General features: G+C 66.5%; 59 protein-coding genes and 1 tRNA gene (2 of these 60 running past the window's edge). 36 read left to right on the top strand and 24 right to left on the bottom strand.

All coding sequences use genetic code 11. From position 1 onward, the window contains the following. Positions 1-255: the 3' portion of a YqaA family protein gene (locus ACXYMN_RS06575; protein ID WP_459012715.1), read on the top strand. 186 nt of this gene lie to the left of the window's left edge; 255 of the gene's 441 nt are visible here — the last part of the coding sequence; its start codon lies off the left edge, out of view; it ends in the stop codon at positions 253-255. Positions 256-326: 71 nt separating this feature from the next. Here the strand turns inward: ACXYMN_RS06575 and ACXYMN_RS06580 are convergent, their stop codons facing one another. Both ACXYMN_RS06580 and ACXYMN_RS06585 read right to left on the bottom strand, forming a co-directional pair. Further along, on the bottom strand, positions 327-779 hold the full coding sequence (locus ACXYMN_RS06580) for a DUF3429 domain-containing protein (protein WP_459012716.1): 453 nt from the start codon (positions 777-779) through the stop codon (positions 327-329). A gap of 56 nt (positions 780-835) precedes the next feature. Then, the gene (locus ACXYMN_RS06585) at positions 836-1453 is read right to left on the bottom strand and encodes a LysE family translocator (RefSeq protein WP_459012717.1); all 618 of its coding nucleotides are present in this window, start codon (positions 1451-1453) and stop codon (positions 836-838) included. A 190-nt stretch (positions 1454-1643) separates the two neighbouring features. Here ACXYMN_RS06585 and ACXYMN_RS06590 point away from each other — a divergent pair, with 190 nt between their 5' ends. From ACXYMN_RS06590 to truB, 7 genes are all read left to right on the top strand, one after another. After that, on the top strand, positions 1644-2432 hold the full coding sequence (locus ACXYMN_RS06590) for an exodeoxyribonuclease III (protein WP_459012719.1): 789 nt from the start codon (positions 1644-1646) through the stop codon (positions 2430-2432). Between the two features lie 295 nt (positions 2433-2727). Beyond that, positions 2728-3639, top strand: coding sequence for a thioredoxin (trxA, locus tag ACXYMN_RS06595; RefSeq protein WP_459012720.1), 912 nt, complete (start codon positions 2728-2730; stop codon positions 3637-3639). Between the two features lie 26 nt (positions 3640-3665). Beyond that, positions 3666-4313 carry an LON peptidase substrate-binding domain-containing protein gene (locus tag ACXYMN_RS06600; RefSeq protein WP_459012721.1) on the top strand — a complete coding sequence of 216 codons (648 nt, stop codon included), beginning with the start codon at positions 3666-3668 and terminating at the stop codon, positions 4311-4313. Further along, positions 4310-4501 (top strand): Trm112 family protein, encoded by a 192-nt coding sequence (locus ACXYMN_RS06605; RefSeq protein WP_459012723.1) that lies wholly within the window; start codon positions 4310-4312, stop codon positions 4499-4501. Before ACXYMN_RS06600 ends, ACXYMN_RS06605 begins: the two co-directional genes overlap by 4 nt. Before the next feature lie 38 nt (positions 4502-4539). Next, positions 4540-4800, top strand: coding sequence for a hypothetical protein (locus ACXYMN_RS06610; protein ID WP_459012724.1), 261 nt, complete (start codon positions 4540-4542; stop codon positions 4798-4800). Beyond that, positions 4766-5911: an MATE family efflux transporter gene (locus ACXYMN_RS06615; RefSeq protein ID WP_459012726.1), complete on the top strand. Its 1146-nt coding sequence runs from the start codon at positions 4766-4768 to the stop codon at positions 5909-5911. Before ACXYMN_RS06610 ends, ACXYMN_RS06615 begins: the two co-directional genes overlap by 35 nt. A 96-nt stretch (positions 5912-6007) precedes the next feature. Further along, positions 6008-6985, top strand: coding sequence for a tRNA pseudouridine(55) synthase TruB (gene truB / locus ACXYMN_RS06620; RefSeq protein WP_459012727.1), 978 nt, complete (start codon positions 6008-6010; stop codon positions 6983-6985). A 37-nt stretch (positions 6986-7022) separates the two neighbouring features. Here truB and ACXYMN_RS06625 read toward each other — a convergent pair whose 3' ends face one another. Genes ACXYMN_RS06625 through ACXYMN_RS06650 form a run of 6 tightly spaced genes read right to left on the bottom strand, consistent with a single transcriptional unit; the run spans position 7023 to position 10668 of the window. Then, positions 7023-7682, bottom strand: coding sequence for an RluA family pseudouridine synthase (locus tag ACXYMN_RS06625; RefSeq protein ID WP_459012728.1), 660 nt, complete (start codon positions 7680-7682; stop codon positions 7023-7025). Further along, positions 7675-8571 carry a homocysteine S-methyltransferase family protein gene (locus ACXYMN_RS06630; RefSeq protein WP_459012729.1) on the bottom strand — a complete coding sequence of 299 codons (897 nt, stop codon included), beginning with the start codon at positions 8569-8571 and terminating at the stop codon, positions 7675-7677. Before ACXYMN_RS06630 ends, ACXYMN_RS06625 begins: the two co-directional genes overlap by 8 nt. 28 nt (positions 8572-8599) lie before the next feature. After that, complete coding sequence (locus ACXYMN_RS06635) at positions 8600-9220, bottom strand: LysE family translocator (protein ID WP_459012730.1); 621 nt, start codon at positions 9218-9220, stop codon at positions 8600-8602. Further along, positions 9217-9588 carry a GFA family protein gene (locus ACXYMN_RS06640; RefSeq protein WP_459012731.1) on the bottom strand — a complete coding sequence of 124 codons (372 nt, stop codon included), beginning with the start codon at positions 9586-9588 and terminating at the stop codon, positions 9217-9219. The genes ACXYMN_RS06635 and ACXYMN_RS06640 overlap by 4 nt, the downstream gene beginning before the upstream one ends. Positions 9589-9601: 13 nt before the next feature. Then, the gene (locus ACXYMN_RS06645) at positions 9602-10213 is read right to left on the bottom strand and encodes a LysE family translocator (protein ID WP_459012732.1); all 612 of its coding nucleotides are present in this window, start codon (positions 10211-10213) and stop codon (positions 9602-9604) included. After that, positions 10210-10668 (bottom strand): GAF domain-containing protein, encoded by a 459-nt coding sequence (locus ACXYMN_RS06650; RefSeq protein ID WP_459012733.1) that lies wholly within the window; start codon positions 10666-10668, stop codon positions 10210-10212. The genes ACXYMN_RS06645 and ACXYMN_RS06650 overlap by 4 nt, the downstream gene beginning before the upstream one ends. A gap of 197 nt (positions 10669-10865) precedes the next feature. Between ACXYMN_RS06650 and ACXYMN_RS06655 the strand changes: the two genes are divergently transcribed. Together ACXYMN_RS06655 and ACXYMN_RS06660 are read left to right on the top strand one after the other, a co-directional pair. Beyond that, positions 10866-11468 carry a LysE family translocator gene (locus ACXYMN_RS06655; RefSeq protein ID WP_459012734.1) on the top strand — a complete coding sequence of 201 codons (603 nt, stop codon included), beginning with the start codon at positions 10866-10868 and terminating at the stop codon, positions 11466-11468. 149 nt (positions 11469-11617) lie between these two features. Next, positions 11618-12580, top strand: a complete 963-nt coding sequence (locus ACXYMN_RS06660) for an acetyl-CoA carboxylase carboxyltransferase subunit alpha (RefSeq protein ID WP_459012735.1) — start codon at positions 11618-11620, stop codon at positions 12578-12580. 7 nt (positions 12581-12587) lie between these two features. Here the strand turns inward: ACXYMN_RS06660 and ACXYMN_RS06665 are convergent, their stop codons facing one another. Genes ACXYMN_RS06665 through ACXYMN_RS06675 form a run of 3 tightly spaced genes read right to left on the bottom strand, consistent with a single transcriptional unit; the run spans position 12588 to position 15169 of the window. Beyond that, a complete protein-coding gene (locus ACXYMN_RS06665) occupies positions 12588-13766 on the bottom strand; it encodes a cation:proton antiporter (RefSeq protein ID WP_459012736.1) in 1179 nt (392 codons plus the stop codon). A 4-nt stretch (positions 13767-13770) separates the two neighbouring features. Beyond that, complete coding sequence (locus tag ACXYMN_RS06670; RefSeq protein ID WP_459012737.1) at positions 13771-14445, bottom strand: GntR family transcriptional regulator; 675 nt, start codon at positions 14443-14445, stop codon at positions 13771-13773. A gap of 31 nt (positions 14446-14476) precedes the next feature. Then, positions 14477-15169 carry a M48 family metallopeptidase gene (locus ACXYMN_RS06675; RefSeq protein WP_459012738.1) on the bottom strand — a complete coding sequence of 231 codons (693 nt, stop codon included), beginning with the start codon at positions 15167-15169 and terminating at the stop codon, positions 14477-14479. A 117-nt stretch (positions 15170-15286) separates the two neighbouring features. Here ACXYMN_RS06675 and ACXYMN_RS06680 point away from each other — a divergent pair, with 117 nt between their 5' ends. Next, positions 15287-15613: a TIGR02300 family protein gene (locus ACXYMN_RS06680; protein ID WP_459012739.1), complete on the top strand. Its 327-nt coding sequence runs from the start codon at positions 15287-15289 to the stop codon at positions 15611-15613. A gap of 100 nt (positions 15614-15713) precedes the next feature. Continuing rightward, a tRNA-Ala gene (locus tag ACXYMN_RS06685) sits at positions 15714-15789 on the top strand. A gap of 114 nt (positions 15790-15903) precedes the next feature. On the opposite strand, the gene ACXYMN_RS06690 is transcribed toward ACXYMN_RS06685, so the two are convergent. From ACXYMN_RS06690 to paaZ, 3 genes are all read right to left on the bottom strand, one after another. After that, positions 15904-16452, bottom strand: coding sequence for a GNAT family N-acetyltransferase (locus ACXYMN_RS06690; RefSeq protein WP_459012740.1), 549 nt, complete (start codon positions 16450-16452; stop codon positions 15904-15906). A 92-nt stretch (positions 16453-16544) separates the two neighbouring features. Further along, positions 16545-17339: a PaaX family transcriptional regulator C-terminal domain-containing protein gene (locus ACXYMN_RS06695; RefSeq protein WP_459012741.1), complete on the bottom strand. Its 795-nt coding sequence runs from the start codon at positions 17337-17339 to the stop codon at positions 16545-16547. Between the two features lie 37 nt (positions 17340-17376). Further along, a complete protein-coding gene (gene paaZ, locus ACXYMN_RS06700) occupies positions 17377-19413 on the bottom strand; it encodes a phenylacetic acid degradation bifunctional protein PaaZ (RefSeq protein ID WP_459012743.1) in 2037 nt (678 codons plus the stop codon). 353 nt (positions 19414-19766) lie between these two features. On the opposite strand from paaZ, the gene paaG reads away from it, so the two are divergent. Genes paaG through ACXYMN_RS06720 form a run of 4 tightly spaced genes read left to right on the top strand, consistent with a single transcriptional unit; the run spans position 19767 to position 22932 of the window. Beyond that, positions 19767-20552, top strand: coding sequence for a 2-(1,2-epoxy-1,2-dihydrophenyl)acetyl-CoA isomerase PaaG (paaG, locus tag ACXYMN_RS06705; protein ID WP_459012744.1), 786 nt, complete (start codon positions 19767-19769; stop codon positions 20550-20552). A gap of 13 nt (positions 20553-20565) precedes the next feature. Next, a complete protein-coding gene (paaI, locus tag ACXYMN_RS06710; protein ID WP_459012892.1) occupies positions 20566-20991 on the top strand; it encodes a hydroxyphenylacetyl-CoA thioesterase PaaI in 426 nt (141 codons plus the stop codon). Between the two features lie 31 nt (positions 20992-21022). Then, the gene (gene paaK / locus ACXYMN_RS06715; RefSeq protein ID WP_459012745.1) at positions 21023-22333 is read left to right on the top strand and encodes a phenylacetate--CoA ligase PaaK; all 1311 of its coding nucleotides are present in this window, start codon (positions 21023-21025) and stop codon (positions 22331-22333) included. Positions 22334-22335: 2 nt separating this feature from the next. Beyond that, on the top strand, positions 22336-22932 hold the full coding sequence (locus ACXYMN_RS06720) for a TetR/AcrR family transcriptional regulator (RefSeq protein ID WP_459012746.1): 597 nt from the start codon (positions 22336-22338) through the stop codon (positions 22930-22932). Positions 22933-22960: 28 nt separating this feature from the next. On the opposite strand, the gene ACXYMN_RS06725 is transcribed toward ACXYMN_RS06720, so the two are convergent. The 7 genes from ACXYMN_RS06725 to pcaF form a co-directional block, all read right to left on the bottom strand. Then, on the bottom strand, positions 22961-23731 hold the full coding sequence (locus ACXYMN_RS06725) for a Phenylacetic acid catabolic protein (RefSeq protein ID WP_459012747.1): 771 nt from the start codon (positions 23729-23731) through the stop codon (positions 22961-22963). A 10-nt stretch (positions 23732-23741) separates the two neighbouring features. Continuing rightward, the gene (gene paaE, locus ACXYMN_RS06730) at positions 23742-24809 is read right to left on the bottom strand and encodes a 1,2-phenylacetyl-CoA epoxidase subunit PaaE (RefSeq protein WP_459012748.1); all 1068 of its coding nucleotides are present in this window, start codon (positions 24807-24809) and stop codon (positions 23742-23744) included. Positions 24810-24821: 12 nt separating this feature from the next. After that, on the bottom strand, positions 24822-25280 hold the full coding sequence (gene paaD / locus ACXYMN_RS06735; RefSeq protein ID WP_459012749.1) for a 1,2-phenylacetyl-CoA epoxidase subunit PaaD: 459 nt from the start codon (positions 25278-25280) through the stop codon (positions 24822-24824). After that, positions 25281-26036: a 1,2-phenylacetyl-CoA epoxidase subunit PaaC gene (gene paaC / locus ACXYMN_RS06740; RefSeq protein ID WP_459012750.1), complete on the bottom strand. Its 756-nt coding sequence runs from the start codon at positions 26034-26036 to the stop codon at positions 25281-25283. Beyond that, entirely contained in the window at positions 26036-26269 is a 234-nt protein-coding gene (paaB, locus tag ACXYMN_RS06745; RefSeq protein WP_459012893.1) for a 1,2-phenylacetyl-CoA epoxidase subunit PaaB, read from the bottom strand. Before paaB ends, paaC begins: the two co-directional genes overlap by 1 nt. A 101-nt stretch (positions 26270-26370) precedes the next feature. After that, on the bottom strand, positions 26371-27345 hold the full coding sequence (paaA, locus tag ACXYMN_RS06750; protein ID WP_459012751.1) for a 1,2-phenylacetyl-CoA epoxidase subunit PaaA: 975 nt from the start codon (positions 27343-27345) through the stop codon (positions 26371-26373). An 18-nt stretch (positions 27346-27363) separates the two neighbouring features. Further along, positions 27364-28566 carry a 3-oxoadipyl-CoA thiolase gene (gene pcaF / locus ACXYMN_RS06755; RefSeq protein WP_459012752.1) on the bottom strand — a complete coding sequence of 401 codons (1203 nt, stop codon included), beginning with the start codon at positions 28564-28566 and terminating at the stop codon, positions 27364-27366. A gap of 348 nt (positions 28567-28914) precedes the next feature. On the opposite strand from pcaF, the gene ACXYMN_RS06760 reads away from it, so the two are divergent. The 6 genes from ACXYMN_RS06760 to pnp all read left to right on the top strand — a co-directional run bounded on the left by ACXYMN_RS06760 (position 28915) and on the right by pnp (position 37216). Continuing rightward, entirely contained in the window at positions 28915-31377 is a 2463-nt protein-coding gene (locus tag ACXYMN_RS06760) for a mechanosensitive ion channel domain-containing protein (RefSeq protein ID WP_459012753.1), read from the top strand. 169 nt (positions 31378-31546) lie between these two features. After that, the gene (locus tag ACXYMN_RS06765; protein WP_459012754.1) at positions 31547-32080 is read left to right on the top strand and encodes a DUF1643 domain-containing protein; all 534 of its coding nucleotides are present in this window, start codon (positions 31547-31549) and stop codon (positions 32078-32080) included. 139 nt (positions 32081-32219) lie between these two features. Then, positions 32220-33254 (top strand): calcium-binding protein, encoded by a 1035-nt coding sequence (locus tag ACXYMN_RS06770; protein WP_459012755.1) that lies wholly within the window; start codon positions 32220-32222, stop codon positions 33252-33254. 171 nt (positions 33255-33425) lie between these two features. Continuing rightward, positions 33426-33695: a 30S ribosomal protein S15 gene (gene rpsO / locus ACXYMN_RS06775; protein ID WP_459012756.1), complete on the top strand. Its 270-nt coding sequence runs from the start codon at positions 33426-33428 to the stop codon at positions 33693-33695. Between the two features lie 90 nt (positions 33696-33785). Next, complete coding sequence (locus tag ACXYMN_RS06780) at positions 33786-34901, top strand: THUMP domain-containing class I SAM-dependent RNA methyltransferase (protein WP_459012757.1); 1116 nt, start codon at positions 33786-33788, stop codon at positions 34899-34901. 170 nt (positions 34902-35071) lie between these two features. Beyond that, complete coding sequence (gene pnp, locus ACXYMN_RS06785) at positions 35072-37216, top strand: polyribonucleotide nucleotidyltransferase (protein ID WP_459012759.1); 2145 nt, start codon at positions 35072-35074, stop codon at positions 37214-37216. 242 nt (positions 37217-37458) lie between these two features. Here pnp and ACXYMN_RS06790 read toward each other — a convergent pair whose 3' ends face one another. Further along, on the bottom strand, positions 37459-38145 hold the full coding sequence (locus tag ACXYMN_RS06790; RefSeq protein WP_459012760.1) for a response regulator transcription factor: 687 nt from the start codon (positions 38143-38145) through the stop codon (positions 37459-37461). A 119-nt stretch (positions 38146-38264) separates the two neighbouring features. Between ACXYMN_RS06790 and ribA the strand changes: the two genes are divergently transcribed. From ribA to ACXYMN_RS06825, 7 genes are all read left to right on the top strand, one after another. Further along, entirely contained in the window at positions 38265-39359 is a 1095-nt protein-coding gene (gene ribA, locus ACXYMN_RS06795) for a GTP cyclohydrolase II (protein WP_459012761.1), read from the top strand. A 108-nt stretch (positions 39360-39467) separates the two neighbouring features. Continuing rightward, positions 39468-39977 carry a L,D-transpeptidase family protein gene (locus tag ACXYMN_RS06800; RefSeq protein ID WP_459012763.1) on the top strand — a complete coding sequence of 170 codons (510 nt, stop codon included), beginning with the start codon at positions 39468-39470 and terminating at the stop codon, positions 39975-39977. Then, positions 39974-40555 (top strand): uracil-DNA glycosylase family protein, encoded by a 582-nt coding sequence (locus ACXYMN_RS06805; RefSeq protein ID WP_459012764.1) that lies wholly within the window; start codon positions 39974-39976, stop codon positions 40553-40555. Before ACXYMN_RS06800 ends, ACXYMN_RS06805 begins: the two co-directional genes overlap by 4 nt. 115 nt (positions 40556-40670) lie before the next feature. Further along, complete coding sequence (locus tag ACXYMN_RS06810) at positions 40671-42803, top strand: AAA family ATPase (RefSeq protein WP_459012765.1); 2133 nt, start codon at positions 40671-40673, stop codon at positions 42801-42803. Next, entirely contained in the window at positions 42803-43777 is a 975-nt protein-coding gene (locus ACXYMN_RS06815) for an HNH endonuclease family protein (RefSeq protein WP_459012766.1), read from the top strand. Before ACXYMN_RS06810 ends, ACXYMN_RS06815 begins: the two co-directional genes overlap by 1 nt. 18 nt (positions 43778-43795) lie before the next feature. After that, positions 43796-44986, top strand: a complete 1191-nt coding sequence (locus tag ACXYMN_RS06820) for a DUF2235 domain-containing protein (protein WP_459012767.1) — start codon at positions 43796-43798, stop codon at positions 44984-44986. Between the two features lie 37 nt (positions 44987-45023). Then, positions 45024-45815 (top strand): SseB family protein, encoded by a 792-nt coding sequence (locus ACXYMN_RS06825; RefSeq protein ID WP_459012768.1) that lies wholly within the window; start codon positions 45024-45026, stop codon positions 45813-45815. Between the two features lie 145 nt (positions 45816-45960). Here ACXYMN_RS06825 and panC read toward each other — a convergent pair whose 3' ends face one another. Together panC and panB are read right to left on the bottom strand one after the other, a co-directional pair. After that, positions 45961-46803 (bottom strand): pantoate--beta-alanine ligase, encoded by an 843-nt coding sequence (gene panC / locus ACXYMN_RS06830; protein ID WP_459012894.1) that lies wholly within the window; start codon positions 46801-46803, stop codon positions 45961-45963. Beyond that, positions 46800-47630 (bottom strand): 3-methyl-2-oxobutanoate hydroxymethyltransferase, encoded by an 831-nt coding sequence (gene panB, locus ACXYMN_RS06835; protein ID WP_459012769.1) that lies wholly within the window; start codon positions 47628-47630, stop codon positions 46800-46802. Before panB ends, panC begins: the two co-directional genes overlap by 4 nt. A gap of 168 nt (positions 47631-47798) precedes the next feature. Between panB and ACXYMN_RS06840 the strand changes: the two genes are divergently transcribed. The 7 genes from ACXYMN_RS06840 to ACXYMN_RS06870 form a co-directional block, all read left to right on the top strand. Next, complete coding sequence (locus ACXYMN_RS06840; RefSeq protein ID WP_459012770.1) at positions 47799-49268, top strand: ABC transporter substrate-binding protein; 1470 nt, start codon at positions 47799-47801, stop codon at positions 49266-49268. Between the two features lie 223 nt (positions 49269-49491). Next, on the top strand, positions 49492-49809 hold the full coding sequence (locus ACXYMN_RS06845) for an antibiotic biosynthesis monooxygenase family protein (RefSeq protein WP_459012771.1): 318 nt from the start codon (positions 49492-49494) through the stop codon (positions 49807-49809). Positions 49810-49901: 92 nt separating this feature from the next. Continuing rightward, positions 49902-50846, top strand: a complete 945-nt coding sequence (locus ACXYMN_RS06850; protein WP_459012772.1) for an ABC transporter permease — start codon at positions 49902-49904, stop codon at positions 50844-50846. Then, complete coding sequence (locus ACXYMN_RS06855) at positions 50843-51658, top strand: ABC transporter permease (RefSeq protein ID WP_459012773.1); 816 nt, start codon at positions 50843-50845, stop codon at positions 51656-51658. The genes ACXYMN_RS06850 and ACXYMN_RS06855 overlap by 4 nt, the downstream gene beginning before the upstream one ends. Continuing rightward, positions 51655-53259, top strand: coding sequence for a dipeptide ABC transporter ATP-binding protein (locus ACXYMN_RS06860; RefSeq protein ID WP_459012774.1), 1605 nt, complete (start codon positions 51655-51657; stop codon positions 53257-53259). The genes ACXYMN_RS06855 and ACXYMN_RS06860 overlap by 4 nt, the downstream gene beginning before the upstream one ends. After that, positions 53249-53989 carry an SDR family oxidoreductase gene (locus ACXYMN_RS06865; RefSeq protein WP_459012775.1) on the top strand — a complete coding sequence of 247 codons (741 nt, stop codon included), beginning with the start codon at positions 53249-53251 and terminating at the stop codon, positions 53987-53989. Before ACXYMN_RS06860 ends, ACXYMN_RS06865 begins: the two co-directional genes overlap by 11 nt. A gap of 1 nt (position 53990) precedes the next feature. Continuing rightward, positions 53991-54942 carry the 5' portion of a P1 family peptidase gene (locus ACXYMN_RS06870; protein WP_459012895.1) on the top strand. It continues 44 nt past the right edge of the window, so only the first 952 of its 996 coding nucleotides appear in the window; it begins with the start codon at positions 53991-53993; its stop codon lies off the right edge, out of view.

Raw genomic sequence — 54942 nt, forward strand, 5'->3', positions numbered from 1 at the left:
GGGCTGTTTGCGGAACGGCTGCGCGAGACGCGCTGGTTCCCCGCCTCGGACAAGCAGATGAACCGCGCGCAGGATTGGTGGCAGCGTTACGGCGTCTGGACGCTCCTGCTGAGCTGGGCACCGCTGGGCGATGCCTTTACGGTTATCGCGGGCATCATGCGGGTGCGGCCCTGGGTATTCCTGAGCCTCGTCACGATTGCCAAGACCGGGCGCTACGCCGTGCTGGCGTGGGGCACCTCTGCTGCGACCGGCTGAAAGCGTCCGGCTGAAAGCGTCCGGGGCGGCCCGGTGACGGGACCGAGAGTGACGCGGGTTTCGGGGTTAGGCTACAGAAAGACGCCGACGCTCAGGCAGGCCACGACGAGAACGGTCAGCAGACCGCGCAGTTGCATCCACCACCGCGGCGCCAGGCCCCAACGCCAGAAGGCAAAATCCAACGCCAGCAGGCCGATAAAGCCGAAGATCAGGTTCACGCCCGCCGAGACCGGCCCGCCGCCGGTCATGAAGAACGCCCACAGCGCCGGGATCACCGACAGCGCGTAGCCGGTGGCGGCGCGGGCATCCTCGGCCTTGGTGGCAAAGCCCCAGAGCACACCGGACATGAAGCTCAGGATCACCGCGCCGTAATAGAGCTGCACATAGGGTCCGATGAACCGCGCGCCGAGATTGGCCAGCCCCCAATCCGCCAGATCGGGCGACAGCAGCGTCAATGCGCCCCATGCGAAGGGCAGCACGCCGGCAAGGCCCAGGGTCAGGGCGGCTCGGGGGATCTCAATCATCGCGGTCGCTCCGGCTGACGGTCTTTGCGTTCAGATAGCGCGACGGACGGGCGAAGTCACCCGGCACGCTCAAGCGCGAGGCGGCCCGCAAGAGCGGCAAACAGCGCCGCGAAGGACCGGTTGAGCCAGCGCATCACCGACGCACGCGCCAGCAGGCGGTCGCGGGCGGCGGCTGCCATCAGGCCGTAGAGCACGAAGATCCCGAAGGTCAGCGCCATGAACACCACCCCAAGCGCGGTCATTTCCGCCGTGGCCGTGGCGGCATCGCCACTGAGGAAGGGCGGCAATAGCGCCAGGAAGAACACCGACAGCTTGGGGTTGAGGATGTTGATCAGCGCCCCGCGCCGGGCGACATGCAGGCCCGGCTCGGGCCTGCGGTCCGACGTGATCGACAGCGCCCCGTCCGCGCCCAGCGATTGCCAGGCCAGCCAGAGCAGATAGCAGACCCCGGCCCATTTGACGGCGGCAAACAGAAGCGCGCTGGTGTGCAGCAGAGCCGCGAGGCCGAAGATCGCGGCGGTCAGATGCGGCACGATCCCGACAGTGCATCCCAGCGCCGCCCAGAGCCCGGCGCGTCGGCCCCGGCCGAGCGACACCGCAAGTGTGTAAAGCACCCCGGTGCCGGGCAGAACGACGACGACAAGGGCGGTAAGCAGGAACTGAACCGAGATCATGCGCTAATTGGCACCGGTCGCGGATGCGTTGTCAATCGCGCGCGCCTGTGGCTCTTGCGCCTCCCGTGTCGCCTGTGCCTCTTGCGCCCCGCGTGCCGATACGCGAGACCGGCGCCACACCCAAGCCCGCCCCATGATGCGCGGTGCCGCACCCGGCAGCCGTGCCGATGCCGCCCGCAGGAGAGACCCGATGCCCTTCACGCTCGCCACCTGGAACATCAACTCCGTGCGCCTGCGCGAAGGCCTTGTCACGCGGCTGCTGATCGAAGAGTCGCCGGACATCCTGTGCCTGCAGGAATGCAAGAGCCCGGCCGACAAGATCCCGACGCAGGGCTTTGCAGATCTCGGCTATCCCCACATGATCGCGCGCGGGCAAAAGGGCTATAACGGCGTGGCGATCCTGTCGAAACTGCCGATCGCGGATGTGGGCGACAAGGATTTCGCATCGCTCGGCCATGCGCGCCACGTCGCAGGGCGGCTGGAAAACGGTGTGACGATCCATAATTTCTACGTGCCCGCGGGTGGCGACAAGCCGGACCGGGCGGTGAACGACAAGTTCGGCCAGAAGCTCGATTACCTGACCGAGATGCGCGACTGGTTTCACGCGGAACGCCCCGAACGCGCGGTGCTGGTGGGTGATCTCAACATTGCACCGCGCGAAGACGACGTCTGGTCGCACAAGCAACTGCTCAAGATCGTGTCGCACACGCCCATCGAGGTGGAGCACCTGACCGCCGCGCGGGAGGCTGGCGGCTGGGTCGACGTGACCCGCGCCGACATTCCCGACGGGCCGCTTTATTCGTGGTGGTCCTACCGCGCAGCCGATTGGGACGCCGCGGACAAGGGGCGCAGGCTGGATCATGTCTGGGCCACCTCCGACATCGCCAGCGCAGCGCATGGCAGCCGGATCCTGCGGCACGTGCGCGGCTGGCAGCAGCCATCGGACCACGCGCCGGTGCTGGCGACCTTCGACCTCTGAACGGCGCGGGCCCATCGGCGGGAGGCCCCGGATCGTGTCCGGGGCCGCGGGGGGCGTGCACGTGCGTCCCGGGGTTCGATGCGCGGCGCGGGCCGGAGCGGTGCGTGCGAGGGCTCTGCCCTCGCGCTCCCGGAGTATTTTCGGTCCGATCGTGAGGGGCGCGGCGCGCTTGTCCGGCAGAGGCATCCGGGGTGGGGAACCATCGCCCCTTGCATCACGCCGCCGCGAGCGCCATCTAAACCCGAAAGCCGCCTTATTCAGGCCCGCCCTATTCAGACCAGACGGAGACCGCGCCATGATCGAACTGGGAGCATCGACCCCGAACGACGCCGACATCATCAAGGACGTCGCCGAACAGGATTTCATGAAGGACGTGATCGAGGCCTCGCAGGAGGTGCCGGTGATCGTCGATTTCTGGGCACCCTGGTGCGGGCCGTGCAAGACGCTTGGGCCGCAGCTCGAGGCCGCCGTGCGGTCCCAGAAGGGCGCGGTGAAGATGGCCAAGGTCAATGTCGACGAGGCGCAGGCCATTGCCGGGCAGTTGCAGATCCAGTCGATCCCCACGGTCTACGCCTTCCACAAGGGCCAGCCGGTCGATGGCTTCCAGGGGGCGGTGCCCGAAAGCCAGATCAAGCAGTTCGTCGAACAGCTGGCCAAGCTGGGCGGTGGCGATCCCTCGGGCGGGCTCGATGACGCCGTGGCCGCGGCGGAAGAGATGCTCGATTCGGGTCAGCCGGAGGACGCGGCGCAGATCTTCCAGGCCATCCTTGGCGAAGAGCCCGCGCATGCGGCAGCCTATGGCGGTCTGGTGCGCGCGACGCTGGCCATGGGCGATGTGGATCAGGCCGAGGCGGTGCTGAACGGTGCCCCCGCAGACATTTCCGACAAGCCCGAGCTTGAGGCCGCCCGCGCCCAGATTGCCTTGGCGCGGCAGGCCGAGAAGGCCGGCCCGATCACCGAGCTTGAGCAGAAGGTTGCCGCGGAACCCGCCGATCTTCAGGCCCGGTTCGATCTGGCGCAGGCGCTTCATGCCGGTGGCCGCACCGAAGAGGCGGTGGCGCAGCTGCTCGAGGTGTTTCGCCGTGACCGCGAGTGGCAAGATGCGGCCGCGAAACAGCAGCTGTTCACCATTTTCGAGGCCCTGAAGCCCAACGACCCCATTGTCCTGAACGGTCGGCGCAAGCTCAGTTCGATGATATTTGCCTGAGGCGCGGAAGGGACTACTTGGCGGGTATGGCAAGATTCACAGATCTCCCCGACACCATCGCGATCTTTCCGCTTCCGGGCGCGTTGCTGTTGCCGCGCTCGCATCTGCCGCTGCACCTGTTCGAGCCGCGTTACCTGCAGATGTTCGACGACACGCTGAAGACCGATGAGCGTCTGATCGGGATGATCCAGCCCAATCCCAACCCGTCAAACGACGCCGCGCTGCACAAGATCGGTTGCGCGGGCCGGATCACCCAGTTCTCCGAAACCGAGGACGGGCGCTACATGATCACCCTGACCGGCATTTCGCGCTTTCGGCTGGACACCGAGATCGAGGGCTTTTCCCCCTACCGCCGGGCCAACGTCAACTGGCAGGGGTTCGAGGCCGATCGCGGCAAGACCGAGCATGACACCGCCTTCGACCGCGCCGCCTTTCTCGAGATTCTTGACCGGTTTTTCGCCGCGCGCGACCTGTCGGCGGACTGGTCGTCGCTGAAAGAGGCCGATGACGAGTTGCTGATCAATTCGCTGTCGATGCTGCTCGATTTCGATCCCGAAGAAAAGCAGGCGCTGCTTGAAGCGCCAAGCCTGATGACCCGTCGCGAGACGCTGGTGACCCTTCTGGAATATGCGCTGCGCTCTGGCGGTACCGATGGCGAGGACCTGATGCAATGACCGAGACACCCGCCTTCGACCGGCGCATGCTCGAAGCCCTGATCTGCCCGCAGTCACACGCGACCCTGTCCTATGATGCAGAGCGGCAGGAACTGGTCAGCAAGCGCGCCGGGCTGGCCTTTCCGATCCGCGACGGGATCCCGGTAATGCTGGTTTCCGAGGCCCGCGTGCTGGACGATCCGGCCTAGACCGCTAGCTCTGCCCGAAGGCGGACAGGAGCCCGGGCATGGCGGACACTCTCGATCTGAACGACAAGCCGGTCCCAGCCGCGCTCTGGCAGGTGTCGGCACCCATGGCGTTCGGCATTCTCGGGGTGCTGTCCGTTGGACTTGCCGACAGTTACTTTCTGGCCCGTGCCGGGCAGGATGCACTGGCCGCCATCGGCTTCATCTTACCCGGTGATCGTCGCCGTCACCTCGTTGTCCATCGGCCTGTCGGCGGGCACCAGCTCCGTGATCAGCCAGGAACTGGGGGCGCGGGGCGGTGACGACGCGGTCAGCGCGCGGCTTGCCCTGCATGCGCTGATCTTCGCGGCGACGGCGGCGACGCTGGTGGCGATCGCGATCTGGCTTGTCGCCCCGGGGCTCTTCACCGTCATGGGCGCGCGCGGTGCGGTGCTCGACGGGATCCGCGCCTACATGCCCTGGTGGTGTCTGGGTTTTCCCTTCATCGTCGCCGGACAGGCGCTGAACGCGGTCTTCCGCGCCGGGGGCGAGGCGCGGATCGCGGCCACGGTGATGCTGTCGCAGGCGCTGATCAATATCGTGCTCGATCCGATCCTGATCTTCGGGCTGGGTCCGGTGCCCGGGCTGGGCATCGAAGGGGCCGGGATCGCCACCGCCGCTGCCCGCATCCTGGCCTTTGCCGGCTGCCTCGCCTTTGCGGTCCGCAGCGGGCGCCTCGATCTGTCCAGCGGCGCGCTGTCGGGGTTTGTCGCGTCCGTGTCGCGCATCGGCAAGGTCGGCGGGCCTGCGTCGCTGTCGAACGCGATCAATCCCGCGGGCATGGCCATGGTCACCGCCGCGGTTGCCGTCATCGGCGAAAGCGCCGTCGGCGGGTTCGGGGCCGCGACCCGGGTGCAGAACCTGCTCTTCGTGCCGATGCTGGCGCTGTCGGCGGGCATCGGCCCGGTGGTCGGCCAGGCCTGGGGCGCGGGCGACCGGGACCGCGCCAGGACCGCCGTGCGCCTGACCTTCCTGCTGTGCCTCGGCTACGGTCTGGCGGTGGCGGTGTTGCTCTGGCTCACTGCCGGGCCCATCGCGAAGGTCATGACCAACGGCACCGAAGCGGTGCCCTATGCCGCGCAATACCTGCGCTGGGTCTCGATCAGCTTTTTCGGATACGGCATCCTCGTGACCGCCAACGCGGCGATGAACGCGCGCGAGAAATCGCTGCACTCGCTGTCGCTGAGCCTTGGACGCATCGCGCTGGTCTATGTGCCTTTTGCATGGGCCGGAGCCTACACACTTGGCTATCCGGGCATCCTGGCCGCGGCGGTGGCGGCCAATCTTGCCGCGGTTCTGGGGGCCATCGTGCTCTGCCGCCGGGTGGGCGTGCTGGGCGGCCAGGGGCTGCCCGCCGCGCTGACGCCTTCCTGACCGGGCCGCAGCGCGCCCGCGCGCCCCGGTCGCGCCCCGAATTGACACCCCTCGCGACGTCGTCTACGCCCCGCGCCTCTGCCACAAGGAGACAGCATGGGACGCGCACGCAAGGGACGGGACATTTCGGGATGGCTCGTTGTCGACAAGCCGGCGGGCATCACCTCGACCGCCGTCGTCAACAAGGTGCGCTGGGCGCTCTCGGCCAAGAAGGCGGGGCACGCGGGCACCCTCGACCCCGAGGCCACCGGCGTGCTGGCCGTGGCCCTGGGCGAGGCGACCAAGACCGTGCCCTATATCACCGACGCGCTGAAGGCCTATCGCTTCACCGTGCGGCTGGGCCAGGCCACCAACACCGATGACCGCGAAGGTACGGTGACGCAAACCTCCGACGCGCGCCCCTCCGATGCCGAAATCAAGGAGGCGCTGCATGGCTTCGCCGGTGACATCATGCAGGTCCCGCCGCAATTCTCCGCCGTCATGATCGACGGTGAACGGGCCTATAAACGCGCCCGCGACGGCGAGGAAATGCAAATCGCCGCCCGCCCGCTCTGGGTCGAGGAACTGGTGATGACCGGGCGCGAGGATGCGGACCATGTCACCCTCGAAATGATCTGCGGCAAGGGCGGTTACGTGCGCAGCATCGCGCGCGATCTTGGCCGGAAGCTTGGCTGCTTCGGCCATGTGCGGGACCTGCGCCGCATCTGGTCGGGCCCGTTCGACGCCGCCGACGCGATCTCTCTGGCCGAGATCGAGCGGCTGGCGAGGGACCCCGCACTCGACGCGCACCTGCTGCCGCTCGAGGCCGGGCTGACCGACCTGCCGGAAATGCGCTGCACCGCGCCGGAGGCCAGCAAGATCCGCAACGGCAACCCGGGCCTCGTCTTCGGACCGGCACTCGCGTTCGGCGATGAATGCTGGGCGTCCTGCGACGGCGAACCGGTCGCGGTGGGGCAGTTCCGCGCCGGCGCATTCCACCCCGCGCGCGTCTTCGCGCGCCCGGCGCAAGACAACCCGTCTTCGGCACCTGTTCACGATCGGACCGAAAATACCTCCGGAGAGCGCGAGAGGTAGAACCTCTCGCAGGCGGCAACGCCGCCTTGCGCAGACCTCAGAAAGGCGGCTTTGCCCGGAACCGCAGGCCCGCGCCGCCATCGGGGTGCCGCAGGCGCAATTCCTCGGCATGCAGCATCATCCGGGGGTGTCGGGCCACGGTTTCGGGCGCATAGAGCGGATCGCCCAGGATCGGATGGCCCAGTTCCAGCATGTGTACGCGCAACTGGTGCGACCGCCCGGTCCTGGGGTAAAGCCGCATCCGCGTGTCGGTATCGCCCGCCTTCTGGGCGCGCCACTCGGTGAAGGCCGCGCGCCCGTTCTCGGGGTCGACCATCTGCCGGGGCCGGTTCGGCCAGTCGACACCGATGGGCAGGTCGATCTCGCCGCGTTTCCCGTCCACCCGGCCCTGCACCCGCGCCACGTAGGTCTTCTTCACGTGTCGCTTCTCGAATTGCAGGCTGAGATGGCGCTGGGCATGCGGCGTCAGCGCGAACACCATCACCCCCGAGGTGTCCCGGTCCAGCCGGTGCACCAGCAGCACCTGCGGAAACGCCACCGCAAGACGCGCGATCAGGCAATCGGCAAGTTCCGGCCCCTTGCCGGGCACCGACAGCAGCCCCGCGGGCTTGTCGACCACGAGGATCTCGTGATCGGCATGCAGGACAGGGATGTCGCCCCCGGGCGGGTCATAGGCGCTGCGGGCCGGATCAGACAATCTCGTGGCCCGCGTTGCGCAGCCGCTCGGCGATGGCGCGGATATGCTCTGGCCCGGTCTCGCAGCAGCCGCCGACGATGGTCGCCCCCTGCCGCACCCAGTCCATCGCAAAGCCCGCGTAGCGCGCGGGCCCCATGTCGCGGCGCGCCGACAGCGCATCGACGGTCGGGTCGGGGTTCAGGAACGCCTCGGTGATCTGGGTGAAGGCGTTGGCATAGGCGCCGAAACGCAGGCCGGTCGCCGCGATGATCGCCAGCCCCGGTCCGATCGCCTCGGGGGCCGAGCAGTTGATCAAGAGCGCGTCGCAGCCGCCCTCTGCCGCGATCTCTGCGGCTTCGGCCACGCTTTCGCCCGAGCGCAGCTTGGTGCCGTCCCGGTCGTCCACCGTCAGCCCGATCCACACCGGCTTCGAGGTGGCGCGGCCGGCCTCGATCGCCGCGCGCATGTTCTCGATCGAGGCCATCGTCTCGAAGGCGATCAGGTCGACCTCGGGGGCCAGTTTGCGCACGACGTCGGTATAGGCGGCCACCGCCGCGTCCATGCCGGGGAAGACGTCCGTGCGATAGGACGCGCCCAGCGGCCCGATGCAGCCCGCGATGCGCCCCCGGCCATGCGCCTCGCGCGCCGATTCCGCCTCGGCCAGCGCGGCGGCGAGCAATTCATCAAGCCGGTCTTCCAACCCGCCCCGCGCCAGCCGATCCGGCAACAGGGCATAGGTGTTGGTCATGGCGACGGTGGCCCCGGCGGCAAAGAAATCCTCGTGCACCTGCTGCACCATCCCGGGCCGGTCGATCATCACCTGCGTCGCCCAGAGCGGCGTCGGTGCCTCGCCCGAGCGCTTGACCAGTTCCTGGCCCATGCCGCCGTCGAGAAGCGTGATCTTGGCCATCAGGGCCTCCTTGTCATTGGTGTCGTGATCATCCCCATGCCAACCTAACCGCCAGGCCGCCAAAGACCAGCGCCGCGAGCCGGTTCATTGCCCGCGCATGGTCCTTCAGGACCTGCGCCACGGCCCCGCCCGCCGCGCCGTAGGCGGCGGTGATGACGAAACCGGACAGCATGAAGACGGCCCCCAGCGCCAGAATCTGGCTCCAGACCGGGCCCCTGGCCGGGTCGGCGAATTGCGGCAGGAAGGCCAGGATGAACAGCGCCACCTTGGGGTTGAGCAGGTTGGTGACAAAGCCTGTCCGGAAGGCCGCGCCGAGGTCCTGCACGCCGGTGGTTCGCCGCCCCGGGCCCGCGCGCCAGCTTTGCACCGCGAGATACATCAGGTAGCCCGCCCCGGCCCAGCGGATCGCGGCGAACGCCCCGGGCAGGGCGTGCAGGGCGGCGGCCACACCGACCGCGGTGAGGCAGACATGGACGCCGGACCCGAAGCTGATCCCGGCGGCCGCGGCGATGCCCGCCCGGGGTCCGCCGCGCGCGCCCGAGGCCAGGGCGAACATCACATCCGCGCCGGGGGTGAGGTTCAGCAACACGCCCGCGCCCAGAAAGGTCAGCAGCGTGGCAAGGTCGGGCAGGGCGATCGTCGCGGTCATGGCGTTTGCGGCAGCCCGTCGGCGATCTGGTAATAATCGCCCTTGGAATCGGTGAAGATGTGCCTGGTCAGCGTCATGCCGGTCGGCCCGTCGATGGCACCCAGGGCAAAGCTCAGCATAGCTTCGTCAAGCGCCTGCCAGAACAGGAACGACCCGCAGCGCGGGCAGAAGCCGCGCCTGGCGGTATCGCTGGCGGCGAACCACGTCAGATCTCCGGTCACCGAAATGTCGCCCTCGGGCACCTGCGCCGATGACCACAGATGCCCCGACATCTTGCGGCATTGCGTGCAATGGCAAACGCTGGCCCCTTCGGGCGTGCCCGAGACGGTGAAGGTGACATCGCCGCAACAGCAGCTACCGGTCAGCATTGGCCTGGCCCCCTCAGAGGAAGATCGTCGCGGCGAGTGCCAGACCATAGAACACGAAACACCCCGCGAGCACACGCCTGACGACGCGGTTGGCCACCGCCCCGAGCGCCGCCCGGCCCAGACCGGCCCCCAGCGCGGTATAGCCCACATAGCTGATCGCGGTGATGGTCAGCGCGGTGGGCAGGATCACCCCCATCTGCGCCAGGATCGGCACCGCGGGATCGACGAATTGCGAAAAGGCGGCAAGGTACCCCGCGACGCTTTTGGGATTGATCGTCGCGATCATCAGGGCGCGGACATAGATCGAGCGCTGGTGCGTCACGATCTGGCCCAGCGGCTGCCCGGCGCGCCGCCAGCCGCGGATGCCAAGCCAGATCAGCACCGCCGCGCCGGCGATCTTGGCCAGAAGGAACGCCGCGGGCACGGTGGTCAGCAGCGCCGTGATGCCCAACGCCGACAGGATCAGGAACAGCGTCGCCTGCGTCAGAATCGCGGCGACACCCCAGAGCGCGCGCGCGAAGCCGTGGGTCATGCCGTTCTGGATGCAATTGACGGCGTTGGGACCGGGCGAGGTCACAAACAGCACCCAGAAGCCCGCGAAGATCAGCCAGGCATCGAGGCTCATGTCGCATGTTCGAAACTGCGGGCGAGGATGGCGGCCAGGGCCTCTGCGTCGGAGGCGTCGAAGGCGCCGGGCTGGTTGCTGTCGATATCGAGAACGCCCAGGAGCCGCCCCGCGCCGTTCCGCACCGGCAGCACGATTTCGGAACGAGTCGAGCTGGCGCAGGCGATGTGGCCCGGGAACGCGTCGACGTCGTCGACCAGCTGCACCTCTCCGGTGCGGGCCGCCGCCCCGCAGACGCCGCGGGCGAAGGGTATGACAAGACAGCCATGGCCGCCCTGATAGGGCCCGATCTTGAGCATGTCGGGGCCGGTCACGCGGTAGAACCCGGTCCAGTCGAAGCGGTCGTCGGCGTGGTGCAGTTCACACGCAATCGTGGCCATCAGCGCCACGGCGTCGGTTTCGCCCTCGGTCAGGGCGGCGATGGTCTGGGTCAGCTCATTGTAATCCGCGCGCATATCGGCCTCCGTCTGCGTGGCCTCCGTCTACAGGCGGTGCCGCCCCCGGGGCAAGCACGGCATATAGCAGGGAACGTGCCCCGACGCCGGGCCGAGCGCGTGGTCGGCGACGGCCCGGACCGGATCGCCCTGCGAAGGGTTGTGCCGCGCGACTTTGGCAATTCCATCGCGCCACGAATGGGGTTATGCGCGCTGGCATGACAGTCGATCTTCTCACCGCGCTTCTGGCCTTTGCCTTTGTCACCGTCATCACGCCGGGGCCGAACAACTTCATGCTGATGGCCTCGGGGGCGAATTTCGGCTTCCGCCGCACGCTGCCGCATATGCTGGGGGTCGGCCTTGGCTTTCCGGCGATGTGTTTCTGTGTCGGGCTCGGGGTGATGCGTCTGTTCGACCTCTGGCCGCCCGCCTATACGGTTCTGACGATGCTGTCGGTGGCCTACATGCTGTATCTTGCGTGGAAGATTGCCAATGCCGCCCCGCCCGAGGCCGATGCCGCGCCCGAACGCCGGGGCACCCCGCTGAGCTTTCCCGAGGCGGCGGCATTCCAATGGGTGAACCCGAAGGCCTGGTCGATGGCGCTGTCGGCGATCACGCTTTACGCGCCCGGGCGCAGTATCGGTGCGATCCTCTGGGTGGTCGGGGCCTATGTTGCCTGCGGTGTCATCTCGACCACCAGCTGGGCCACCATCGGCACCGCGCTCAACCGGTTCCTGCAGGACCCGCGCCGCCTGCGCCTGTTCAACTGGACCATGGCGGGTCTGCTTGTGGTGTCGATGATCCCGGTCTTTCTGGCCTGAGGCCAGCGGCGGCCAGCGGCGGCCAGCGGCGGAAAGGCGCGATCCGCTTCGCGCATCCACACAGGGACCCTGGATGCGCAATTGTCTGCAACGGTTGCAATGGCGCGCGTGCGACGGCATATCGAGGCGAGGCAAAAGGACGCGATGCGATGACCCATTATCTCGATTTCGAAAAGCCGCTCGCGGAGATCGAAGGCAAGGCCGAGGAGTTGCGGGCGATGGCGCGCAGCAACGAGGATATGGACATCGAGTCCGAGGCGCGCGCCCTCGACCGCAAGGCGGCGGACCTGCTCCGGGACCTCTACGGCAAGCTGACGCCCTGGCGGAAGTGTCAGGTGGCGCGGCATCCGACCCGACCGCATTGCCGCGACTACATCGATGCGCTGTTCACCGAATACACGCCGCTCGCCGGGGACCGCGCTTTTGGCGAGGACGATGCCGTGATGGGCGGCCTGGCGCGGTTCAACGACCGTCCGGTCTTCGTGATCGGCCACGAGAAGGGCAACGACACGCAAACGCGCCTGCACCACAACTTCGGCATGGCGCGCCCCGAAGGCTATCGCAAGGCGATCCGGCTGATGGACATGGCCGACCGCTTCGGCCTGCCGGTGGTCACGCTGGTGGACACGCCGGGCGCCTATCCGGGCAAGGGCGCGGAAGAGCGGGGCCAGTCCGAGGCGATCGCCCGCTCGACCGAGAAATGCCTGCAGATCGGCGTTCCGGTGCTGTCGGTGATCATCGGCGAGGGCGGCTCTGGCGGGGCGGTGGCGTTTGCGACGGCCAACCGCGTCGCCATGCTGGAGCATTCGGTCTATTCGGTAATCTCGCCCGAGGGCTGCGCGTCGATCCTGTGGAAGAACGCCGAGAAGATGCGCGAAGCCGCCGAGGCGTTGCGGCTGACAGCGCAGGATCTGATGAAGCTGGGCGTCTGCGACCGCATCATTCCAGAGCCGATGGGCGGCGCGCATCGCGATACCGCAAAAACCATCGCCGCGGTCGGCGAGACGCTGACGGCCATGCTGAGCGAGTTCCAGGACAGCGACCCCAAGGCGCTGATCGCCGCGCGGCGCAAGAAGTTCCTCGATCTGGGTGCCAAGGGTCTGGCGGCCTGAGCCCGACCTATTCCGGCGGCGGGTTCCGCACGCGGCGCAGGGCCAGCGCGGTGGTCAGCGGTCCGAACAGCTCGAATATGACGGTGGTGCCGATGGTCAGGCTCAGCACCACCTCGCCGTGGTTGGGCAGCCGTTCGGCGGCGATCAGCGCCATGCCCACCGCCACACCGGCCTGAGGCAGAAGCGCCGGACCGATCCAGCGCCGTTCCAGCGGCGGCATGCCGCCAAGCCATCCCCCGATCATCCCGCCCGCCAGCCGCGCCACCACCCGCAGCAGCACGTATCCGGCCCCCAAGAGGCCAAGCTCGCCCAGCGTGCCAAGCTCGAGCGTGGCGCCCGCCAGCAGGAAGAACAGCGTCAGGAACGGCCATTCGATATGCTCGATCTCGTGGAAGGCGTAGTCGTGATGCACCGCGCGGTTCACGATCACGGTGCCGACGGTCATGCCGGTCAGCAGGAACGACAGATCGAGCCAGATCGCCAGACCGGACACCAGGAAAACGAGGCCCAGGGCTTCGGTCTGCGATGGCTCTCCGGCGCTGATCCGACCGGTCAGAAAGGCCGCCGGCAGCCCCAGCGCGAGGCCCAGCAGGATGGATCCCGCCACCTCCCAAGCCGCGGCCAGCAAGGCGGGTCCATGATCCGCACCGGCCCCGCCCGCAAGCATCTGCGCGCCGACCATGGCCAGCGCGAAGGCGATCATGCCCCAGGCGTCGTCGATGGCCACGATGCCCTCGATGGTGTCGGCGAAGGGGCCGGTGGCGCCGGTTTCCTGCAGCACCGACCGGGTCGCGGCGGGGGCCGTTGCGGTGGCGATCGCCCCGAGCACAAGGGCCGTTTCAGGCGGTGCCCCGAGCAGCCACAGACCGGACGAGACCAGCGCCATCGTCACCACGACGATCGCGCCCGAGACCCACAGGATCGCCCGTCCGTTCTGACGCAACGTGTCGATGCGCATGGCGCTGCCCAGCAGAAACGCCACCATCGTCAGCGCGAGGATCGACAGCAATTCATAGAGAGCCGTGATTTCGCCGGGAATCAGATCGAAGCCGGGCGCGCCGATGATCACCCCGAGGATCAGCAGGATGGTGACACGGGGCACCTTGGTGCGGCGGCCCAGCGTGTCGGCGGCCAGCCCGGCGAGAAACAGCGCGCCCAGCGCGATCAGACTTAGTTCAAGTGGCATGGTGTCAGGTGGCCAGCATCTTGAGGCCCTGGGTTACGTCGGACCGCACCGCGAGGCGCAGCGACGGCTCGTCCCCGGCCTTCAGGGCGGCGACGATCAGGCGGTGGTATTGCGGTGCCTCCGAGCGGCGCACCCGGGCGTACAGCGCGCGCATCGTCGGGCCGAGTTGCAGCCAGACGGTTTCGGCCATGGCCAGCATGGCGGGGGCCTGCGCACGAAGGTAGAGGGCGCGGTGAAATTCGAGGTTGGTGCGGATATACCCCACCGCATCCCGGTTCGAGACGACATCGGTCATCGCGGTGTTGATGCTTTGCAGCCGGTCGATCAGCGCGATATGGGCGCGTGGCAGCGCGCGCGAGGCCAGCTCGACCTCGATCAGGGCGCGCAGGGCAGCCAGTTCCTCGATGCGGTCGGGCGACAGTTCCGGCGTGGCGACCCGGCCCGAGGCCGACATCGACAGCGCGCCTTCGGCCACCAGCCGCTGCACCGCCTCGCGCGCAGGCGTCATCGAGACGCCGAATTCGCGCCCGATACCCCGAAGCGTCAGCGCCTGACCGGGGGCCATCTGGCCGAACATGATCCGCGTGCGCAGACCGCGATAGACCTTGTCATGGGCCGATGTCGCTGGCTCGGCCACGCGGGGGACGGACACGGGCGCGGAACGGTTCTGGGTCAACATGCGTCAGTTGTGATCACAAATCCGGGCGACGTCAATCGTCGAAGCGGTAGCGGTGCAGATCCGCGCCCTGTTCGCGCAACCAGCGGCGCGGGCCCTGCCAGTCGCCGTAGAGCGCGGATACCGCGTCCCAGAAGCGGGCCGAGTGGTTCATATGCGCCAGATGCGCGACCTCGTGGGCGGCGACGTAATCCAGCACGTCCGGCGGGGCGAGGATCAGCCGCCACGAATAGCTGAGCGCGCCCTGGCTTGAACACGACCCCCAGCGCGACCGGGTGTCGCGCAGGGTAATGCGGCTGTAGGACCGCCCCAGCGCCGCGGCATAGCGGTCCGACGCAGCGGCAAGCCGGTCGCGCGCAAGCCCCTTGAGGTGACCGTGAAGGCGCGCGGCGATGCGCGGCGCGGGTCCGGGGACCAGCAGCTCTGTCGCGGTCAGGGCGATCCGTCGTCCGGGGCCGGGGCGGATCGTGCGGGCGATCCCCTCGACCGGCAGCACGGCGCCGGGGCCGATGGCGATCGGTTCGGCACGGCGCTCCAGATGACCGCGCAGCCAGGGCTCCTTTTCGTGCAGGAAGGCCAGCCCCTCGCGCTCCGGGACGGATCGCGGCAGCGTCAGCGTCACCCGACCGTCAATGCCCGACAGACGCAGCGATATCTTCCGGGCCTGCGCCGAGCGGCGCAGAATCACCGCGATCGGCGGGTTGCCGCGAAGTTCGATCACACCCATATGCGCCTCATGGTGACGGGGTCGTGCGCAACGCGTCAAAGGCTTTGACACTGCCCGGACCTTATGGCAGTTGCCCCGGATTGTCCGCAAGTGTGACCAAATGGAAAGGGACCTCCCATGGCGAAGGAAGAATGGGGCGTCAAAAGGCTGTGCCCGACGACCGGCAAGCGGTTCTACGACATGAACCGCAACCCGATCGTCAGCCCCTACACGGGCGAAGTGGTTGAGGTCGAGACCGGCAAGCGGTCCATGATCGCCGCCGATTCCGAAGACGGCGCGACCCGGAAGGCCAAGGAAAAAGAGACCGACGACAAGCTTGTCGACGACGATGATGATGTCGATGTCGATCTGGGTGACGATGACGTGCTCGACGATGACGACGAAGACGATGACAAGGTCTCGCTCGACGAGATCGCGGACGTCGCGGGCGACGACGACGACTGACCTGACAAGACCGGCGCGGGCGGGGTGTTTTTGGACTTGAACCCGCCCCCGCCTTTGCGTATCTGACGCCGCACGACGCGCCTTCGGGTGCGTATGGCACGGGGCCTTAGCTCAGCTGGGAGAGCGCTTGCATGGCATGCAAGAGGTCAGGGGTTCGATCCCCCTAGGCTCCACCAAATTCCCCCCTTTGTCTGTTTCGGATGGCCTGCTGCTTTGGCGGCGGGTGTTGCGCGTTGGCCGCGGGTGCGCGCGTTGCGGTCGGGTTTTGCCCGGTTTCCCGGTTTGGGCCATTATCGGTCAATGAACGCGACAAAGATGTCGACGTCATCGTCCGACTGGTTCGGTCGACGCGAAAAACCCTGCGTCTGCAAGATGTGGGCCGAGGCCCTGTTTGCCCTTGCGACGCCCCCAATCAGGGTCATGGGCGCGTGGCGATGCGCCTGGCGCAACAGGCCCTTGATCAGCTCGGTCGCATAGCCCCGGCCCCACGCCGCCTGCGCCAGCAGGTACCCGATATGCACCTCTGGCACCGTCCTGGACGGCGCGCCGGTCACGGTGATCAGCAGCCCGACAAGCGACCGGGGATCTATCGTGCGGACGAGGTATACATCGCTTTCGGCGGAACGATCCCTGACCCAGCGTGACACGGCCTCTTCCGTTTGGGCGACCTGCATCGCGGGCGGCAGATGTTCAAGCACGACGGGCGCAAGAACGGGCACCAGGTCCGTGACCAGCTTTTGCCTTTCGGCAGCGTCTTCCAGCGTCCGCGACCAATGCCGGATCGACAGCCGTTCGGTGTCGAAGTCGTTCAGCGGTTGGGTGCGACGCGGCTGTGCCATGTCAGACCTGATAACACCGTTCTTTCCGGTGCCCCCAGTATTCTCAGGGCTCCGGCGATCTCAGGGCAGCGTGCGAAGTCGACGTTTCACACTCATGCGCGCGCATCGGTGGCGATGGCGGTTGTCAACGTTTCGAGGTCCTGTTTCGGATAGCGTGTCAGCAGGCCGAAGACCCGCTGGCGGCAGACCGGCCCGCGCCAGTCGTCGGGGAACAGGTGGTCCGGCAGGCGTGGCGCCTTGAGCACGATGCGCCGCCAGCCATGGACCAGCAGAACCCGCAGCACGGCGATGTCGAGCACGCCAAGCTCGGGCGCGCCGGTCAGGCGTCGTTCCAGGGTGTCGAGCGCCTCCGCAAACTCTTGCGACAGTCGGATGGTGGCGCTGTCGCAGAGCCTCGAGGTCATCCAGCCCGGCAGCGGGATGTCGGGGGGCAGCGGGGTGACGAAGGTGTCGGGCGGCGTGCCCGGGTCCGAGGTGACCCGCAGGTTCGACGACAGCCACGTGCCCGTGACACCATCGGCAGGCTGGGCCTGGCCGGGGTCGGACAGCACCAGCCAGGCCCGCTTTGCCAGAGGGCCCGAGGCATAGATGAGCGGCGAGGCCTGCGCGCTTTGCCTGCGGCCCCAGGGGGTCAGGAAATAGGCGCTGGTGCGGCCCGTGCGCTGGCTGGCAATCCATCCATCCTTGCGCAGCCGGTGCAGGGCGACGCGCATGGCTTCGGGCTTGATGCCGATGCGTTCGCTGATGTGGCGCAGGAGCGATCCACTCAGGCGCGCGCCCTCGTCCTGCGCCAATTCCCCGAACACCGTAATGAGAAGCGACCAGACCCGGGGGGGCTGGTCGCCGATCAGACACATCATATGGTCCTGAGAAGGCGCGGTTTTCATGCCGCGATCATAAACCGGCCATGGCGCCAATCCAAGCTCACTTCGCGTAGGCGTTCATGGTCAGAAGCTCGTATTCCGCAACCTGCTGCTGGTTCTGGTTGGTCAGCGTCACGTGCCAGCGCACCTCGCCATAGTCGTCGTTGCGCGGCGTCTTGTGCTTGACCGTAAGCCGCACCTTCATGCTGTCACCGGCCTGAAGCGGCTGCATGAAGCGCAGGTTGTCGAGGCCGGTATTGGCCAGCACCGGGCCTTCGTTCGGCTCTACGAACATCCCGGCGGCAAAGCTGAGCAGCAGATAGCCATGCGCCACCCGACCCGGGAAGAACGGGTTTCTCTGAGCCGCCTCCTCGTCCATATGCGCATAAAAGGTATCGCCTGTGAAATTGGCGAAATGTTCGATGTCATCCAGTGTCACGACGCGCGGGTCGGTGTGGATGGTTTCGCCGATTGACAGCTCGTGGAAGGTGCGGGTGAAGGGATGCGCGGGGCCTTCGATCTCGCGCGCACCGGGCACCCATTTGCGCCCGATTGCGGTCAGAATGTCGGGGCTGCCCTGGATGGCTGTGCGCTGCATGTAATGCATGACACCGCGCACACCGCCCATCTCTTCGCCGCCGCCCGCGCGCCCGGGGCCGCCATGCACCATGTGCGGCAGGGGCGAACCATGGCCCGTCGATTCCGTCATGCTGTCGCGGTTGTTGAAATAGAGCCGCCCGTGGAACGCCCCGGCACTTAGCGCCACCGTGCGGGCGACCTCCGGGTCGTGCGTGATGACCGAGGCCACCAGCGAGCCTGCGCCGCGATTGGCTAGGGCGATGGCGTGCTCCAGATCGCGGTATCCCATGACCGTCGAGACCGGGCCGAATGCCTCGGTGTCGTGGATGCGCCGGGCGGCGTCGGGGTCGGCGCAGTGAAACAGCATCGGCGGCAGGAATGCACCCTTTGACCCGTCGGCCCCCTTGACCTCGAAATCGTCGGGGTTGCCGTGCACACGCTCGGCCTCGGTGGCGAGGATATCGGCCTTTTCCAGAACGTCGCGCTTCTGGCTGTTCGAGACCAGCGCGCCCATCCGGACGCCTTCCGCCGTCGGATCGCCGATCACCGTCCTGGCGAGGCGCGCGCTCAGCGCCTCGATCACCGCCTCGACCTGCGACTGCGGCGCGATGATCCGGCGGATGGCGGTGCATTTCTGACCGGCCTTGGCGGTCATCTCGCGCTGCACTTCCTTGACGAAAAGGTCGAACTCGGGCGTGCCGGGGATGGCATCAGGCCCGAGTATCGAGGCGTTCAGGCTGTCCTGTTCGGCCACGAAGCGAATGGAGTTGTGCAGAATATGCGGGGCGGACCGCAGCTTGAACGCGGTGTTGGCCGACCCGGTAAAGCTGACCACGTCCTGACAGGTCAGACGATCCAGCATGTCGCCGAGACCGCCGGACACAAGCTGCAGCGCGCCTGCCGGAAGGATGCCGCTGTCGAGCATGATGCGCACCGCCAGTTCGGTGACGTAGCAGGTGGCTGTCGCGGGCTTCACGATGGCCGGGACACCTGCCAGCAGCGTCGGGGCGAGCTTTTCCAGCATGCCCCAGACCGGGAAGTTGAAGGCGTTGATATGCACCGCGACGCCCTGCAGGGAGGTGGCGATGTGCTGGCCCAGAAAGGTGCCGGAGCGCGACAGCTGCTCGACCTCGCCATCGAGATAGACATGCGCATCGGGCATTTCCCGACGGCCCTTCGACGCGAAGACGAACATCGTGCCGATGCCGCCGTCGATGTCGATCAGGTGATCGGACTGGGTCGCGCCCGTGGCAAAGGACAGATCGTAAAGCGCCTGCTTGTGCTTGCCCAGATCGGTGGCCAGCGCCTTGAGCATCCGGGCGCGATCATGGAATGTCATCGCGCGCAGAGCCGGTCCGCCGATCTGACGGGCGTGGTCGAGCATGCCCTGAACATCGAGCGTATCGTTGCCCGCGCGGCCCAGCGGGGCGCCGGTCACCGCGTTTTCGATCATCCGGGCGTTGGAATCGGGGGCGACCCATTGACCGGCCGCGAAGCTTTTGACGTCGAGAAGGCTCATGTGGTTTCCTTTCGTGGGGTGGTGGGCACTCTTTTCCCGGGGCGACCCGCTTTGGGTCTGGCAAGTAGGGACCGAAGGATGCTGCGCTCGCAAGGCGCGACTTGGCGATGCCGTCGGGAGCCGGTCAGCATCCGGTCGCCGATGGCGCTGCCACCGACCCCCCGAAAGCACCCGCCCCCAGAAGTTCCGCCGCCATGCGCAAGCGCCGGAGTAGCCCGTGCGAGACCGTCTTCAGCGGAACCGCGGCACCGTCCATCATGCTACACTTTCCAGAATCATCGGATGGGTTATTAATTGACCAACCGGTCGGTTTATGCAAGATATATTCAGGAAAAGCCAGGAAGCGATTTCAGATGACCGACACGATCCGTGTGCAAACCCATGAGATCTGGACCGAAATTACATTGAATCGTCCAGACCGACTCAACAGCTTTAACGAAGAGATGCATTTTGCCCTGCGCAGCGCCTTCGAAACGGCCCGCGACGGCGGCGCGCGCGCCATCTTGCTGACCGGGGCCGGGCGGGGGTTTTGCGCCGGTCAGGATCTTGGCGACCGCGACCCGTCGAAGATGACCGCGCCGCCCGATCTCGGGGCGACGGTACGCACCTTCTATGCGCCGCTCGTGCGATTGATCCGGTCGCTGGAGTTTCCGGTTGTCTGTGCGGTCAATGGCGTGGCCGCCGGGGCCGGGGCCAATCTGGCGCTGGCCTGCGATATCGTGCTGGCAGCGCAGAGTGCGACGTTCATCCAGTCCTTCTCGAAGGTCGGGCTGATTCCCGATACCGGCGGCAGCTGGCATCTGCCGCGGCTTCTGGGGGAAGCGCGCGCCAAGGGCCTGGCGCTGACCGCGCAGCCCTTGCCCGCACAGCAGGCCGAGGACTGGGGCCTGATCTGGAAGGCCTTGCCGGATGCCGAGCTGATGACCGAGGCCCGCACCTTGACCGAACGTCTTGCCAATGGCCCGACGCTTGGTCTGGGGCTGAGCAAGGCGGCCATCCAGGCGGCGGCCACCGACACGCTGCACGATCACCTCGACCTCGAGGCGGCCTATATGAAAACCTGCGGCGAAAGCGCAGACTATGCCGAGGGTGTGTCGGCGTTTCTGGAAAAGCGCGCGCCGAAATTCAGCGGGGCATGAGGGGGGCATGAGCATGACCGCAAAGGAACGCGCGGACCGTGCCGCCAGGGCAATGTGGGCCAGGGACGCGGCGTCGCAATGGCTGGGCATGACGCTTGTGGATACCGACGAGGGCATGGCCACGATGTCGCTTCGGGTCGCGACGCATCATTGCAACGGCCACGGGATCTGCCACGGCGGCATCACCTTTGCCCTTGCCGACAGCACCTTTGCCTTTGCCTGCAACAGCCGCAACCAGTCGACCGTCGCACAGGGCAACATGATCACCTTCATCGCGCCCGCCCGCGAAGGCGACACGCTGACGGCAACGGCGCGCGAGGTGTCGCTGACCGGGCGCAGCGGCATTTACGACGTGCGCGTGGCCAACCAGAACGACGAGACGATTGCCGAGATGCGCGGCCTGTCCCGGTCGATCAAGGGCCAGTTGTTCGAAGAATGATCCGACAAATCCGAGGGATGGAGAACCTGCCATGAAAGACCTGAGCCCAGAAGCGTCCGATCTGGAACCGATCGAGATCGCCAGCCGCGACGAGATCTCCGCGCTTCAGCTGCAGCGGATGAAGTGGTCGTTGACACATGCCTATGAAAACGTGCCGATGTATCGCAAACGCTTTGACGAGGCGGGCGTGCATCCGGATGACCTGCACGACCTGAAGGATCTGGCCAGGTTCCCGTTCACCTACAAGGACGATCTGCGCGACCACTATCCCTTTGGTCTGTCGGCGGTGCCGAAAGAGAAGCTGGTGCGCATCCATGCCTCGTCGGGCACGACGGGCAAGCCGACGGTGGTGGTCTATACCAAGAACGACATCGACGTCTGGGCCGACACTCTGGCGCGCAGCCTGCGGGCCTCGGGGCTGCGGTCGCACGACATCATCCATAACGCCTATGGCTACGGTCTGTTTACCGGGGGTCTGGGGGCGCATTACGGCATTGAGAGGCTGGGCGCGACCGTGGTGCCGATGGGCGGCGGGCAGACCGAGAAACAGGTCAACCTGATCCGGGATTTCCGCCCGACCGGCATCATGGTGACGCCGTCCTACATGCTCAATATCCTCGAGGGGTTTCACAAGGCGGGCATCGATCCGCGCGAGTCGTCGCTGCAGGTGGGCGTTTTCGGGGCAGAGCCGTGGACCAACGCCATGCGCAAGGAGGTTGAAGCGGCCTTCGACATGCACGCGGTCGATATCTATGGGCTCAGCGAAATCATGGGGCCGGGTGTGGCCAACGAATGTGTGGAAACCAAGGACGGGCTGCACGTCTGGGAAGACCACTATTACCCCGAGGTGATCAACCCGGCCACAGGCGAGGTGGTGGAAGACGGCGAAGAGGGCGAACTGGTCTTCACCACGCTGACCAAGGAAGGCATGCCAATGATCCGCTACCGCACGCGCGATCTGACCCGGCTGCTGCCCGGCACGGCGCGCAGCATGCGCCGAATGGAAAAGATCACCGGACGCTCTGACGACATGATCATCCTGCGCGGCGTGAACGTGTTTCCGACCCAGATCGAGGAACAGGTCATGGCGACCGGCGGGCTGGCCCCCTATTTCCAGATCGAACTTTACAAGTCCGGTCGCATGGATGCGATGCGCATCTTCGTCGAAGCCAGCCCGAAGGCGGCGGATGAACTGTCGAGGACAGCCGCGGCCCGCATGCTGACCAAGCACGTCAAGGACATGGTGGGAATAACCACAGAGGTTGTTGTCGGCGACCCCGGTTCCGTCGTACGCAGCGAAGGCAAGGCCGTCCGCGTCGTGGACAGCCGCAACAAGGAATAGACGTGTCGCGACCGATAGCAAAAGACCACGACGAAAAACGTGCGAATATACTGAAAGTCGCGGCCCGCGTTTTCGCAGACGAGGGATTTGCGCGGGCCTCGATGGCGCAGGTGGCGCGGGACTGCGGCATCTCGAAGGCCAATATCTACCACTATTACAGCAGCAAGGACGCGCTGCTGTTCGACATTCTCGACACCTATCTTTCGGCCTTGCGCGACCGCATCATCGGGCTGGACATGGCCGGGCTAGACCCGTCAATGCAGTTGCGGGCCGTCGTCGCCGAGACGCTGCGCGCCTATGAGGGTATGGATCACGAACACAAGATCCAGACCGAGGGCATCCCGGTGTTGCCCGAACATCAGCAAAAGACCCTCAAGGCCTATCAGCGCGACATGGTCGCCCAGATGAGCGATATCGTGGCCAGGATCGCGCCTGCGGTGTTTGACGGCGACGCGCGGAAGCTGCGCGCGACGGTGATGTCGATCTTCGGAATGCTCAACTGGTTCTACATGTGGAACACCAGCGCCGATCACGATGCGCGCGATGAATACGCGGCGCTCGTGACCCGGCTGACGCTGAGCGGCGTGCGCGGCCTCTGACGGTCGCGCGCCGGGCTGCGGTTGCTGGTCAGGCCGCCTCGGCAGGGGCCGCGAGGCCCAGGGTGCCCAGTGCCGCCGTCGCGGACGAGACCCACGCCCGATGCAGTTCGGCGTTGCTTTTGCTGCGCAGGCCCATCGCCTGCAACGCCGTGCCGCGGGCCGATGCCCGGGCGGCAAAACTTTCGCCGACGCGCGGCCACCAATAGGCGACAGAGCGGTTCACCGCGTCCGTTTCGCCCTGCCGGATCAGCTTTTCGACGCCTTCAACCGCAAGCTCCGTGTGGCGCTGTTCGCGCGGCGCCACTTCGCGGATCGCCTCGGCGAAGGGCTGGTAGGAACTGGTCAGGAACTCGGTCAGTTGCACGCCGACGGCAAGCCCCATGAGCATGTTCATCACCACCGCATCGACCCAGCCTTCCAGCGGATAATTGAGCACCGAAAGCCGCATGTCATGGGCATTGCGCGGCGTGCCGGGCGCGGTGTCGCGGGGCAGGCGGTCCGTCCAGGGGTGGTGATTGGCGTAGCGATCGGTGTTGGCGCCGAACTCGCCCATCAGCCGCAGCACCTTGTCGGCATTGTCGGTCTTTTCCAGAACGATGCGCGCGGCGGCGATGCGTTCCTTGATGCCGGGCCCTGCGTTGATCACATCGGCAAAACCGGCGGCACCGGCCAGTTCGCTGTCCACGAAGGTGGCCATGATCCGCATCAACTCGGCGCGATACCGCGAGGGGGCATTGGCGGGGTTCGTCAGGCGGCCACCCTGTGCGAGGTATTCGGTGATATCCATCGTGTCGGTCATGGTGCTGCTCCTATTGATCGTAGTCCACGACCACACGGTCGGTGAGGGGGTAGGACTGGCACGACAGCACATAGCCGCGCGCCACCTCGTAATCCTCGAGCGCATGGTTGGCGATCATCTCGACCTCGCCCTCGATCACCTTGCACTTGCAGGTCGAACAGACCCCGGCCTTGCAGGCATAGGGCGCATCCAGCGCGTTCTCGAGCGCGGCATCCAGGATCGACTGGTCCTTGTCCATGGTGAAGCTGCGCGCCGCCCCGTCCATGGTGATGGTGGCCTCGGTCGACTTGGCCGCGGCATCGGCGGTGGCGCTGCTGGCCTTGCGGGTCAGGCGTCCGGGCTGGGCGCTGGCGAACAGTTCGAACTTGATCTGGTCGTCGCTCAGCCCGTGGTCACGCAGGGCGGCGGCGATGCCCAGCATCATCGGTTCCGGTCCGCAGATGAACGCGGTGTCGATGCTGTCGATATCGATCCAGTGCGTGAACAGCGCCTGGCACTTCTCGGCGTCGACCCGACCGGTGAAAAGGTCGATGTCCTGCGCATCGCTTTCGAGAATGTGGATCACGGTGAGCCTGCCCATATGGAGGTTCTTGAGGTCCTCCAGCTCTTCGCGGAACATGATCGTGTTCACGCCCCGGTTGGCATAGACCAGCGTGAAGGTGCTGCCGGGTTCGCGCGCCAGGACGGTCTTCATGATCGACAGCACGGGCGTGATGCCCGACCCACCGGCAAATCCAAGGTAATTTCTGGCGCCCCGGGGGTCGATCGGCGTGTGGAAGCTGCCCATCGGCGCCATCGCCTCGAGAACCATGCCCGGTGCCAGCGTTTCGTTGGCCCAGGTCGAAAACGCACCGCCTTCGACCTTCTTGATGCCCACCTGCAGAAGGCCGTCATCCTTGCCCGAACAGATCGAATAGGAGCGACGCACCTCGGTACCGTCAAAGTCCTGCCGGAAGGTCAGGTACTGGCCCTGGATGAAGTCGAAGTCCGCGTCGTCGGGCGCTTTCAGTGACACCACAACCGCATCGCGGATGGTCTTCGACACGTCAGTGACGGACAATTTATGAAAGCGCGCCATCACATGTGCTCCTCAGATACATTTGAAATAGTCGAACGGCTCGAGGCAGTCGGTGCAGCGCCACTGCGCCTTGCACGGGGTCGAGCCGAACTGGCTGATGCGGACGACATTGGTCGACTTGCAGCGCGGGCAGCAGTCCGGGCCGCCTGCCGCGCGCGGTGGGGCGATGCCGTAATCGACCAGCCTGGCGCGCCCCTTGTCCGACAGCCAGTCGGTTGTCCAGGGCGGGCTGATCTGGGTCTTGATGCGGATATCGTCGATGCCGCGGTCGCGCAGGGCGGTTTCGATATCCATCGCGATGACGCTTGTGGCGGGGCAGCCCGAATAGGTCGGCGTGACCGCCACCTCCAGCGTGTCGCCCTGCCATTTCACATCGCGCACGATGCCCAGATCGACGACCGAGATCACCGGGATCTCGGGGTCGGGCACATCATCGAGCCAGTCCCAGATCACGTCCTCTGCGGGTTTCATTTACCACGATGCCCCGGGATAGGCGCGCTGCAGCCACTGCATCTGGGTCAGAAGATGGCCCAGATGCTCGGAATGCTGAAAGCCGGTCTTGCCGCCCTTGTGCGCGAACGGATCTTCCGGAATCGTCAGCGTCGCCTCGGTCAGGACGGCGCCCACATGGGCGTCGAACGCATCGCGCAGCTTGGCCAGATCGGGGGCGATGCCGGCCTCGGTCATGGCGTCGTCGACCGTGTCGGCATGGAACAGCTCGCCCACATAGGGCCAGAGCAGCTTCAGCGCCTTTTGCATCCGGTCGTGGCTTTCCGAGGTGCCGTCGCCCAGTCCGATGACCGTGTCGCCCGAGCGTTCGACGTGATAGGCCACTTCCTTGACCGACTTGGCGGCGATCGCCGCGATACGTTCGTCCGTCGATGCGGTCAGCGCCTTGAGCATCGCAAGATGCCAGCTGTCGAACAGGAACTGGCGCATCATGGTCTGCCCGAAATCGCCATTGGGCTGTTCGACCAGCAGCACATTGCGGAAGTCCCACACATCGCGCAGCATCGCCAGATCGTCCGCCGAGCGTCCCTTGCCCTCGACTTCGCCCGCCAGCCCCAGCCACATCTGCGTCTGGCCGATCAGATCGAGCGCCGTGTTGGCCAGCGCGATGTCTTCCTCCAGCACCGGCGCATGGCCGCACCATTCCGACACGCGATGGCCCAGCACCAGCGTGTTGTCGCCCATGCGGCACAGGAATTCGAAAAGCGCGTCGGGCATCACATCGCACCCACTTCGTCGGGGATGTCGAAGAAGGTCGGATGGCGGTAGACCTTGCTTTCGGACGGCTCGTACAGGGGGCCCTTCTCGGACGGGGACGAGGCCGCGATATGGCGTGCCTCGACAACCCAGATGCTGACGCCTTCGTTGCGGCGGGTGTAGACGTCGCGGGCGTTCTTGATCGCCGTTTCCTCGTCCGGGGCATGCAGGCTGCCCACGTGGCGATGGCTCATGCCGTGCTGGCCGCGGATGAACACCTCCCACAGGGGCCATTCGTGGCGCTTGGGGCGGGTCTGGGTTTCGGGCGTGTCGGGATATGCGGAATTGGGAGAGCTCATTCTGCCGCCACCTTTCTCATCTTGCGTTTCTCGGCATGGGCAAGAAGACCGTCGCGCACCCATTTGCCGTCGTTCCACGCCTTGTTGCGCGCGGCGAGACGTTCGGTGTTGCAGGGTCCGTTGCCCTTGAGGACTTCGTAGAACTCGTCCCAGTCCGGCTCGCTGAAATCGTAACCGCCCTTTTCGTCGTTCCATTTCAGGTGCTCGTCCGGAATGGTCAGGCCCAGGTAGTCCGCCTGCGGCACGGTCTGGTCGACGAATTTCTGGCGCAGTTCGTCATTGGTGTTCATCTTGATCTTCCACGCCATCGACTGGGTGGAATGTACGCTGTCCTTGTCGGACGGGCCGAACATCATCAGCGACGGATACCACAGCCGGTCGAGCGCGTTCTGCGCCATCTTCTTCTGCTCGGGTGTGCCCCGCGCCAGCTTCATCATCACGGCATAGCCCTGCCGCTGGTGAAAGGACTCTTCCTTGCAGACCCGGATCATCGCGCGGGAATAGGGGCCGTAGGACGTGCGCTGCAGCGGCACCTGGTTCAGGATCGCGGCCCCGTCCACCAGCCAGCCGACCGCGCCCATATCGGCCCAGGTCAGCGTCGGGTAATTGAAGATGGAGCTGTACTTCATCCGCCCGTCGAGCAGCTTTTCGGTCAGCTCGTCGCGCGACACGCCCAGCGTTTCCGCCGCGCAATAGAGGTAGAGCCCGTGGCCCGCCTCGTCCTGCACCTTGGCCAGCAGGATCGCCTTGCGTTCCAGCGTGGGCGCACGGGTGATCCAGTTGCCCTCGGGAAGCTGGCCGACGATTTCGGAATGCGCGTGCTGGCCGATCTGGCGGATCAGCGTCTTGCGATAGCCTTCGGGCATCCAGTCCTTGGGTTCGATCTTTTCGCCCGCATCGATGCGCGCCTGAAAGGCCCTGGCCTCGGCGCTTTCATCGGCGGCTTCGGATTTCACCATTTGTGCATACATGAGGTCGGTTCTCCCAATTCAAACGCGTTCGATGATGATAGCCGTTCCCTGGCCCACACCCACACACATTGTGCAGAGCGCATAGCGCCCGCCGGTGCGTCGAAGCTGGTAGGCGGCGGTCAGCACCAGACGGGCGCCCGACATGCCCAAGGGATGCCCCATCGCGATGGCACCGCCATAGGCATTGACCCGAGGATCGTCGTCGGCCACGCCCAGCTGGCGCAGTGTCGCCAGACCCTGCGACGCAAAGGCTTCGTTCAATTCTATCACATCCATCTGGTCGATGGTGAGTCCGGCGCGTTGAAGGACCTTCTGGCTGGACGGAACCGGGCCGATGCCCATGATGCGCGGGGCCACACCGGCTGCCGACATGCCGACAACCCGCGCCATCGGCGTCAGGCCGTGCGTCTTGGCGGCTGTGTCCGATGCGATCAGAAGCGCCACGGCACCGTCGTTCACACCGCTGGCATTGCCCGCGGTCACCGACAGGTCCGGCCCGTTGACGCCGCGCAGCATGGCCAGTTTCGCGGCATCGGTCCCGGGGCGGGGATGCTCGTCGGTGTCGACGATGACCGGATCGCCCTTTCGCTGCGGCACCGACACGGGCACGATCTCGTCGGCGAAGATCCCGGCCTCGTTGGCGGCGGCCCAGCGCGCCTGCGACCGCGCGGCGAAGGCGTCCTGGTCTTCGCGGCTGATGCCGAAATCGGCAGCGACGTTGTCGGCGGTCTGGGGCATCGAGTCGATGCCGAACTGCGCCTTCATCTTCGGATTCACGAAGCGCCAGCCGATGGTGGTGTCATAGACCGCGTTCGACCGCGTGAAGGCTGTATCGGCCTTGGGCATGACGAAGGGCGCGCGGCTCATGCTTTCGACACCGCCGGCGATGGTCAGGTCGTAGTCCCCCGCCTTGATCCCGCGCGCGGCGAAGCCGACGGCGTCCATGCCGCTGGCGCAAAGCCGGTTGACGGTGGTGCCGGGCACGCTGTCGGGCAGACCGGCCAGCAGCGCCGCCATCCGCGCGACGTTGCGGTTGTCTTCACCGGCCTGGTTGGCAGAGCCGTAGATGACGTCGTCCACCAGCGACCAGTCGACGCCCGGATTGCGGCGGACCAGCGCGGCGATCGGCAAGGCCGCCAGATCGTCGGTGCGGATACCGGAAAGCGCGCCGCCGTAGCGCCCGATCGGGGTTCTGATCCCGTCGCAAATGAACGCGTCCAAGGGCATGTCCTCCAGAATTAGCCAACCATGCGGTCGGTATATTTTTCGAAACGGATTCGCGCAAGAAAAAAGTTACGATATTTCCGCGAGAGAAGATTTCTGTAACGCATTCCCGGCGGGCGGGCGGCTTTGCATCGCACACGCTGACCCGGGGATGCGGTCGACCGCCAGAGACTGCACGCATGACGGCCATGTCGCAACACATCGGATTTTTTGGCATGTCGCGTGGAACCAGCGCATACTACGCCGGTTGACCCGGTTAATGCATAAATTTCACGCGATCCCGGCGAGCGACCGGGTGCGTGACATGCGCCTGGCGCGCAGAATTCAGACGGTCGAGGGCCCTACATGACGACGACTCCGATGCGCCACGGCGCCGCAATCCTGCAGTGGCTGTTCGCCGGTCTTCTGGTGACGGTCCTGGCATTCGGGGCCGGTCCGGCGTCGGCGCAGGTCAGCCTGGGCGTGCCGTCTGGCGACGGGTCGGCATCGGCTGACACGCAAAGCGGCGATGCCGCAACCGCTGCTCCCGGCGCGCTGGCGGCCTTGCTCGAGGTGTTGCAGGACGATGCGGCCCGGCAGGCCCTGATCGAGGAGCTGACCCAACTGCTGCCCTCGGTCGAGGGCGGCGATGCCGCGACCTCCGACGGCGAGGCGGCCCCCGCCGCGGGCACGGAGCCTGAACCGCAGTCCGAATCCATCGGCACGCGGATCGCGCGGTTCACCCAGGACACCGCGCAGAGGGTGGCCACGGCGACCATCGACTTCGTCGAACGGCTGACCAGTGGCGACACGGTTCTGGACGGACTGTCGGGCGGCGAACTGGGGCTGTTGTTCGGCGCGTTGCAAAACCTGTTCATCGTCATCGTGATCACCGTGGCGGTATTTCTGGGGCTGCGCACGCTCATGTTGCCGTTCTTCCGGCGACTGGGGCGGCGCGCCAGCGAAGCCAACGCGCTGCGCACCGCGGTCATCTTCGTCGAGTCGGTGCTCGTCGATGCGCTGATCGTGGTTTTCGCGTGGGGTCTGGGCTATGCGATCACGCTGTTGCTGGTCGGCGATTCCGGCCAGATCGCGTTGCGGCAGGCGCTGTACCTGAACGCCTTCCTGCTGGTCGAGATGGTCAAGGTCGCGATGCGCGCGATTCTGTCGCCCGCGACCCGGCACCTGCGCCTCGTCAACATGTCGAACAAGGCCGCCAAGAAGCTGGCGCGCCACCTGAACATCGTGGTGAGCGTGCTTGGCTACGGGCATTTGCTGGTCGTGCCGATCGTCAATCGCAGCGCGTCGCTGGCGGCGGGCACCGCGGTCGCGGCGATCCTGTCGATCCTCGTGCTGATCTACCTCGTCATCCTGGTGATCCGGCACCATGCGGCTGTCGCGAACTGGATCGCGCGGCGTCTCATGGCCCACGACAGCGCGCCGGAACAGGACGACCAGACCCACGCGAGCGCAAGGCTCGGCGGGTTGCTCGGCACGCTGACGCGCATGTGGCACTGGTTCGTTCTGGCCTACCTGGCCTTCATGGTGGCGGTGGTCCTGTCGCAGCCCAACGCGGTGGTCGTGGGCTATGTCGTCGGCTCGGCCAAGATTTTCGCCGCGGTGATCCTGGGCTCGGTGACCGTCGGCGCAATCGGCAGCTGGCTGCGCAGCGGCATCACCCTGCCCGAGAATATCAGCAATCATATCCCGCTGCTCGAGACACGGCTCAACCGTATCGTGCCGAAGATCCTGATCGGCCTGCGCTTTGTCATCGCGATTGCCGTGATCGCCTATGCCGTCGACACCATCAGGCTGATCGATATCGGTGGCTGGATGAGTTCGGATCTGGGCATCGACGCGTCCGGGCGCGTGGTTTCGGTGGCGATCATCCTGCTGGTGGCGGCGCTGATCTGGCTGGCGATGAATTCCTGGGTCGATTTCCGGCTCAGCCCGGAGATCGGAAAGGTGCCGACATCCCGCGAGAAGACGCTGCTGTCGCTGATGCGCAATGCCGCGACCATCGCGCTGATCGTCCTGACACTGATGTTCGCCCTGTCCGAGATCGGGCTCAATATCGGCCCGCTTCTGGCCTCTGCCGGGGTGCTCGGCCTGGCCATCGGTTTCGGCGCGCAGAAACTGGTGCAGGACATCATCACCGGCGTGTTCATCCAGTTCGAAAACGCCATCAACGTGGGCGATGTGGTCACCGTCGGCGGCACCACCGGCACGGTCGAGAAGTTGACCGTGCGATCCGTCAGTCTGCGCGATGTGCAGGGGACCTTTCACATCATCCCGTTCTCGTCCGTCGACATGGTATCGAACTTCATGCGCGATTTCTCGTACTTCGTCTGCGACATGGGCGTCGCCTACCGTGAGGATATCGAAGAGGCCAAGAAGGCGATGTTCGACAGTTTCGAAGAACTGATGAAGGACGAGGATCAGGCCAAGCTGATCATGGGCGATCTCGAGTGGTTCGGACTCAATGAATTTGGCGACAGCGCCATCGTGCTGCGTGCGCGGATCAAGACGGTTCCGGGCAGCCAGTGGAGCGTCGGCCGGGCCTATAACGGCATTCTCAAACGCATCTTCGACGAGCGCGGCATCGAGATTCCGTTCCCGCACCAGACGATCTTTTTCGGCGAGGCCAAGGACGGGCGCACCCAGGCGCTGCGTCTGGCCAATGTCACGGGCAATACGGTCGAGGGCACGGCGGACGAGCTGCACACCCCCGCCGATGCGGAAAACGGCCATGAACCGAGGCGGGACGACCAGAGGCCCAAGCATGATGCGCCGCCCGAAACCGACACCGACGACGACGATCCGCGCTGACCTTTCACGCCCGGCATCCGCGTCCGTCAAGCGATGCGCGGCATGATTGCGACGGGGGGTCCTCCGGGTCAGTCCTGGTTCGGGGGGCAATCCGTCCCGACTGGTACAAGGCCGGCGGCGCTGCGGGCCATCGCTTGATCGCGGCGGCGGTTTGCGGCAGGGAACGCGGATGATCCACCGCACCCATGAAAGCCACGGCACTCGGTCAGAGGCGGTCTATTCCGACTGCGAATGCTATCGTTACGGGCTGGCCCGCCAATGGTCGGAGGCACCGCCGGTCCTGTTCGTGATGCTGAACCCGTCCACCGCGACCGAACTGGCCAACGACCCGACGATTCACCGTTGCGAACAGCGTGCCCGGACCATGCGGGCTGGCGGGGTGCAGATCGCCAACCTGTTCGGCTTTCGCGCGACACGCCCTGCGGATCTCAAGACCGCGCCCGATCCGGTGGGGCCGGACAACGACGAGTTGTTGATGCGCTGGCATGGGTCGGCGCGGATGACAGTCGCGGCCTGGGGTGTGCACGGGGCCTATCGGGGACGCGCGGCATGCTTTGCCCATCGTATGGGCAAGCTGTGGCATCTGGGTCTGACCCGCGATGGTCATCCGCGCCATCCCCTGTATGTGCCCTACGCCACGGTGCCTGCGCCGTGGGACGCCGCCGCGCGCTATCCGGTGGCGGCAGGACAGGACGCATCCTGACCGTGGAAACGAGGTCTTAACCACGACATCGAAGAGTCTTTGCTCCGGGACGCCGCGCGCGGCATAGTCCATAGTCTGCCCCTGGTGGCGGAATTTGTCCTTGCTGCCTGCCGTCGCGGGCCAAGTCGGAGAATTGGCCGTGTTGTTTCTTGCAGGTCTCGTTGGTGCGATGGTTGTCGGCTCTGTGGCCATTCTGTCCTCCGTGCCCGGGGATGACAGCGACGATCAGGCCAGCTCCGGGGGTGCGGAAGATATCGATCCCGAGGTCGAGACCGACACCGAAGCGGCGCTTGAACCCGGTGAAGACATCCTCGGAGCCGCGGTCCAAAGCCTGACCATGTCGCCCGAAGGCGGCCTGATCACCGCCGGATCCGACGATCCCGACGACATCGTCGGCACCGATCAGACCGATCAGCTTTCAGGGGGTGCCGGGAACGATACCCTGTCCGGCCAAGGTGGCGATGACGAATTGCTTGGCGGTGCCGATGACGACTGGATCGCGGGCGGTGACGGCAACGATACGCTGCATGGCGAAGCAGGGGGCGACCGCATCTTCGGCGACGCCGGGGCGGATTCGATCTACGGACATGACGGCGACGACTGGCTGTCGGGCGGCGACGGGGCCGACAGCCTGGAAGGCGGGCTCGGGAATGACAATCTCGCGGGCGACGGTGGCGCGGATGCGCTGCATGGGCGCGAAGGCGCGGACACGCTGTCGGGCGGCACCGGCATCGACACGCTGTTCGGTGGCGACGGCAACGACCTCGTCTTGGGCATCGACCGTGACATCGACGTGGCGACGGCAACGGATGTGTCCGGCGCGGATTTTGTCAATGGCGGCGCGGGCAATGACACGCTGCTTCTGGGTGATGGCGACACCGGCTCGGGCGGGACCGGTGCCGACAGTTTCGTGACCGGCCACTGGATCGGCGTCGATGGCGCCAGCATCACGGATTTCGAGCCTGCGGAAGACCGCATGATCGTGGTCTACGACGATGCGCTCGGCCCGCCCGAGGATATCGGTTATCATCCCGATCCGGAGGCCGCCGATCAGGTCCAACTGCGGTCGGGCGACCAGGTGCTGGCGACGATGCCCGCGGGCGATGCCCCGCCGCTGGGCGACATCATCCTGATCGCCGCCAGCGAAGCCCAGGACATCCTGGTCCCGGCCTGATCCAGGCCTGATCCAAACCCGATGTCGCTGTTTCAGCTTTTCGCTTTCCAACCACGCGGAATCACCCTATAGCCGCGCGGTCCGGGCACGACGTCCCCGACATAGCTCCAAACGCCCTGCTGGACGACATCCCGGCTTGTGCGGCAACTCGAACCGATGAAGGAGACCCCGATGTCGATCACTGCCGAGACCAAGCAACAGGTCATGAAGGAATACGCAACTGCAAGCGGCGACACCGGGTCGCCGGAAGTGCAGGTTGCCATCCTGACCACCCGCATCACCGCGCTGACCGAGCATTTCAAGACCCACAAGAAGGACAACCATTCCCGTCGTGGTCTTCTGAAGCTCGTCGCCCAGCGCCGCAAGCTGCTCGACTACCTCAAGTCGCGCGATGAAGCGCGCTACAAGACCCTGATCGGCAAGCTCGGCATCCGTCGCTAAGCCGCGCCTCGATTGACCCGACCGGCCGTCTTCCTCGCGAAGGCGGCCGTTTTCGTTTTCGACCCCGCTGCAAGGGAGACATCCATCGCCATGCCCGCAACCGAACTCGACATCTTTCTGGTGACGGCACCCGGGCTTGAGCATTTCCTTGCGGAAGAGGCGCGCGCCGCGGCCTTCACCGTCACGCATATCGATCCCGGCGGCGTGTCGATCAAGGGCGACTGGCCCTGCGTCTGGCGCGCCAACCTGACCTTGCGCGGGGCCACCCGCGTCCTGGTGCGGCTTGAGGCGTTCCATGCGCATCACCTGTCGCAGCTGGACAAAAGCGCGCGCAAACTTCCCTGGGGCGACTGGCTGCGCACCGATGTGCCGGTCCGGGTCGAGGCCACGACCCGCAAGTCGCGCATCTATCACGCCGGTGCCGCGAAGGAGCGGATCGAGACCGCGCTGACCCAATCGCTGGGGGTGCGCATCGCCGAGGATGCGCCCGTCACGCTGAAACTGCGCATCGAGGATGACCTCTGCACCCTGTCGGTCGATACCTCGGGGGTGTCGCTGCACAAGCGCGGCCTGAAGGAAGAGGTCAACAAGGCCCCCATGCGCGAAACGCTGGCAAGCCTGTTTCTGCGGGCGGCGGGCTTTACCGCGGCAGAGCCGGTGGTGGATCCGATGTGCGGCTCGGGCACCTTCGTGATCGAGGCCGCGGAGCGGGCGGCGGGCCTGCTGCCCGGGCGCGCGCGCGACTTCGCGTTCCGGCATCTTGCCACCTTCGATCCACCCGCATGGGAGGCCGCGCGCCAAGCGCGAACGACCTGCGCGGTGCCGCCGGATCTGGTCTTTCAGGGCTCGGACCGCGACGCCGGTGCCGTCGCCATGTCGCAAGCCAACGCCGCGCGCGCCGGGGTCGGCGATCTCTGCCGGTTCGACTGCCAGCCGGTGTCGGCGGTCACGCCGCCCGCGGGCCCCCCGGGTCTGGTCATCGTGAACCCGCCCTACGGCCTGCGCATCGGCGCGAAGTCCCCGCTATACGGTCTGTACGCCGCCTTCGGCACCCGCATGAAAGCCGCGTTCCCGGGCTGGCGCGTGGCGCTGGTCACATCCGAGGCGAAGCTGGCGCGCGCCACCGGCCTGCCGTTCCGCAAACCGGGCGCGATCGTCGATCACGGCGGCACCAAGGTTCGGCTCTGGCAAACCGGGCCGCTGTGACATGCCACCCTTCCCAACGCCGCAATTCTGATGTAGGGGCACCGTCATCTGAGACGTGATGCCCCAAGCCCCCGGGCCATGCGCGAGGATAGGGGGCGGCGGCAATGGGGCCGCCATTCAAACGGGAGACCCGGGATACGCCCGGGAGTGCTCCTCGATAGGATACGATGATGTTCAATACGACGACGAAAAGCATGCAGTGGGGCGAAGAGACGCTCACACTGGAAACGGGCAAGGTTGCCCGTCAGGCCGACGGATCGGTGATCGCCACGCTGGGCGAGACCTCGGTCATGGCCAATGTGACCTTCGCCAAGAAGGCCAAGGAAGGGCAGGATTTCTTCCCGCTCACCGTTCACTACCAGGAAAAATACTACGCGGCCGGCAAGGTCCCGGGCGGCTTTTTCAAGCGCGAGGCCCGTCCGAGCGAAAAAGAGACGCTGACCGCGCGCCTGATCGACCGTCCGATCCGCCCGCTCTTTGTGCCGGGCTTCAAGAACGAAGTGCTCGTCATGTGCACGGTGCTGTCGCACGATCTGGTCAATGACCCCGACATCGTGGCGATGATCGCGGCCTCGGCGGCGCTGACCATTTCCGGCGCGCCCTTCATGGGTCCGATCGCGGGCTGCCGCGTCGGCTACGAGGGTGGCGATTACATCCTCAACCCCGAGGTCGAGGATATGCAGGGCCTCCGCAACAACCCCGATCAACGTCTCGACCTGATCGTCGCGGGCACCCGCGACGCGGTGATGATGGTTGAATCGGAAGCCTATGAGCTGACCGAAGAGGAAATGCTGGGGGCCGTCAATTTCGCCCATGAGCAGATCCAGCCCGTCATCGACCTGATCGTCGACCTGGCCGAAGACGCCGCGAAAGAGCCGTTCGACTTTCAGGCACCCGATTACGCGGCGCTTTACGACCGCGTGAAGGCCCTGGGCGAGCAGAAGATGCGCGACGCCTATGCGATCACCGACAAGCAGGAACGCACCGCGGCGGTTTCGGCTGCGAAGGATGCGATCAAGGCCGAGCTGTCCGAAGACGAGGCGGCGGATGCCAATCTCGGCTCGGCGCTGAAAAAGCTTGAATCCACTGTGCTGCGTGCCGATGTGGTCAAGAATTCGCGCCGCATCGACGGTCGTGCGCTTGACGAGATCCGTCCCATCGTGTCCGAGACCGGCATCCTGCCGCGGACCCATGGCTCGGCGCTGTTCACCCGTGGCGAGACGCAGGCGCTGGTCGTGACCACGCTGGGCACCGGCGACGACGAGCAGATCATCGACGCGCTGCATGGCAACTCGCGCTCGAACTTCCTGCTGCACTACAACTTCCCGCCCTATTCGGTTGGCGAAGCCGGTCGTGTCGGCCCTCCGGGACGGCGTGAGATCGGTCACGGCAAACTGGCCTGGCGCGCACTTCAGGCGGTCCTGCCGCCGGCGACGGACTTCCCCTACACGATCCGCCTCGTCTCCGAGATCACCGAGTCCAACGGCTCGTCCTCGATGGCGTCGGTCTGCGGCGGGTCGCTGTCGATGATGGATGCGGGCGTGCCGCTGAAATCCGCGGTGGCCGGTGTCGCCATGGGCCTCGTGCTCGAGGAAGACGGCGACTATGCGATCCTGTCTGACATTCTGGGCGACGAGGATCACCTCGGCGACATGGACTTCAAGGTCGCAGGCACCGAGAACGGCATCACGTCGCTGCAGATGGACATCAAGGTCGCGGGCATCACGCCCGAGATCATGCAGAAGGCACTGGCGCAAGCCAAGGCGGGCCGGATGCACATCCTGAGCGAGATGAACAAGGCGCTCAGCAGCGCGGGCGAATTCTCGGAGCATGCGCCGCGCATCGAGACCATGCAGATCCCCACCGACAAGATCCGTGAAGTGATCGGCTCGGGCGGCAAGGTCATCCGCGAGATCGTGGAAGTCTCGGGTGCCAAGGTCGACATCAACGACGAGGGCATCATCAAGATCGCCTCGCCGAACGGTGAAGCCATCCAGAAGGCCTATGACATGATCTACTCGATCGTGGCAGAGCCGGAAGAGGGCAAGATCTACAAGGGCAAGGTCGTGAAGATCGTCGATTTCGGCGCCTTCGTGAACTTCTTCGGCAAGCGCGACGGCCTCGTGCATGTCAGCCAGATCGAAAACCGCCGCCTGAACCATCCGTCGGATGTGCTCAAGGAAGGTCAGGAGGTCTGGGTCAAGCTTTTGGGCTTCGACGATCGCGGCAAGGTCCGCCTGGCGATGAAGGTCGTCAACCAGGAGACCGGCGAAGAGATGGCGCCCGACGCGGCTGCCAAGGAAAACGCGGAGTAATCCGACCCGTCGGATCCGAGTATCTGAAAGGCCCCGGCATCGTCCGGGGCCTTTTGCGTTCCGGCGGCCGGTTTGGCTGCTGCTTTCGGGCACCGGTAGGGCCGGACCGCCGCCCGGGCAAAAAAACCCGGGCACGAGGCCCGGGCAGTCCAACAGGGAGGTGCATGCGATCACCCGCACATGCAACGGGAACTGTTGGGGGCCGACTCGGTCCGGCCCGAAGGTTCCGGACCGGGAAAGCCCTAGGACATCAGCCGGTAACCGCCGGTTTCCGTGACGAGAAGCTGGGCGTTCGAGGGGTCGGGTTCGATCTTCTGGCGCAGTCGGTAAATATGCGTCTCGAGCGTGTGCGTGGTCACGCCCGCATTGTAGCCCCAGACCTCGTGCAGCAGCACATCGCGCGGCACCACCCCATCGGGTGAGCGGTAGAGGAACTTGAGGATGTTGGTTTCCTTCTCGGTCAGGCGGATCTTCTTTTCCGCATCGTCCACCAGCATCTTCATCGCCGGGCGGAACGAGTAGGGGCCAAGCTGGAAGATCGCGTCTTCGGACTGTTCGTGCTGGCGCAGCTGGGCCCGGATGCGCGCCAGAAGCACCGGAAACTTGAACGGTTTGGTGACGTAATCGTTGGCACCTGAATCAAGGCCGAGGATCGTGTCGGCATCGGAATCGTGACCGGTCAGCATCATCACCGGGGCCTTGACCCCCTGCTTGCGCATCCGCTTGCACAGCTCGCGCCCGTCGGTGTCGGGCAGGCCGACATCGAGGATCACCAGGTCGTGGTGCTGCTCTTTCACCTTCTGCATCGCAGAGGCTCCGTCCTCGGCCTCGAACACTTCGAAGTCTTCGGTCATGACAAGTTGCTCGGCCAATGCCTCGCGCAGGTCTTCATCGTCATCGACCAACAGAATATTCTTGATTTGCGCCATGTCGGGTCCTCCGTTTCTTGTGACAGAAATGTGAGCGCAGGGGTCACCCGGCAAGTTTTGCTGCAACTCTTTCACGGCGTCGTGTAAACGACGCGGGATTGTTACAATATCTTGGGCACATGACATCGGATTCCGCCTTTTCACCCGACCTGAACGAAACCATTGCCCGCGCCCGCGGCGATCTGCGCATGGGTGTGCCGGTGCTGGTGTCGGACGCGCGGGATGCGGTGCTGATCTTCGCGGTCGAGACACTGACCGCGGCGCGGCTCGATGCGGTCCGCGCGCTGGGCCGTCCTGTCGATCTGGCGCTGACCGGGCGACGGGCGGCGACGTTGCGGGCACCGGCCTACGACGGCGATGTGGCCCGCGTGATCCTGCCCGACGCGGCGGACCTGGCATGGGTTCAGAACCTCGCCGATCCCGCCGACGACCTGGCGGCACCGATGAAGGGCCCGCTGGCCCTGCGGCGCGCGGGCACGGCCGATCTGCACCGGCTGGCGCTGAGCCTGGCCAAATCCGCCCGGCTTCTGCCCGCGGTCCTGGTGGTGCCGCTTGAGCGCGATGCCGCGCCGCCCGGGCTGACGCGCATCGACGCGGCAGCCGCCGCACCGCATTTGTCGCGGCTTGCGCCGCTGGACCACGTGGTCAGCGCCCGGGTGCCGCTGCGCCACGCCGAGCAGGCCAGGCTGCATGTGTTTCGCCCGGCGGATGGCTCGGAAGAGCATTACGCCGTCGAGATCGGGCGTCCGGACCGTGAAAGGCCGGTGCTCGCGCGGCTGCATTCGGCGTGTTTTACCGGCGATCTTCTCGGGTCGCTGAAATGCGATTGCGGGCCGCAGCTGAACGCGGCGCTGGCGCAGATGGGCCGGGACGGCGAAGGCGTGCTGCTGTACCTCAACCAGGAAGGGCGCGGCATCGGTCTGGCCAACAAGATGCGGGCCTATGCGCTGCAGGATCAGGGCTTCGACACGGTCGAGGCCAACCACCGGCTGGGCTTCGAGGATGACGAGCGCGATTTCCGGCTCGGGGCGCAGATCCTGCAGCGGCTGGGCTTTGCATCCGTGCGGTTGCTGACCAACAACCCCGCCAAGATCGCCCGGATGCAGGACGAGGGAATTGCGGTGACCGAGCGTGTGCCGCTGAAGGTCGGCGAGACCCGGTTCAACCATCACTACCTCGCCACCAAGGCGCGGAAGTCCGGGCATTTGCTGTGAGCGAGGTCCAGGCGTGACCCGGGAGAGTGCGTATTTGGAAAATGGAAAGGCATCGGCGGCGGTCATGCGGGACCGGGCGGCACACCGGGCGGACCGGGGCGCAATGTCATGACGCCGGAAGACCTGGTTCTTGACCGGGGAGGTGTGCGCTTCATGCAGCGCCGCTTTGCCTGCACCGTCGGCAGGGGTGGCATCACCGTCGACAAGCGCGAGGGCGATGGCGCGACGCCGGCGGGGGTGCACCGGATCGTCGGCATGCTCTATCGTCCCGACCGCCTGGCGCGGCCCGCGGATTGGGCGGTGCCGATCCGGCCCGGCGATCTGTGGTCCGACGATCCGGCGCATGAGGATTACAACCTGATGGTGCGCGCGCCCTATTGCCACGGTCACGAGCGTTTGCGCCGCGCCGATCCGCTTTATGACGTGGTGATCCTGACCGACTGGAACTGGCCCCGGGCCGAACGCGGGCGCGGGTCGGCGATCTTTGTGCATCAGTGGCGCAGGCCCGGCTTCCCGACCGAGGGCTGTGTCGCCGTCGCGCGGGCGGATCTTCTGTGGATCGCGGCGCGTATCCGCCACGGCACCCGACTGATCGTGCCGTCCCGTCTGGGCGCATGAGCCTGAAGGAGGAGATCCGCGCCTGCCGCCTGTGTGCCGCGCGCTTTGCGGCGACGCAGACCGCGCATGGTCCGCGTCCGGTGGCCTGGTTCGCGCCCTCCGCGCGCATCCTGATCGCGGGGCAGGCTCCGGGGGTGCGGGTGCACCGGTCCGGCACGCCCTTCGACGATCCGTCGGGCGACAGGCTGCGGGACTGGCTCGGGATCGACCGCGCCGCCTTCTACGATGTGCAGCGCATCGCCATTGTGCCGATGGCCTTCTGTTTTCCGGGCTATGACGCGAAGGGGGCGGACCTGCCGCCGCCACGGATCTGCCGCGACACCTGGCACGACCGGGTGATGGCGGAGTTGGCCGAGGTGCGGCTGCGGCTGATCGTGGGGGGATATGCCCATCGCTATCACCTGGGCAGCCGCCAGAGCGTCACCGACACGGTCAGGGGGTGGCGGGATCACGGCCCGGGGACATTTCCGCTGCCGCATCCGTCCTGGCGCAACTCCGGCTGGCTGAAGAAGCATCCCTGGTTCGAGGCCGAATTGCTGCCGGTGCTGCGGGCGCGCGTGGCCGAGGCGTTGGCCTAGGGTTTCTCTGGCTTGCCAGAAAACGAGCGCCGTGCAACCATCGCGGGAGCTATTTCAGGCATTCCTTTTCATGCGCCTTGTTGATCGCACCTCTGTCCCCGTTCCCAGGGAACTCATGTCCGCGCCCTACGCCGCGGGACGGGAGGCCTTTCTCAAATATCTGTTGCTTGACGGCAAGGAGCGGGCGCAAACCCGCGTTCCGGACCGGACATTGCCGGACAAGCCGCAGGTCCTGCCGGCGCTGCTCGAACTGTTCCAGGGGAAATGCGCATTCTGCGAGGGCAGTGGGACGCCGCTTGTGCCGTACCGCTTCCGTCCGCCGAACGGGTTGAGCGACCCGGACCTGAGCGATGCGCATATCTATTACGCATGGTTGTCCGATGTCTGGCAGAACCTCTATCCGATCTGCACCGACTGCGGGGCGCGGTCGGCGCATGGCCGGATTTTTCCGGTCGATGGCGCGCGGCTGAGGGTGCCGGATGTGTCGGCCTATGCCGCCTTTGTCGAGGCCGGGACGGGTGTGTGGCCCGAGCCTTTCGACGAGGCGCAATTGCTGTTCGACCCCTGCGTGGACGATGCCTTTGCACAAGGGCTGAGTGTCGATGCCGACGGGGTGTTCGAGGCCGGGGACGACCGCGCCGGGATCACCATCGAGGTGTTCGACCTCAACCGCGACGCGCTGGTCGAAAGGCGCCGCATCGCGATCGCGGATGCCGAGGCGAAATGGGCGGAACATCCCGATTGGCAACCGCCCGGGATCGCGGAATTTCACGCCAGCCTGATGTTCCGGCGGGCGCATCGCACGGTGCCCGAGCAAGCCGAGCCGCCGGAGCTGATCGCGCGGCGGAAATCCTTTGTGGACTTCTCGATCGCGGAGGCGAAGCGCCGGGCGGCGGAAGAGCCGATCAAGGCCTATTCCCGCCTCGCTCATGTGGAGATCGAGAGCTTCAAGGGCATCGCCAGGGCGGCTTTCGACATCCCGCCCGCGCCGTCCGAGGATACCGCCGCCGCGCTGTTGATCCTGGGCGAGAACGCCACCGGTAAAAGCTCGATCCTGGAAGGTATCGCGCTGACCATGATCGATCACGAAGCCGTCGAGGCCCTGGGTGAAGACCCGGTCAGCTATCTGCTCGATCCGGCCTTCATGGGCGTGGCCTGGATGGCGCGGGCACCGGAGGCGCGGGTACTGTTGCGGTTTGAGGGGCGCGATGGCCGCGGCGACGTGGATCATCTGCAGCTCAGGGTGACGCCGGACCGTATCACGAGTTCCGGCTCGGAGATGGGCATCCCGATCTTCGCCTACGGGGCCTATCGCCACTACCAGTCCAATCAGCGTCTGTGGCGGGCGGACCGTGCGGTGCGGTCGCTGTTTCACTCGGACGACCTGCTGTCGAACCCCGAGAAGTGGCTGCTGTCGCTGCCGGAGGACCACTTCGACATGGTGGTGCGCGCGCTGCGTGTGGTCATGGGCGGCGGCTTCCGCATCATTCAGCGTGAAGAGAAACGCTGCCTGGTGATCGTCGAGGAAGACGGCGTGTCGTTGCGGACCCCGCTCGATACCGTGTCCTCGGGGTTTCGCACCATCCTTGCGCTGACATGCGACCTGATGCGCTGGGCGATGAGACATCCGCGGTTCGGCACGCTGGAAAGCTATCCCGCGGTGGTGCTGATCGACGAGGTCGAGGCGCATCTGCATCCGCGCTGGAAAGTGTCGATCATGGACGGGCTCAGGCGGGCCTTCCCGGCGGCGACCTTCATCGTCACGACGCATGATCCCCTGTGCCTGCGCGGCATGCGCGACGGCGAGGTGATGGTGCTGCAACGGGTGCCGGGGGTCAGTCGCGACACGGATCTTCCGGTATTCGTCGATACGCTGCGCGAATTGCCGGATGTGACCAAGCTGACCGTCGAGCAGCTCCTGACCTCGGATCTGTTCGACCTGTTCGACACCGACGATCCCCGCACGGGGCAGGCGATGGCGGATCTGGCGGATGCGCTGGCGGTGTCCCGCGCGGCGATCGAGACCGGAACCGACCTTGCCGAGGATGTGCAGGCCACGATCCAGAAATTCCAGACCGAGGTGCGCGGTGCGCTGCCTGTCGGCTCGACCGAAGTGGCGCGCATCGTCGAAGAGGCGGTGGCGGAATACGTGCTGGCGACGCGCCATGCCACGGCGACGCGCCGCCGGAGCTTGCGGCAGGCGACCAAGGACAAGATCAAGCGCGCCCTGGCACGGGAGTCGGGCTGATGCGCCGGGTGAACCGTGGCGACATCGCTCCGCCCAGGGTGCTGACCGAGCCCGGGCGGCCCGGGCCGAACGAACTTGAAAAGGTGCGCGCCCATCGTGCCGATCCGGCCACGCGCGACAAGAGCTTCAAGTTCGCGGTCTACAAGCACGATGAGGTGAAGGCCGCGCTCGAGCATCTGTTCCACGGCAAATGCGCCTACTGCGAGACGTTCTATTCCGCGCAGGCCCCCGTCGACGTCGAACATTTTCGCCCCAAGGGGGCTGTTGCCGATGCTCCCGACCATCCCGGCTACTGGTGGATCGCGATGGCGTGGGACAATCTGCTGCCGTCCTGCATCGACTGCAATCGCCGCCGCAAGCAACAGGCCCCTGACCCCAAGGCGTCGCTGTCAGAGCTTGTGGCCGGGGCGCGGACCGATACCCAGACGGGCAAGAAAGACGCCTTTCCGGTCGCGGGAACACGGGCGGCGGTCGATACCGACGCCCTGGAACTGGAACGGGCCTATCTGATCGATCCCTGCCGCGACGACCCGATGGCGCATATCGAGTTTCACCTCGATCCCGGTGATCTGTGGCCGCTGGCCTTGCCGAAACGTCCCCCCGGTGCGGCGGCGGTCGCGGCGGGCCTGGGTGATGGCGCGGCGATTGCGGAACATGCCGAGGCGTTGGGGCTTTCGGTGCGCGGCGCGGTGTCGATCCAGGTCTACGGGCTGAACCGACTGGGGCTGGTGCAAAACCGCGCGCGCCTGCTCAAGCATCTCGAGTTTCTGCGCGGACTGATCTTCGAAATCGACATCATCGCCGCCGACCTCGATGCCCATGCCGACCCTGCGGTGCGCCGCGCCTCGGCGTCGCTGTCGGATCTGTCGGATCGCATCCTTGAGGAATTGCGCGCGATGACCGCCCCCGAGGCGCCCTACAGCGCGCTGGTGCAGCAGTGGTGCGACCGATTTCTCGATGAGCTCAATGCCTGAACACAAGGAACCCCCCCGATGCCCAAGAAAATCGTGATTCTTCTCGATGGAACCTCGAACCAGATTTCCACGAAGAAGCGCACCAATATCCTGCGCCTCTACGGGTGCCTGCTGAAACGCGACGACCAGGTCGTCTATTACGACCCCGGCGTCGGCACCATCGGCGACGAGAACGCCTGGCTGTCGACCTGGCGCAAGGTGCAGGAGGTGTGGGGCATGGCCACCGGCTGGGGACTCGACGCCAACGTCAAGGACGCCTACCGCTTCCTCGTCGAGACCTACGATCCCGGTGGCAAGGACGCCGACGGCAACACGATCCCGGCGGACGAGATCTACCTTTTCGGCTTTTCGCGCGGGTCCTATTCGGTGCGGGTTCTGGCGGGGTTCCTGCATGCCTTCGGCATCATCCAGAGCCGCAATCTGAACCTGCTCGACTATGCCTATCGCGCCTACAAGCGGATCGGCGAGGATGGCGGCGACAATGCCTTCGCCGAGATGCGCCTTTACGAACGCATCCTCGATCCGGTGCGCCCGTCGATCCGCTTCATGGGGCTGTTCGACACGGTCGCCTCGGTGATCGAATGGGGGCCGTTCGGGCCCCGGCTGAAATCGCACGCCTTTACCAAGACCAATCCCAGCGTGCAGAGCGTGCGGCAGGCGATGGCGATCCACGAACGCCGCACGATGTTCCGCGGCAAGCTCTGGCCGATGGGTCAGAAATACAAACCCAATCGCTTCATGAAGACCGAGGATGCCGAGGACCAGGATGCGCGCGAGGTCTGGTTCTGGGGCGTGCACGGCGATATCGGCGGCGGCTACCCAGAGGCGGAATCGGGCCTCGGCAAGTTGCCCCTGGTCTGGATGATCGACGAGGCCAAGGCGCAGGGCGCGGGGTTCTGGACGGCGACGGTGAACAAGGTGGCCCGGGGCGGCAGCGCGGACGACGAGTATGTCGCGCCCGACCCGCTGGGGCCGCGGCACAATTCCATGTCCTGGGCCGCGGCGCTGATGGAAGGCTTGCCCCGGATCAAGCCCGAGGATTCGAAAAAGCCCGATATCGCGGGCTGGTATCTGCCCCGCTGCGACCGCCGCACGATCCCGGAAGGTGCGCTTGTGCACTGGTCGGTCAAGGTCCGCGCCGAGCACAAGGGCTACTGGCCGCGCAACATGCCCGAAAGCTACGAGATCGAGGGGTCGGCACCGGACTGACTTGCCCCCGGGGGGCGCGCCCGCTACCTCGCCGGTCATGGAACATGAAACGCCCCTTGATGCCGCCTTTGCCGCGATGGAGGCCGCACCCGAAGACGATGCGGCGCGCCTGCGCTTTTACGAACGTCTCGCCGATACCGAGCTGAACCTGCTGCTGGCCAGGGAGATGGCGGGGGAAACGCTCGATCCCGAGATATTCGAGGTCGAGGATGCTTCTTTCGTGCTGGTCTTCGATACCGATGCGCGGATCGCGGGATTTGTCGGCAAGCCCGCACCCTACGCGGCGCTGCCGGGCCGGGTGATTGCGACCATGCTGGCCGGGCAGGGCATCGGGCTGGCGCTCAATATCGAGGTCGCGCCCTCGGCGCACCTGGTCCCACCCGAAGCGGTGGCCTGGCTTGCCGAGACGCTGGGCCACGGGCCGCAGGAGACAGCGGCGAAACCCTCGGAGCTGCACCCGCCCAAGGGCCTGCCCGAGGCGCTGCTGACGGCGCTGGATGCCAAGCTCGGGCGCGCGGCGGGTCTGGCGCGCAAGGCCTATCTGGCGGGCGTGACCTATGACGATGGCAGCCGGGGACACCTGCTGGGCATCACTGGCGCGAAGGACGGTGCCGAAGGGCCGCTGGCCCGTGCGGTCAACGAGGCGCTGGTGTTTTCCGGCATCGAGGCGGGCGCGCTCGACATCGTGTTCCTGGCCGACAGCGATGCGGTCACGGCGCGCATCGCGCGGGTGGGTCTGCGGTTTGACCTGCCCGAACCCGCGACCGGGGCGCGCGTGGTACCGACGGCCCCGGGAAGCGATCCGGACAAGCCGCCGAAACTGCGCTGACAGCGGCGCTGTCGGGGCGGCGTGCGGGGACGGGAGCGAGGGGCCAGCCCCTCGCGCTCCCCGGAGTATTTCGGGTCCGATCGTGACCTGCGTCGCCTGTGTCCGGGCGTGGGACGCGGGGGTGACCGGGCGGTGCGGCGCTGGATCAGACGGGGATGTTGTCGATCAGCCGCACGCCGTCCAGCCATGCAGCGGCGAAGAGGCGCGCGGGCGCATCGGCCCGGGTCAGGGGCGACAGGTCGTCGGAGGCACGCAGTTCAAGGTATTCCACTCGCTCGAACCCCGCGCCGATGAGCTGCTGCGTGGCGGTGGTGATTGCGGGTTGCGTCGCGTCGCCCTGACGCAGCGTATGCGCGACCCGCGTCATTTCGGCGTGCAGGCGAGGGGCCACCGCGCGGGCCCTCTGCCCGAGCCGGGCATTGCGCGACGACATCGCCAACCCGTCGGCATCGCGGACCGTCGGGCACCCGGTGACCGTGATCGGTATGTCGAGATCGCGGGCCATGCGGCGCACCACCTGCAATTGCTGGAAATCCTTTTCGCCGAAGAAGGCACGGTCGGCGCCGCTTTGCAGAAACAGCTTGGACACCACCGTCGCGACCCCGTCGAAATGCCCCGGGCGCTGCGCGCCGCAGAGCACGTCGGTCAGCCCCGCCACGGACACGTTGGTGGCAAAACCCGCCGGGTAGATCTGGTCCGGGCCGGGGGCATAGACCGCATCCACCGCGAAAGGCGCCAGCTTCGCCGCATCGTCGGTCTCGGTGCGCGGATAGGCGTCGAGGTCGCCAGGGTTGTTGAACTGCCTGGGGTTCACGAAAATCGTCACGATCACCCGGTCGCAGGCCGCTTTTGCCGCCGCCACGAGGCTCAGATGTCCGTCATGTAGCGCGCCCATGGTGGGCACCACGCCGACAGTGGCACCGGCGGTGCGCCATCCGGTGACCGCGTGGCGCAGATCGGCCCTGTCGCGGATGATCGTCGCCATCAGGACCGGCCCGGTGCCTGGTCGGCGAAGACATGTTCGGGGCCGGGGAAGCGGCGGGCGCGCACGTCGTCGGCATAGCGTGCGATGGCCGTCTCGGCATCGTCGCCCAGGTGGGCGAACCGCTTGACGAATTTTGCCTTGAACGCGGTGAAGAGGCCCAGCATGTCGTCGACGACCAGCACCTGCCCGTCGCAGTTCGCCGAGGCCCCGATGCCGATGGTGGGGATCGCCACGGCCTCGGTGATGCGGTCGGCCAGCGCCTCGGGGACCTTTTCCAGCACCAGGGCGAAGGCCCCGACGTCCGCGACCGCGGCGGCATCGCGCATCAGCCGGTCGCCGGCGGCACTGCGGCCCTGCACCTTGTAGCCGCCCAGCGTATTGATGGATTGCGGCGTGAGCCCGATATGCGCCATCACCGGAACACCGCGCGCGGTCAGAAAACCGATGGTGTCGGCCATGTCGGCGCCGCCTTCCAGCTTGACCGCGCCGGCGCCGGTTTCGGACATGATCCGGGCGGCACTGCGGAACGCCTGTTCGCGGCTTTCCTCGTAGCTGCCGAAGGGCATGTCGACGACCATCATCGCACGGGCAAGACCGCGCCGCACCGCCTGACCGTGCAGGATCATCATCTCCATCGTGACGCCCAGCGTCGAGGGCAGGCCATGCAGCACCATGCCGACGCTGTCGCCGACGAGGACAAAATCGCAATGGGCGTCCATCATCTGCGCCATGGGCGTGGTATAGGCGGTCAGGCTGACGATGGGGGTCTTGCCCTTCATCGCGCGGATATCGTCGGGCAGCGGGGCGGTCTGTCTCGCGGTGGCGCTCATCGGCGTCTCCTGTGGCGCGGGGCATTCGAGCGCGCGTCTAGCACTTGCGGCCTGAGCGGACCAGAGGGGCCGCGCCGAACCGGGGATGATCGTGACCGGCAGCGCTCGGTGCTTGATCGCCGCGCCAATCCGCACAACACTGGCCCAAATCGCCAAGGAGGCTTTCCGATGTTTCGCCGCACCCTGACCGCGCTCGCGCTCTGCGCCAGCCCCGCGCTTGCCCAGCAGACCGACCTGACCCTTGCGCTCCAGCTTGAGCCGCCGCATCTTGACCCGACCTCGGCTGCGGCGGGGGCCATCGACAGCGTGCTTTACGCCAATGTCTTCGAGGGGCTGACGCGCTTTGCCGCCGACGGATCGGTGCAGCCCGGCCTGGCGGAAAGCTGGGACATCTCGGATGACAGCACCACCTATACCTTCACCCTGCGCCCCGGTGTCACCTTCCATGACGGCTCGGTCATGGATGCCGAGGACGTCAAGTTCAGCCTCGATCGCGCCCGCGCCGATGACAGCGTGAATGCGCAGAAGGCCCTGTTCGAGGGCATCGCGGATGTCAGCGTTGTCGATCCGCAGACCGTTGCCGTGACGCTGTCGCAGCCCGACGGCAACTTCCTGTTCAACATGGCATGGGGCGATGCGGTTGTCGTCGCACCCGAAACCATCGACGGCATCAAGCAGACCCCCGTGGGCACCGGCCCGTTCAGCTTTTCCGAATGGGTTCAGGGCGACCGGATCGAGCTGGTCCGCAACGCCGACTACTGGGGCGAGGCCCCGGCGCTCGAGGCGGTGACCTTCAAGTTCATCTCGGACCCGACGGCGGCCTTCGCGGCCATGATGGCGCAGGATATCGACGCCTTCGCGGGCTATCCCGCGCCCGAGAACCTGCCCCAGTTCGAGGTCGATCCGCGCTTTCAGGTTCTCGTCGGCTCGACCGAGGGCGAAACGATCCTTGCGATGAACAACAAGCAGGCACCTTTCGACGATCCCGAAGTGCGCAAGGCGGTGGCCCACGCCATCGACCGCCAGTCGATCATCGACGGTGCGATGTTCGGTCAGGGCACGCCGATCGGCACCCATTTCGCGCCGCACAATCCCGATTACGTCGAGTTGAAGGACCTGTCGCCCTACGATCCGGATCTGGCGCGTCAACTGCTGGCGGATGCAGGCTATGGCGAGGGCTTCTCGACCACGCTCAAGCTGCCGCCGCCGTCCTATGCCCGGCGCGGCGGAGAGATCATCGCGGCGCAGCTGCGCGCTGTCGGGATCGAGACCCAGATCACCAATCTGGAGTGGGCCCAATGGCTCGAGGAAGTGTTCCGCGGCAAGGATTTCGGCCTGACCATCGTCAGCCATACAGAGCCGTTCGACATCGGCATCTATGCCCGGCCCGATTACTACTTCCAGTATGACAACGCCGAGTTCCAGAGCATCATGAAGAAGCTGACGGCGACCACCGACCCCGACGCGCGGTCGGATCTGATGGGGCAGGCGCAGCGCAAGATCGCCGAGGATTATGTCAACGTCTACCTGTTCCAGCTGGCCTTTCCGACGGTGGCCGATGCGCGTCTGCGCGGGCTGTGGCAGAACCAGCCGACCCAGGCCAACCCGCTGGCACAGGTGTCCTGGGCGACCGAGTAGTCCCGCGATTTGCCCGTTGCGACCGGGCCGTCCGCGCGGCCCGGCGCGTCGGTGGGACACGTCGCGCCCGGTCGCGCGCCGTTCGTTCGTGATGGCGCCCGGTCGCGCGCCTTTCGCCCGCGATGGCGGTGACACCCGTTCGCGGTGGCGCCCCGCCATCAAAGGCCTTGCGCGCGACGCGGACGCGTCAGACGTGATATATTGCCGATACGGAGGATCCGACATGCTCGATATCAAGGCCAACACCGCCCATCAGACCGTCATCACCACGTTCGAATGTTCGCCCGGAACCTGCGCCGACCTCATGGCGCTGCTCGAATCGGCCTATGCCGAGTTCATCTCGCATCAGCCGGGGTTCCTCGCGGCTGGGCTGCATGTGAACGATGCCGAGACGCGGATCGCGAATTATTCCCAGTGGCAGACGCGCGACGATTTCAAGGCGATGCTGCGATCCGACGAGATGCGCAAGCGCAACCGCGAGATCGCGGGGCTCTGTTCGCGCTTCGAGCCGGTGATGTACGAGGTTTCCGCGACCTTCTGAGCCTGTGGGTCGGCGCGCGGCGGGCGGTTGAAAACCGCATCCCCGGCATTCTGCTGCTGGACCGTCGCGGCACCGCATCCTAACGTGCCCCCATGCTGCGCTATGCCCTCCGCCGCCTGATCTCACTTGGCCTGAGCCTGCTCGTGGCCTCGCTGGTGATCTTTCTGGTGGTCGAGGTCGCGCCCGGCGATCCGGCCAGTTACATGCTGGGGATCAACGCCCAGCCGGACACGGTCGCCGCGCTGCGCGCCGAGCTGGGCCTCGATGTACCGAAATGGCAGCGGTACGGCGCGTGGTTGGGCGGCATGCTGACCGGGGATTTCGGCACCTCCTATACCTATCGCACACCGGTCGCCGACATGGTCGCGGACCGGCTCTGGATATCGCTGCCGCTGGCGCTGTTTGCGCTGCTGCTGTCCACCCTTCTGGCCTTTCCGGCCGGGCTCTATGCGGCGGCCAAGCGCGGGCAGGCGGGTGACATGGCGGTGATGGGGGCGACGCAGCTGGGCATCGCGGTGCCGAATTTCTGGTTCGCGATGCTTCTTGTGCTGTTCTTCGCGATCAATCTTCGCTGGTTTTCGGCGGGCGGTTTTCCCGGCTGGGACGACCCGCTGCTGGCCATCAAGGCGCTGACCCTGCCCGCCGTGGCGCTGGCGCTGCCGCAGGCCGCGATCCTGGCGCGGGTCATGCGTTCGGCGCTGATCGACATCATGGCCGAGGATTTCATGCGCACGGCGCGCGCCAAGGGTCTGACCCGGGGCCAGGCCTTGTGGCGGCACGGGCTGCGCAATGCGCTGATCCCGGTGCTGACCATCATCGGATTGCAGTTTTCCTTCCTGCTGGCGGGGGCCATCATCATCGAACAGGTGTTCTTTCTGCCCGGGCTCGGGCGGCTGATCTTCCAGGCCATTTCGCAGCGCGACCTGATCGTGGTGGAGTCGGTGGTGATGCTGCTGGTCTTCGCGGTGATCCTGGTGACTTTCGTGACCGATCTGGCCTATGCCGCCGCCGATCCGCGCCTGAGGAAACGGCCATGAAGCGGTCGCTCCTGCCCGGTGCGCTGCTGTCGGGGGTCTTTCTTGTCGCGGCGGCGATCTCGTTCGTCTGGACGCCCTACGCGGTCGACGGCATGGACATCGCCAACCGCCTGCAACCGCCCTCGGGCGGGCACCTTCTCGGCACCGATCACTTCGGGCGCGACATCCTGTCGATGATCATGGTGGGCGCGCGCACATCCATCGCCGTGGCGCTGGTGGCGGTGGGGATCGGCATGGGGCTGGGCGTGCCGCTGGGGCTGGCGGCGGCGGCGCGGCATGGCGGCTGGCTCGACGAGATCATCATGCGCGGCAACGATCTGGTGTTCGCCTTCCCGAGCCTGGTCATCGCGATCCTGATCACCGCCATTGCCGGGCCATCCGCGACCAATGCGATCATCGCCATCGGCATCTTCAATATCCCGGTCTTCGCGCGGCTGACGCGGGGGGCGGCGCTGTCGATCTGGGCGCGCGAGTTCATCATGGCGGCGCGGGTCGCGGGCAAGGGGCGGGCGCAGATCTCGGTCGAGCATATCCTGCCCAATGTCACCAACCTCTTGATCGTGCAGGGAACGATTCAGTTCTCCTTGGGTATCCTCGCCGAGGCCGGGCTGTCCTATGTGGGGCTGGGCGCGCAGCCGCCGGTGCCGTCCTGGGGGCGGATGCTGGCGGATGCGCAGACCATGGTGTCGCTGGCGCCGCATGTGGCGCTGATGCCGGGGCTGGCCATCGTGTTCACGGTGCTGGGCCTGAACCTGCTGGGTGACGGGCTGCGCGACGCGCTCGACCCCAAGCTGCGCGAGGTGCGGGCATGAGCGTGCTCGAGGTGACCGACCTTTCGGTGCGCTTCGGAGCGCTCACGGTGCTGGACCGCGTGTCGCTCTCCATCGCCCCGGGCGAGATCCTGGCGCTGACCGGTGAAAGCGGGTCGGGCAAGTCGATGACCGCGCTGGCGACGATGGGCCTCTTGCCGCGCGCCGCGACGCAGAGCGGGACCATCAGGCTGGGCGCGCATGTGGTCAGCGATCTGCCCGAGCCCGCGCTTTGCGGGTTGCGCGGGCAGGAAATGGGTATGGTCTTCCAGGAGCCGATGACGGCGCTCAATCCGGTGCAGCCCATCGGCCGACAGGTGGCCGAGACCGTGCGTCTGCACCGTGCGACGACGCCCGCCCGGGCGGAGGAGCTGGCGCGCGCCGCGCTCGACCGCGTCGGGCTCGAGGCGATCCCGCTGGGGCGCTTTCCGCATGAGTTGTCGGGCGGGCAGCGGCAGCGCGTGGTGATCGCCATGGCCACCGCGCTGCGCCCGAAGCTGCTGGTCGCGGACGAACCGACCACGGCGCTCGATGTCACCACGCAGGCGCGCATCCTCGATCTTTTGACCGGCCTGGCGCGCGACGAGGGCATGGCGCTGTTGCTGATCACCCACGATCTTGCGGTGGTGCACGGCATGGCCGACCGGGTCGCGGTGATGAACAAGGGCCGGATCGTCGAGCAGGGGCCGACCGCCCAGGTCTTTGCCGAACAGCGCCACGCCTATACCCGTGCGCTTTTTGCGGCCTCGCGCCACCGCGCCACGCTGGCCCCGCGCACCGCCGTGACGCCACTGCTGGAAGTTGCCGCGCTCGGGCAAAGCTATGCATTGCCCCGGACGCGCCTGTTCGGTCCGCGCCCGACCTTCGATGCGCTGAGCGATGTCACCTTCACCATCCGCGCGGGCGAACGGGTCGGTCTGGTCGGCGAAAGCGGATCGGGAAAATCCACCCTGACCCGCGCGATCCTCGGGCTCGAGGCTCCGCGCGCGGGTCTTGTGACGCTTGCAGGGGCCGACGTGGCCCCGGGGCGCACGCCGCGCGCGACCCAGGCCAAGATGCAGGTGGTCTTCCAGGATCCCTACGGCAGCTTCAATCCGCGCCACGATGTCGCGCGGCTGATCACCGAGCCGTTTCACCTGATGCGCGATGCACCGCGCGGCGCCGCGCGCGAGGCCGCCATCGCCGAGGCACTGACCGCCGTGGGCCTGTCGCCCGGGGATGCCAGCCGCCATATCCACGCTTTTTCCGGCGGACAGCGCCAGCGCATCGCCATCGCGCGGGCGTTGATCACCCGGCCCGAACTGATCATCTTCGACGAGGCGGTGTCGGCGCTCGATGTGCGGGTGCGGGCGCAGATCCTCGATCTGATCGCCGATATCTCGGAGCGGTTCAACCTGGCCTACCTCTTCATCAGCCATGATCTGTCGGTGGTCCGCGGCATCACCACCCGCGTGCTGGTTCTGCAAAAGGGTCGGATTGTCGAGGAAGGGCCAACCGAGACGGTGCTGACCGAGCCGGTCCATCCCTATACACAAGAGCTGATCCGCGCCGCACCGGTGCTGCCAGAGAGTCTCGTCACAAAGGAGAGCTTGCATGCGACTTGAAGGGAAACGGGCCGTGGTGACGGGCGCGGGGTCGGGCTTTGGCGCGGGTATTGCGGCGCGCTTTGCCGCCGAAGGGGCGCGGGTGGTGGTGGCCGACATCAATGCAGACGCCGCCCGCAAGGTGGCCGAGGCCTGTGGCGGTATTGCCGTGACCGTCGATGTGGCCTCGGGTGAAAGCGTGGCCGCGATGGTGGCCGAGGCGCAGCAGGCGGTGGGCGGCATCGATATCCTGGTGAACAACGCGGGCATCACCCATCTGCCGATGCCGATGGAGGACGTGCCCGAGGCCGAGTTCGACCGGGTCTTCGCGGTCAATTGCAAGTCGGTCTATCTGACCGCGCGCGCCGTGGTGCCGCTGATGAAGGCGCAAGGGTCCGGCGTGATCGTCAACGTGGCCTCGACCGCCGGGCTGTCGCCGCGCCCGGGTCTCAACTGGTACAACGCCTCGAAAGGCTGGATGGTGACGGCAACCAAGACCATGGCGGTGGAACTGGCCCCTGCCGGCATTCGCGTAAACGCGCTCTGCCCGGTGGCGGGCGAGACGCCGCTCTTGGCGTCGTTCATGGGCGAGGACACGCCCGAGATGCGCGCGAAGTTCCTGTCGACGATCCCGCTGGGGCGGTTCTCGACGCCCGAGGACATGGCCAATGCGGCGCTTTATCTGGCGTCCGACGAGGCGGGCATGATCACCGGCGTGGCGATGGAGGTCGACGGTGGCCGCTGCATCTGAGATGCGTCCCGGACCGCGCAACCTGATCACCGATGTGGCGGGGCTGCGGGTCGGCAATGCCGAGGACCGCGCGCTGAAATCCGGCACCACGGTGCTGGTGGCGGATGCGCCCTTCGTGGCGTCCGTCGCGGTGATGGGCGGCGCGCCCGGCACCCGCGAGACGGATCTGCTGGCCCCCGACAAGACCGCGCCGGGGGCCGATGCGCTGGTGCTGTCGGGCGGGTCTGCCTTCGGTCTGGCCGCGGCGCAAGGGGTGATGGATGCGCTGGCCGAGGCCGGGCGCGGCTTTGCGGTTCTGTCGGCGAAAGTGCCCATCGTGCCGGCGGCGATCCTGTTCGATCTGCTGAACGGCGGCGACAAGGGATGGGGCGAAAACCCCTATCCGGCGCTTGGCCGGGCGGCGCTCGGCGCCGCGTGCGCGGACTTCTCGCTTGGATCTGTTGGGGCCGGAACCGGTGCGCAGACGGCGCAGGTCAAGGGCGGGCTTGGTTCTGCGTCGCTGGTGTTGCCGTCGGGGGTGACGGTGGGCGCGCTGGTGGCGGTCAATCCGATGGGCTGTGTCACGACGCCCTCGGGGCGGCATTTCTGGGCCGCGCCCCATGAGGTGGGCCAGGAATTCGGCGGGTTGGGCCCCGATCCCGAGGCCGGGCTGCGCGCCCTGCCGCCGTCGCGGAAGCTGGCGGCGATGGCGGCGCTGGGCAACACCACCATCGGGATCGTGGCGACCGATGCCGCACTCGACAAGGCGCAGGCCTACCGCATGGCCGTTGCCGCCCATGACGGGCTGGCGCGCGCCATCCAGCCCGCGCATTCGCCGCTGGACGGCGATCTGATCTTCTCGGTCGCGACGGGGGATCGCGGGCTGTCGGATCCGGTCGCGGACGTTGCGGCGTTGGGGCATGCCGGGTCGATCTGTGTCGCGCGGGCCATCGCACGGGCGGTCTGGGAGGCCA

Source organism: Roseivivax sp. CAU 1753, assembly GCF_054482575.1.

What these genes read in the sequence shown, in the direction of transcription:
- ACXYMN_RS06580 (WP_459012716.1), bottom strand. Translation starts at nt 779, where the DNA reads ATGATTGAGATCCCCCGAGCCGCCCTGACCCTGGGCCTTGCCGGCGTG.
- ACXYMN_RS06605 (WP_459012723.1), top strand. Translation starts at nt 4,310, where the DNA reads ATGACCGAGACACCCGCCTTCGACCGGCGCATGCTCGAAGCCCTGATC.
- ACXYMN_RS06665 (WP_459012736.1), bottom strand. Translation starts at nt 13,766, where the DNA reads ATGCCACTTGAACTAAGTCTGATCGCGCTGGGCGCGCTGTTTCTCGCC.
- ACXYMN_RS06810 (WP_459012765.1), top strand. Translation starts at nt 40,671, where the DNA reads ATGTCCGCGCCCTACGCCGCGGGACGGGAGGCCTTTCTCAAATATCTG.
- ACXYMN_RS06815 (WP_459012766.1), top strand. Translation starts at nt 42,803, where the DNA reads ATGCGCCGGGTGAACCGTGGCGACATCGCTCCGCCCAGGGTGCTGACC.
- ribA (WP_459012761.1), top strand. Translation starts at nt 38,265, where the DNA reads ATGACATCGGATTCCGCCTTTTCACCCGACCTGAACGAAACCATTGCC.
- ACXYMN_RS06645 (WP_459012732.1), bottom strand. Translation starts at nt 10,213, where the DNA reads ATGAGCCTCGATGCCTGGCTGATCTTCGCGGGCTTCTGGGTGCTGTTT.
- ACXYMN_RS06800 (WP_459012763.1), top strand. Translation starts at nt 39,468, where the DNA reads ATGACGCCGGAAGACCTGGTTCTTGACCGGGGAGGTGTGCGCTTCATG.
- ACXYMN_RS06855 (WP_459012773.1), top strand. Translation starts at nt 50,843, where the DNA reads ATGAAGCGGTCGCTCCTGCCCGGTGCGCTGCTGTCGGGGGTCTTTCTT.
- paaE (WP_459012748.1), bottom strand. Translation starts at nt 24,809, where the DNA reads ATGGCGCGCTTTCATAAATTGTCCGTCACTGACGTGTCGAAGACCATC.
- ACXYMN_RS06850 (WP_459012772.1), top strand. Translation starts at nt 49,902, where the DNA reads ATGCTGCGCTATGCCCTCCGCCGCCTGATCTCACTTGGCCTGAGCCTG.
- ACXYMN_RS06805 (WP_459012764.1), top strand. Translation starts at nt 39,974, where the DNA reads ATGAGCCTGAAGGAGGAGATCCGCGCCTGCCGCCTGTGTGCCGCGCGC.
- paaI (WP_459012892.1), top strand. Translation starts at nt 20,566, where the DNA reads ATGACCGCAAAGGAACGCGCGGACCGTGCCGCCAGGGCAATGTGGGCC.
- ACXYMN_RS06840 (WP_459012770.1), top strand. Translation starts at nt 47,799, where the DNA reads ATGTTTCGCCGCACCCTGACCGCGCTCGCGCTCTGCGCCAGCCCCGCG.
- paaA (WP_459012751.1), bottom strand. Translation starts at nt 27,345, where the DNA reads ATGTATGCACAAATGGTGAAATCCGAAGCCGCCGATGAAAGCGCCGAG.
- ACXYMN_RS06585 (WP_459012717.1), bottom strand. Translation starts at nt 1,453, where the DNA reads ATGATCTCGGTTCAGTTCCTGCTTACCGCCCTTGTCGTCGTCGTTCTG.
- ACXYMN_RS06760 (WP_459012753.1), top strand. Translation starts at nt 28,915, where the DNA reads ATGACGACGACTCCGATGCGCCACGGCGCCGCAATCCTGCAGTGGCTG.
- ACXYMN_RS06790 (WP_459012760.1), bottom strand. Translation starts at nt 38,145, where the DNA reads ATGGCGCAAATCAAGAATATTCTGTTGGTCGATGACGATGAAGACCTG.
- ACXYMN_RS06610 (WP_459012724.1), top strand. Translation starts at nt 4,540, where the DNA reads ATGGCGGACACTCTCGATCTGAACGACAAGCCGGTCCCAGCCGCGCTC.
- paaD (WP_459012749.1), bottom strand. Translation starts at nt 25,280, where the DNA reads ATGAAACCCGCAGAGGACGTGATCTGGGACTGGCTCGATGATGTGCCC.
- ACXYMN_RS06680 (WP_459012739.1), top strand. Translation starts at nt 15,287, where the DNA reads ATGGCGAAGGAAGAATGGGGCGTCAAAAGGCTGTGCCCGACGACCGGC.
- paaZ (WP_459012743.1), bottom strand. Translation starts at nt 19,413, where the DNA reads ATGAGCCTTCTCGACGTCAAAAGCTTCGCGGCCGGTCAATGGGTCGCC.
- ACXYMN_RS06725 (WP_459012747.1), bottom strand. Translation starts at nt 23,731, where the DNA reads ATGACCGACACGATGGATATCACCGAATACCTCGCACAGGGTGGCCGC.
- ACXYMN_RS06695 (WP_459012741.1), bottom strand. Translation starts at nt 17,339, where the DNA reads ATGAAAACCGCGCCTTCTCAGGACCATATGATGTGTCTGATCGGCGAC.
- ACXYMN_RS06780 (WP_459012757.1), top strand. Translation starts at nt 33,786, where the DNA reads ATGCCCGCAACCGAACTCGACATCTTTCTGGTGACGGCACCCGGGCTT.
- ACXYMN_RS06845 (WP_459012771.1), top strand. Translation starts at nt 49,492, where the DNA reads ATGCTCGATATCAAGGCCAACACCGCCCATCAGACCGTCATCACCACG.
- ACXYMN_RS06765 (WP_459012754.1), top strand. Translation starts at nt 31,547, where the DNA reads ATGATCCACCGCACCCATGAAAGCCACGGCACTCGGTCAGAGGCGGTC.
- ACXYMN_RS06675 (WP_459012738.1), bottom strand. Translation starts at nt 15,169, where the DNA reads ATGGGTGTGATCGAACTTCGCGGCAACCCGCCGATCGCGGTGATTCTG.
- ACXYMN_RS06650 (WP_459012733.1), bottom strand. Translation starts at nt 10,668, where the DNA reads ATGCGCGCGGATTACAATGAGCTGACCCAGACCATCGCCGCCCTGACC.
- ACXYMN_RS06635 (WP_459012730.1), bottom strand. Translation starts at nt 9,220, where the DNA reads ATGACCGCGACGATCGCCCTGCCCGACCTTGCCACGCTGCTGACCTTT.
- ACXYMN_RS06655 (WP_459012734.1), top strand. Translation starts at nt 10,866, where the DNA reads ATGACAGTCGATCTTCTCACCGCGCTTCTGGCCTTTGCCTTTGTCACC.
- ACXYMN_RS06660 (WP_459012735.1), top strand. Translation starts at nt 11,618, where the DNA reads ATGACCCATTATCTCGATTTCGAAAAGCCGCTCGCGGAGATCGAAGGC.
- ACXYMN_RS06865 (WP_459012775.1), top strand. Translation starts at nt 53,249, where the DNA reads ATGCGACTTGAAGGGAAACGGGCCGTGGTGACGGGCGCGGGGTCGGGC.
- ACXYMN_RS06600 (WP_459012721.1), top strand. Translation starts at nt 3,666, where the DNA reads ATGGCAAGATTCACAGATCTCCCCGACACCATCGCGATCTTTCCGCTT.
- paaB (WP_459012893.1), bottom strand. Translation starts at nt 26,269, where the DNA reads ATGAGCCATCGCCACGTGGGCAGCCTGCATGCCCCGGACGAGGAAACG.
- ACXYMN_RS06640 (WP_459012731.1), bottom strand. Translation starts at nt 9,588, where the DNA reads ATGCTGACCGGTAGCTGCTGTTGCGGCGATGTCACCTTCACCGTCTCG.
- pnp (WP_459012759.1), top strand. Translation starts at nt 35,072, where the DNA reads ATGTTCAATACGACGACGAAAAGCATGCAGTGGGGCGAAGAGACGCTC.
- rpsO (WP_459012756.1), top strand. Translation starts at nt 33,426, where the DNA reads ATGTCGATCACTGCCGAGACCAAGCAACAGGTCATGAAGGAATACGCA.
- trxA (WP_459012720.1), top strand. Translation starts at nt 2,728, where the DNA reads ATGATCGAACTGGGAGCATCGACCCCGAACGACGCCGACATCATCAAG.
- ACXYMN_RS06690 (WP_459012740.1), bottom strand. Translation starts at nt 16,452, where the DNA reads ATGGCACAGCCGCGTCGCACCCAACCGCTGAACGACTTCGACACCGAA.
- paaC (WP_459012750.1), bottom strand. Translation starts at nt 26,036, where the DNA reads ATGCCCGACGCGCTTTTCGAATTCCTGTGCCGCATGGGCGACAACACG.
- ACXYMN_RS06825 (WP_459012768.1), top strand. Translation starts at nt 45,024, where the DNA reads ATGGAACATGAAACGCCCCTTGATGCCGCCTTTGCCGCGATGGAGGCC.
- ACXYMN_RS06670 (WP_459012737.1), bottom strand. Translation starts at nt 14,445, where the DNA reads ATGTTGACCCAGAACCGTTCCGCGCCCGTGTCCGTCCCCCGCGTGGCC.
- ACXYMN_RS06820 (WP_459012767.1), top strand. Translation starts at nt 43,796, where the DNA reads ATGCCCAAGAAAATCGTGATTCTTCTCGATGGAACCTCGAACCAGATT.
- ACXYMN_RS06860 (WP_459012774.1), top strand. Translation starts at nt 51,655, where the DNA reads ATGAGCGTGCTCGAGGTGACCGACCTTTCGGTGCGCTTCGGAGCGCTC.
- paaK (WP_459012745.1), top strand. Translation starts at nt 21,023, where the DNA reads ATGAAAGACCTGAGCCCAGAAGCGTCCGATCTGGAACCGATCGAGATC.
- ACXYMN_RS06630 (WP_459012729.1), bottom strand. Translation starts at nt 8,571, where the DNA reads ATGGCCAAGATCACGCTTCTCGACGGCGGCATGGGCCAGGAACTGGTC.
- truB (WP_459012727.1), top strand. Translation starts at nt 6,008, where the DNA reads ATGGGACGCGCACGCAAGGGACGGGACATTTCGGGATGGCTCGTTGTC.
- ACXYMN_RS06590 (WP_459012719.1), top strand. Translation starts at nt 1,644, where the DNA reads ATGCCCTTCACGCTCGCCACCTGGAACATCAACTCCGTGCGCCTGCGC.
- paaG (WP_459012744.1), top strand. Translation starts at nt 19,767, where the DNA reads ATGACCGACACGATCCGTGTGCAAACCCATGAGATCTGGACCGAAATT.
- panB (WP_459012769.1), bottom strand. Translation starts at nt 47,630, where the DNA reads ATGAGCGCCACCGCGAGACAGACCGCCCCGCTGCCCGACGATATCCGC.